The 54,534-nt window shown below is 60.1% G+C and carries 60 protein-coding genes (2 of these 60 cut by a window edge); 30 read left to right on the top strand and 30 right to left on the bottom strand.

The annotated features are described in order from the left end of the window. Positions 1-192 carry the start of a chorismate mutase gene (locus QZR14_RS20555; RefSeq protein WP_250604275.1) on the bottom strand. 372 nt of this gene lie to the left of the window's left edge, so 192 of the gene's 564 nt are visible here — the first part of the coding sequence; its start codon is at positions 190-192; its stop codon lies beyond the left edge, outside the window. 199 nt (positions 193-391) lie between these two features. Between QZR14_RS20555 and QZR14_RS20550 the strand changes: the two genes are divergently transcribed. Both QZR14_RS20550 and QZR14_RS20545 read left to right on the top strand, forming a co-directional pair. Next, positions 392-1,747 (top strand): MATE family efflux transporter, encoded by a 1,356-nt coding sequence (locus tag QZR14_RS20550; RefSeq protein WP_250604277.1) that lies wholly within the window; start codon positions 392-394, stop codon positions 1,745-1,747. 74 nt (positions 1,748-1,821) lie between these two features. After that, on the top strand, positions 1,822-2,379 hold the full coding sequence (locus QZR14_RS20545) for a YceI family protein (protein WP_311997599.1): 558 nt from the start codon (positions 1,822-1,824) through the stop codon (positions 2,377-2,379). Between the two features lie 15 nt (positions 2,380-2,394). Here QZR14_RS20545 and QZR14_RS20540 read toward each other — a convergent pair whose 3' ends face one another. From QZR14_RS20540 to QZR14_RS20530, 3 genes are all read right to left on the bottom strand, one after another. After that, a complete protein-coding gene (locus QZR14_RS20540; protein WP_007908149.1) occupies positions 2,395-2,607 on the bottom strand; it encodes a YXWGXW repeat-containing protein in 213 nt (70 codons plus the stop codon). A 42-nt stretch (positions 2,608-2,649) separates the two neighbouring features. Continuing rightward, the gene (locus tag QZR14_RS20535) at positions 2,650-2,973 is read right to left on the bottom strand and encodes a YXWGXW repeat-containing protein (RefSeq protein ID WP_311997598.1); all 324 of its coding nucleotides are present in this window, start codon (positions 2,971-2,973) and stop codon (positions 2,650-2,652) included. A 181-nt stretch (positions 2,974-3,154) separates the two neighbouring features. Beyond that, complete coding sequence (locus QZR14_RS20530) at positions 3,155-3,640, bottom strand: DUF3592 domain-containing protein (RefSeq protein ID WP_311997597.1); 486 nt, start codon at positions 3,638-3,640, stop codon at positions 3,155-3,157. Between the two features lie 151 nt (positions 3,641-3,791). Between QZR14_RS20530 and QZR14_RS20525 the strand changes: the two genes are divergently transcribed. Beyond that, complete coding sequence (locus QZR14_RS20525) at positions 3,792-4,478, top strand: GNAT family N-acetyltransferase (protein ID WP_250604285.1); 687 nt, start codon at positions 3,792-3,794, stop codon at positions 4,476-4,478. Positions 4,479-4,541: 63 nt separating this feature from the next. On the opposite strand, the gene QZR14_RS20520 is transcribed toward QZR14_RS20525, so the two are convergent. Continuing rightward, positions 4,542-4,982 carry a hotdog fold domain-containing protein gene (locus tag QZR14_RS20520; RefSeq protein ID WP_311997596.1) on the bottom strand — a complete coding sequence of 147 codons (441 nt, stop codon included), beginning with the start codon at positions 4,980-4,982 and terminating at the stop codon, positions 4,542-4,544. A gap of 160 nt (positions 4,983-5,142) precedes the next feature. On the opposite strand from QZR14_RS20520, the gene QZR14_RS20515 reads away from it, so the two are divergent. Continuing rightward, complete coding sequence (locus tag QZR14_RS20515; RefSeq protein WP_250604289.1) at positions 5,143-5,775, top strand: TetR/AcrR family transcriptional regulator; 633 nt, start codon at positions 5,143-5,145, stop codon at positions 5,773-5,775. Positions 5,776-5,961: 186 nt separating this feature from the next. Here QZR14_RS20515 and QZR14_RS20510 read toward each other — a convergent pair whose 3' ends face one another. Next, a complete protein-coding gene (locus QZR14_RS20510; protein ID WP_311997595.1) occupies positions 5,962-6,903 on the bottom strand; it encodes a class I SAM-dependent methyltransferase in 942 nt (313 codons plus the stop codon). Between the two features lie 199 nt (positions 6,904-7,102). Between QZR14_RS20510 and QZR14_RS20505 the strand changes: the two genes are divergently transcribed. Together QZR14_RS20505 and QZR14_RS20500 are read left to right on the top strand one after the other, a co-directional pair. Beyond that, entirely contained in the window at positions 7,103-7,516 is a 414-nt protein-coding gene (locus QZR14_RS20505) for a response regulator (protein WP_311997594.1), read from the top strand. 67 nt (positions 7,517-7,583) lie between these two features. Beyond that, positions 7,584-8,252, top strand: a complete 669-nt coding sequence (locus QZR14_RS20500; RefSeq protein ID WP_311997593.1) for an HAD family hydrolase — start codon at positions 7,584-7,586, stop codon at positions 8,250-8,252. Between the two features lie 123 nt (positions 8,253-8,375). Here QZR14_RS20500 and QZR14_RS20495 read toward each other — a convergent pair whose 3' ends face one another. Then, positions 8,376-9,035: a methyltransferase family protein gene (locus QZR14_RS20495; protein WP_311997592.1), complete on the bottom strand. Its 660-nt coding sequence runs from the start codon at positions 9,033-9,035 to the stop codon at positions 8,376-8,378. A gap of 148 nt (positions 9,036-9,183) precedes the next feature. Further along, on the bottom strand, positions 9,184-10,080 hold the full coding sequence (locus QZR14_RS20490) for a LysR substrate-binding domain-containing protein (RefSeq protein ID WP_311997591.1): 897 nt from the start codon (positions 10,078-10,080) through the stop codon (positions 9,184-9,186). Between the two features lie 112 nt (positions 10,081-10,192). Between QZR14_RS20490 and QZR14_RS20485 the strand changes: the two genes are divergently transcribed. Genes QZR14_RS20485 through QZR14_RS20475 form a run of 3 tightly spaced genes read left to right on the top strand, consistent with a single transcriptional unit; the run spans position 10,193 to position 12,441 of the window. Then, positions 10,193-11,215: an aldo/keto reductase gene (locus QZR14_RS20485; RefSeq protein WP_311997590.1), complete on the top strand. Its 1,023-nt coding sequence runs from the start codon at positions 10,193-10,195 to the stop codon at positions 11,213-11,215. Further along, positions 11,212-12,009 (top strand): SDR family NAD(P)-dependent oxidoreductase, encoded by a 798-nt coding sequence (locus QZR14_RS20480; protein ID WP_095048022.1) that lies wholly within the window; start codon positions 11,212-11,214, stop codon positions 12,007-12,009. Before QZR14_RS20485 ends, QZR14_RS20480 begins: the two co-directional genes overlap by 4 nt. A gap of 21 nt (positions 12,010-12,030) precedes the next feature. Next, positions 12,031-12,441 (top strand): SRPBCC family protein, encoded by a 411-nt coding sequence (locus QZR14_RS20475; RefSeq protein ID WP_250604307.1) that lies wholly within the window; start codon positions 12,031-12,033, stop codon positions 12,439-12,441. Between the two features lie 130 nt (positions 12,442-12,571). On the opposite strand, the gene QZR14_RS20470 is transcribed toward QZR14_RS20475, so the two are convergent. Together QZR14_RS20470 and QZR14_RS20465 are read right to left on the bottom strand one after the other, a co-directional pair. After that, positions 12,572-13,966, bottom strand: a complete 1,395-nt coding sequence (locus QZR14_RS20470) for a sensor histidine kinase (protein ID WP_311997589.1) — start codon at positions 13,964-13,966, stop codon at positions 12,572-12,574. Then, on the bottom strand, positions 13,944-14,627 hold the full coding sequence (locus tag QZR14_RS20465; RefSeq protein ID WP_007914996.1) for a response regulator transcription factor: 684 nt from the start codon (positions 14,625-14,627) through the stop codon (positions 13,944-13,946). Before QZR14_RS20465 ends, QZR14_RS20470 begins: the two co-directional genes overlap by 23 nt. A gap of 307 nt (positions 14,628-14,934) precedes the next feature. Between QZR14_RS20465 and QZR14_RS20460 the strand changes: the two genes are divergently transcribed. The 5 genes from QZR14_RS20460 to hcnC all read left to right on the top strand — a co-directional run bounded on the left by QZR14_RS20460 (position 14,935) and on the right by hcnC (position 19,847). After that, a complete protein-coding gene (locus tag QZR14_RS20460; RefSeq protein WP_311997588.1) occupies positions 14,935-15,864 on the top strand; it encodes a hypothetical protein in 930 nt (309 codons plus the stop codon). A gap of 226 nt (positions 15,865-16,090) precedes the next feature. Then, positions 16,091-16,630, top strand: coding sequence for a hypothetical protein (locus tag QZR14_RS20455; protein WP_311997587.1), 540 nt, complete (start codon positions 16,091-16,093; stop codon positions 16,628-16,630). A 241-nt stretch (positions 16,631-16,871) separates the two neighbouring features. Continuing rightward, complete coding sequence (hcnA, locus tag QZR14_RS20450) at positions 16,872-17,189, top strand: cyanide-forming glycine dehydrogenase subunit HcnA (protein WP_311997586.1); 318 nt, start codon at positions 16,872-16,874, stop codon at positions 17,187-17,189. Then, positions 17,186-18,595, top strand: coding sequence for a cyanide-forming glycine dehydrogenase subunit HcnB (gene hcnB / locus QZR14_RS20445; RefSeq protein ID WP_311997585.1), 1,410 nt, complete (start codon positions 17,186-17,188; stop codon positions 18,593-18,595). Before hcnA ends, hcnB begins: the two co-directional genes overlap by 4 nt. Continuing rightward, complete coding sequence (gene hcnC, locus QZR14_RS20440) at positions 18,588-19,847, top strand: cyanide-forming glycine dehydrogenase subunit HcnC (protein ID WP_311997584.1); 1,260 nt, start codon at positions 18,588-18,590, stop codon at positions 19,845-19,847. The genes hcnB and hcnC overlap by 8 nt, the downstream gene beginning before the upstream one ends. A 169-nt stretch (positions 19,848-20,016) precedes the next feature. Here hcnC and QZR14_RS20435 read toward each other — a convergent pair whose 3' ends face one another. After that, positions 20,017-21,825 (bottom strand): monovalent cation:proton antiporter-2 (CPA2) family protein, encoded by a 1,809-nt coding sequence (locus QZR14_RS20435; protein WP_311997583.1) that lies wholly within the window; start codon positions 21,823-21,825, stop codon positions 20,017-20,019. Between the two features lie 262 nt (positions 21,826-22,087). Between QZR14_RS20435 and QZR14_RS20430 the strand changes: the two genes are divergently transcribed. Further along, a complete protein-coding gene (locus QZR14_RS20430; protein ID WP_123450668.1) occupies positions 22,088-23,002 on the top strand; it encodes a LysR family transcriptional regulator in 915 nt (304 codons plus the stop codon). Here QZR14_RS20430 and QZR14_RS20425 read toward each other — a convergent pair. Continuing rightward, on the bottom strand, positions 22,992-23,762 hold the full coding sequence (locus QZR14_RS20425) for a substrate-binding domain-containing protein (RefSeq protein ID WP_311997582.1): 771 nt from the start codon (positions 23,760-23,762) through the stop codon (positions 22,992-22,994). The genes QZR14_RS20430 and QZR14_RS20425 overlap by 11 nt on opposite strands. 12 nt (positions 23,763-23,774) lie before the next feature. Next, entirely contained in the window at positions 23,775-25,067 is a 1,293-nt protein-coding gene (locus tag QZR14_RS20420; RefSeq protein ID WP_311997581.1) for an MFS transporter, read from the bottom strand. A 697-nt stretch (positions 25,068-25,764) separates the two neighbouring features. On the opposite strand from QZR14_RS20420, the gene QZR14_RS20415 reads away from it, so the two are divergent. Continuing rightward, on the top strand, positions 25,765-26,073 hold the full coding sequence (locus QZR14_RS20415; RefSeq protein WP_250604327.1) for an RcnB family protein: 309 nt from the start codon (positions 25,765-25,767) through the stop codon (positions 26,071-26,073). Here QZR14_RS20415 and QZR14_RS20410 read toward each other — a convergent pair. Then, on the bottom strand, positions 26,070-27,161 hold the full coding sequence (locus QZR14_RS20410) for a sensor domain-containing diguanylate cyclase (protein WP_311997580.1): 1,092 nt from the start codon (positions 27,159-27,161) through the stop codon (positions 26,070-26,072). The genes QZR14_RS20415 and QZR14_RS20410 overlap by 4 nt on opposite strands. A gap of 163 nt (positions 27,162-27,324) precedes the next feature. Here QZR14_RS20410 and QZR14_RS20405 point away from each other — a divergent pair, with 163 nt between their 5' ends. Beyond that, entirely contained in the window at positions 27,325-27,663 is a 339-nt protein-coding gene (locus QZR14_RS20405; protein WP_053121462.1) for an FKBP-type peptidyl-prolyl cis-trans isomerase, read from the top strand. Positions 27,664-27,722: 59 nt separating this feature from the next. On the opposite strand, the gene QZR14_RS20400 is transcribed toward QZR14_RS20405, so the two are convergent. The 5 genes from QZR14_RS20400 to ftrA form a co-directional block, all read right to left on the bottom strand. Next, positions 27,723-28,058 (bottom strand): hypothetical protein, encoded by a 336-nt coding sequence (locus tag QZR14_RS20400; protein ID WP_311997579.1) that lies wholly within the window; start codon positions 28,056-28,058, stop codon positions 27,723-27,725. Beyond that, a complete protein-coding gene (locus tag QZR14_RS20395; RefSeq protein WP_311997578.1) occupies positions 28,055-29,218 on the bottom strand; it encodes an S-type pyocin domain-containing protein in 1,164 nt (387 codons plus the stop codon). The genes QZR14_RS20400 and QZR14_RS20395 overlap by 4 nt, the downstream gene beginning before the upstream one ends. A gap of 376 nt (positions 29,219-29,594) precedes the next feature. Beyond that, complete coding sequence (locus tag QZR14_RS20390; protein ID WP_311997577.1) at positions 29,595-29,864, bottom strand: hypothetical protein; 270 nt, start codon at positions 29,862-29,864, stop codon at positions 29,595-29,597. Between the two features lie 2 nt (positions 29,865-29,866). Then, entirely contained in the window at positions 29,867-30,247 is a 381-nt protein-coding gene (locus tag QZR14_RS20385; protein WP_311997576.1) for a DUF6124 family protein, read from the bottom strand. Positions 30,248-30,683: 436 nt separating this feature from the next. Beyond that, positions 30,684-31,658: a transcriptional regulator FtrA gene (gene ftrA / locus QZR14_RS20380; protein ID WP_311997575.1), complete on the bottom strand. Its 975-nt coding sequence runs from the start codon at positions 31,656-31,658 to the stop codon at positions 30,684-30,686. Between the two features lie 101 nt (positions 31,659-31,759). Between ftrA and QZR14_RS20375 the strand changes: the two genes are divergently transcribed. After that, positions 31,760-32,188 carry a rhodanese-like domain-containing protein gene (locus QZR14_RS20375; protein WP_311997574.1) on the top strand — a complete coding sequence of 143 codons (429 nt, stop codon included), beginning with the start codon at positions 31,760-31,762 and terminating at the stop codon, positions 32,186-32,188. A gap of 87 nt (positions 32,189-32,275) precedes the next feature. On the opposite strand, the gene QZR14_RS20370 is transcribed toward QZR14_RS20375, so the two are convergent. Next, positions 32,276-32,497 carry a hypothetical protein gene (locus QZR14_RS20370; RefSeq protein WP_311997573.1) on the bottom strand — a complete coding sequence of 74 codons (222 nt, stop codon included), beginning with the start codon at positions 32,495-32,497 and terminating at the stop codon, positions 32,276-32,278. 26 nt (positions 32,498-32,523) lie between these two features. On the opposite strand from QZR14_RS20370, the gene QZR14_RS20365 reads away from it, so the two are divergent. The 3 genes from QZR14_RS20365 to QZR14_RS20355 all read left to right on the top strand — a co-directional run bounded on the left by QZR14_RS20365 (position 32,524) and on the right by QZR14_RS20355 (position 35,641). Then, positions 32,524-33,303: an ABC transporter substrate-binding protein gene (locus tag QZR14_RS20365; protein ID WP_311997572.1), complete on the top strand. Its 780-nt coding sequence runs from the start codon at positions 32,524-32,526 to the stop codon at positions 33,301-33,303. A 187-nt stretch (positions 33,304-33,490) separates the two neighbouring features. Further along, complete coding sequence (locus QZR14_RS20360) at positions 33,491-34,603, top strand: M14 family metallopeptidase (protein ID WP_311997571.1); 1,113 nt, start codon at positions 33,491-33,493, stop codon at positions 34,601-34,603. Positions 34,604-34,924: 321 nt separating this feature from the next. Beyond that, the gene (locus QZR14_RS20355) at positions 34,925-35,641 is read left to right on the top strand and encodes an alpha/beta hydrolase (protein WP_311997570.1); all 717 of its coding nucleotides are present in this window, start codon (positions 34,925-34,927) and stop codon (positions 35,639-35,641) included. Here QZR14_RS20355 and QZR14_RS20350 read toward each other — a convergent pair. Then, positions 35,631-36,188: a hypothetical protein gene (locus tag QZR14_RS20350; RefSeq protein ID WP_250604341.1), complete on the bottom strand. Its 558-nt coding sequence runs from the start codon at positions 36,186-36,188 to the stop codon at positions 35,631-35,633. The genes QZR14_RS20355 and QZR14_RS20350 overlap by 11 nt on opposite strands. Positions 36,189-36,260: 72 nt before the next feature. Continuing rightward, on the bottom strand, positions 36,261-37,046 hold the full coding sequence (locus tag QZR14_RS20345) for a hypothetical protein (protein WP_250604343.1): 786 nt from the start codon (positions 37,044-37,046) through the stop codon (positions 36,261-36,263). A 147-nt stretch (positions 37,047-37,193) separates the two neighbouring features. Between QZR14_RS20345 and QZR14_RS20340 the strand changes: the two genes are divergently transcribed. Both QZR14_RS20340 and QZR14_RS20335 read left to right on the top strand, forming a co-directional pair. Then, complete coding sequence (locus tag QZR14_RS20340) at positions 37,194-37,730, top strand: chalcone isomerase family protein (protein ID WP_250604345.1); 537 nt, start codon at positions 37,194-37,196, stop codon at positions 37,728-37,730. 158 nt (positions 37,731-37,888) lie between these two features. Beyond that, positions 37,889-39,208, top strand: a complete 1,320-nt coding sequence (locus tag QZR14_RS20335) for an Nramp family divalent metal transporter (protein ID WP_311997569.1) — start codon at positions 37,889-37,891, stop codon at positions 39,206-39,208. Between the two features lie 128 nt (positions 39,209-39,336). Here the strand turns inward: QZR14_RS20335 and QZR14_RS20330 are convergent, their stop codons facing one another. Further along, on the bottom strand, positions 39,337-40,440 hold the full coding sequence (locus QZR14_RS20330; RefSeq protein ID WP_311997568.1) for a cytochrome P450: 1,104 nt from the start codon (positions 40,438-40,440) through the stop codon (positions 39,337-39,339). A gap of 79 nt (positions 40,441-40,519) precedes the next feature. Between QZR14_RS20330 and QZR14_RS20325 the strand changes: the two genes are divergently transcribed. The 3 genes from QZR14_RS20325 to QZR14_RS20315 all read left to right on the top strand — a co-directional run bounded on the left by QZR14_RS20325 (position 40,520) and on the right by QZR14_RS20315 (position 43,456). Then, positions 40,520-41,293, top strand: a complete 774-nt coding sequence (locus QZR14_RS20325; protein ID WP_311997567.1) for an ArsR/SmtB family transcription factor — start codon at positions 40,520-40,522, stop codon at positions 41,291-41,293. Between the two features lie 121 nt (positions 41,294-41,414). Beyond that, positions 41,415-42,635, top strand: a complete 1,221-nt coding sequence (locus QZR14_RS20320; RefSeq protein ID WP_311997566.1) for a putative DNA modification/repair radical SAM protein — start codon at positions 41,415-41,417, stop codon at positions 42,633-42,635. Next, positions 42,632-43,456: a TIGR03915 family putative DNA repair protein gene (locus QZR14_RS20315; RefSeq protein WP_250604355.1), complete on the top strand. Its 825-nt coding sequence runs from the start codon at positions 42,632-42,634 to the stop codon at positions 43,454-43,456. Before QZR14_RS20320 ends, QZR14_RS20315 begins: the two co-directional genes overlap by 4 nt. 271 nt (positions 43,457-43,727) lie before the next feature. On the opposite strand, the gene QZR14_RS20310 is transcribed toward QZR14_RS20315, so the two are convergent. The 5 genes from QZR14_RS20310 to QZR14_RS20290 all read right to left on the bottom strand — a co-directional run bounded on the left by QZR14_RS20310 (position 43,728) and on the right by QZR14_RS20290 (position 49,932). Then, positions 43,728-44,747: a branched-chain amino acid aminotransferase gene (locus QZR14_RS20310; protein ID WP_123450621.1), complete on the bottom strand. Its 1,020-nt coding sequence runs from the start codon at positions 44,745-44,747 to the stop codon at positions 43,728-43,730. A 233-nt stretch (positions 44,748-44,980) separates the two neighbouring features. Then, positions 44,981-46,354, bottom strand: a complete 1,374-nt coding sequence (gene lpdA / locus QZR14_RS20305; RefSeq protein WP_311997565.1) for a dihydrolipoyl dehydrogenase — start codon at positions 46,352-46,354, stop codon at positions 44,981-44,983. Between the two features lie 7 nt (positions 46,355-46,361). Beyond that, positions 46,362-47,636, bottom strand: coding sequence for a dihydrolipoamide acetyltransferase family protein (locus tag QZR14_RS20300; RefSeq protein WP_250604358.1), 1,275 nt, complete (start codon positions 47,634-47,636; stop codon positions 46,362-46,364). After that, positions 47,637-48,695: an alpha-ketoacid dehydrogenase subunit beta gene (locus tag QZR14_RS20295; RefSeq protein WP_003224000.1), complete on the bottom strand. Its 1,059-nt coding sequence runs from the start codon at positions 48,693-48,695 to the stop codon at positions 47,637-47,639. Position 48,696: 1 nt separating this feature from the next. Next, complete coding sequence (locus tag QZR14_RS20290; protein WP_077573470.1) at positions 48,697-49,932, bottom strand: 3-methyl-2-oxobutanoate dehydrogenase (2-methylpropanoyl-transferring) subunit alpha; 1,236 nt, start codon at positions 49,930-49,932, stop codon at positions 48,697-48,699. A gap of 185 nt (positions 49,933-50,117) precedes the next feature. On the opposite strand from QZR14_RS20290, the gene bkdR reads away from it, so the two are divergent. Continuing rightward, a complete protein-coding gene (bkdR, locus tag QZR14_RS20285) occupies positions 50,118-50,606 on the top strand; it encodes a Bkd operon transcriptional regulator BkdR (protein ID WP_007915088.1) in 489 nt (162 codons plus the stop codon). 3 nt (positions 50,607-50,609) lie between these two features. Here bkdR and QZR14_RS20280 read toward each other — a convergent pair whose 3' ends face one another. After that, positions 50,610-51,467, bottom strand: coding sequence for a tyrosinase family protein (locus QZR14_RS20280; RefSeq protein WP_311997564.1), 858 nt, complete (start codon positions 51,465-51,467; stop codon positions 50,610-50,612). A 125-nt stretch (positions 51,468-51,592) separates the two neighbouring features. Next, positions 51,593-52,456, bottom strand: coding sequence for an MBL fold metallo-hydrolase (locus QZR14_RS20275; protein ID WP_311997563.1), 864 nt, complete (start codon positions 52,454-52,456; stop codon positions 51,593-51,595). 91 nt (positions 52,457-52,547) lie between these two features. On the opposite strand from QZR14_RS20275, the gene QZR14_RS20270 reads away from it, so the two are divergent. From QZR14_RS20270 to QZR14_RS20260, 3 genes are all read left to right on the top strand, one after another. Beyond that, complete coding sequence (locus tag QZR14_RS20270) at positions 52,548-52,889, top strand: ArsR/SmtB family transcription factor (protein ID WP_007915092.1); 342 nt, start codon at positions 52,548-52,550, stop codon at positions 52,887-52,889. A 167-nt stretch (positions 52,890-53,056) separates the two neighbouring features. Next, on the top strand, positions 53,057-54,301 hold the full coding sequence (locus tag QZR14_RS20265; RefSeq protein WP_311997562.1) for an NAD(P)/FAD-dependent oxidoreductase: 1,245 nt from the start codon (positions 53,057-53,059) through the stop codon (positions 54,299-54,301). A 9-nt stretch (positions 54,302-54,310) separates the two neighbouring features. After that, positions 54,311-54,534, top strand: the 5' end (the start) of a protein-coding gene (locus tag QZR14_RS20260; protein WP_250604367.1) for a sulfite exporter TauE/SafE family protein. It continues 577 nt past the right edge of the window; only the first 224 of its 801 coding nucleotides appear in the window; the start codon lies at positions 54,311-54,313; its stop codon lies off the right edge, out of view.

The raw sequence follows: 54,534 nt of genomic DNA, 5'->3' as shown, positions 1-54,534 counted from the left end.
CGCCTCACGAGGACTGTCCTGTACCGGCTTGCCGCTGTCCCATTTGGTCAGCGCGACGAGGTCGCCGATGTTCAGGCGTTCGTTCAGCGTTTCCAGTAGTGGCTTCAAGGTTTCGCCGGGCGCGGCGGCGTGAGCGCTGGTGGCGAGCACGGAGAGGAGGGCAGCGGTCAACAGATTGGCAACGTGCGGCATGAACAGAGCCTCAATGAGAGAAGTGAAAGTGGGCAATTGTTTACCACAGCTCTGAACGTGCACCTACAGAAGGGTGCCAGTTACACAAGCGCGGCCACCGGTCATAAACAGCGATTTGAAATGTTAATTGCGCCCCGCATGCAACTCACCGAAGCTATCCTCCATCAGCCCTCCTGCCGTCGAGATGGACCTCTATTCAATGCAAGCCGTCGCCCAACGCCCACTCTGGCACACCTACCTGCTGTTCCTCGCGCCGATGGTGCTGTCGAACTTTCTGCAATCTATGTCGGGCACGGTCAACAGCATCTACATCGGCCAGATGCTCGGCACCCAGGCGCTGGCGGCGGTGTCGGGGATGTTTCCCATCGTGTTCTTCTTTATCGCACTGGTGATCGGCCTCGGCGCGGGCGCCGGTGTGTTGATCGGGCAGGCCTGGGGCGCGCGTGAGCCGCACATGGTCAAGGCGATTGCCGGGGCGACGCTGCTGCTCGGGGTGTTGATCGGTCTGGTGGCGGCGGTGCTGGGCAGTGTGTTCGCGCGCCAGGCGCTGACCGGGTTGGGGACGCCGGCGGATGTGCTCGACGATGCGGTGGCCTATGCCCATGTGATGATGTGGATCTTGCCGTCGCTGCTGGTGTTCGTGTTGTTCACGCAACTGCTGCGCGGGGTCAGCGATACGCTGTCGCCGTTGTTGGCACTGATGGTCTCTACCTGCGTCGGGCTGGCCCTGACGCCAGCGCTGATTCGCGGCTGGTTCGGCTTGCCGCAACTGGGTATTCAGAGTGCGGCGTATGCCGGGCTGGCCGGTAACCTGGCGGCGATGGCATGGCTGGCGTGGCGGCTGATTCGCAAGGGGCATCCGCTGGCGCCGGACCGCGAGTTCTTTGCTGCGCTGCGTCTCGACGGGGCAATTCTCGGCAAGGTGTTGCGCATCGGTCTGCCGACCGGCGTGCAGATGATCGTGCTGTCGCTGTCGGAGCTGGTGATTCTGGCGCTGGTCAACCAGCACGGTTCGCAAGCAACGGCGGCGTATGGCGCGGTGACGCAGATCGTCAACTACGTGCAGTTCCCGGCGTTGTCGATTGCGATCACCGCTTCGATCCTCGGTGCACAGGCCATCGGCGCCGGGCGACTCGAGCGCATGGGGCCGATTCTGCGCACCGGGCTGTTGATCAACGTGTGCCTGACCGGCGGTTTGATTGTGCTCGGTTACTTGTTGTCGCACTGGTTGCTCGGGCTGTTTTTGACCGAGGACTCAACCCGGGCGATGGCTGAGCATCTGCTGCACATCATGCTGTGGAGCCTGTTGGTGTTCGGCTTCCAGGCCATCATCGGCGGGATCATGCGCGCCAGCGGCACGGTGTTGGTGCCGGTGATCATTGCGATCATTTGTGTGGTCGGTGTGCAACTGCCGGCGGCGTACTGGCTGGACGGCCAATATGGTTTGCAGGGCGTGTGGATGGCGTTTCCGGTGGCGTACCTGGGCATGCTGGTGCTGCAGACCCTGTATTACAAACTGGTCTGGCAGCATCAGAAGATCGAGCGCTTGGTGTAGGCGCTGGCGTAACGCGTGGATGTTTGCTTAAGTCAATTGAGGCCCTCGACGGCCAGCCCCGCCCGGAGAATTCCATGTCGATCCGATTGCTGCTGGCTGCAGCCTTTTCGCTGTGCGTCGTCTGTGCCGCGCAGGCGGTCGAATACACGCGGGTCAATACCAACGCCAGTCAGATCAGCTTCACCTACAACCAGATGGGCTCGCCGATGTACGGCACCTTTGGCAAGTTCGAGGCGACGCTGGACTTTGATACCGATAACCTCGCCAACGCCCGAACCACGCTGCACATCGAGCTCAGCAGCATCGATGCCGGCAGCGAAGACGCCAACACCGAGCTGGTGAAACCGGCGTGGTTCGACACCGAAAAATTTCCCGTGGCGGTGTTCGAATCACTACGTTTCACCCAAGTGGCCGAGCGTCGTTATCTGATCGACGGACAACTCACCCTCAAGGGCATTACCCGCGCAGTGCAGGTGCCGGTGGAACTGAAACCGGGCAGTGACATTGGCATTTTTGACGGTGATATGGTGCTCAGGCGTGACGAGTTCGGCCTCGGCGCAGGGGAGTGGGCGGACACCGTGGTGTCCAAGGACATCGCCATCAAATTCAAAGTGGTGGCGCCACAGCAGTGACGCCAACCGTAGCGATCAATACGCCCGCCAGTGCCCCGGCACCCAGCGCCATTGGTTGCCGCCCCAGCGATAGTGCCCGGCAACCCAGTGATAACCCGGCGCCGGCATCACCGGCACGACTTCGACCAGCGGCGGAGGCCGATGCGGACGGGCCGGCTCGACGACGCAACCGGACAACGTAACGGCCACCAGCGTGGCGGCCAGCAGTGCTTTAACGGTTTTCGACATGGTGGTGTTCTCGCAAGAAGTGATGGCCAGGCTGTCGCGCATTCATCGCACCCAATGCCCCTCGACCCAGAACCAGTTTGGTCCGCGTGCCTGCCAGTGCCCGGGTTTCCAGCGCGCGCCGTATCTCACCGGTTGCCAGTGGCCGGGTATCCACACGTAACCGCGTCCTTGCCAGCGCCAATGACCTTGATCCCAGACATAACCGGGACGCGCGCCGGGCATCACTTCCATGCGCATCGGCGGTGGCGCTTGCTGGACGATCACTACCGGTTGCGCAAACACCGGGGCGCCGCTCAGCGCGGTCAGTGTCAACGACACCAGCAGCAGGGTTTTTCGCCATTTGGACAGGGAACGCAAAACGCTCATGACAACTCCTCAAGGCCTGCGTCGAAAAGTGAACGCAGCTGCAGAATTGGATGCCGGATTTGCCAAAGATCCCGTCTGAGGTCGATGAAATTTTTGTCAGGGAGGGCGATGCGAGAACGTCAGGATGGCGCCGCAGCAAGACGCCCGGCGCGCGTGATGGTTTTTGCCTGTGATTCTGAACTCAATAGAACCGGTCTTGCTCTTTCATTGCCTGAATCTGCCATAACGTCCTGCCCGAGATCAGCAGAAACAGCAGTGCGAGCAACACACCGCCGGTCATGATGTAGAAGCTCGTACGGTAACTCTGCAACTGGCTGGCGATGCAGCTTTTATCTGGAATCCACGGCGACACCAGCAGGGTGATCGGGCCATCGACTTCGTACTGGGTATGCTCAACGTAGCGTTCGTCGGCGTGTTGCCCTTCATGGATCTGGCCTTGGACATCGGTGTATTGATAGTGAATGACCTTGCCATTGGCGTTCATTGGAATCTTTTCCAGTGCCGTGACGCTGCCGCGGGTTTCCACACCGTTGAAACTCAGCGCCCCATAAAGCATGCCCGACTTGTGCGCCATTGCAGCGAGCAGCAGAACCACGCAGCAAGCAACGGTCAGCATGACGATACGGTTGTAGAGGTGATCCTTGGCAGCTTCGCGCGGGTAGTACATGGCCGATCCCTGGTGGTGACATTTGTAGGAGACCGTTACATCGGCGCTCGGAACAGGAACTTTAGACGTCGAGCGGGCGCGTCACGGTATGATGTCGCGGCTCGTCGACCGCTGCGGCGGTCGGCAACGCTTTTTACCGTCGGAGTTCGTCATGCCACGCATCACCCACTACAAATCCCCATGCCCCGAGGGCGTTAACAGCCAGATTCTGCAGATGGTCGTCGACTACCTGACCGACATCAGCGCGGTCGGCCTTGGCCCGAGCAACCTGCTGTACAACGTCTATCAGTACGCGGTCGGTTATGAGGTGCATCTGTATCTGGAAGCGTTGAATGGCGAGAAGGGCACCGACGTCGAGTTGCTGGTCGCCACCGACGAGGATGATCCGGAGCAAGTGATCGGTTTTCTCTTGTACCTGCCGGTGCAGGGCGACTGGGAAGCCTGCAGCGTGGCTTACATGGCGGTGCGCGAAGGGCATCGGCGTCAGGGCGTGGCGCGGGCAATGATCGGTGAAATGGTCGGGCGTTATCCCCATGCGGAACTGGCCTGCACGGTCGGTAAAGTGCCGTACTTCGAAGCGTTGGGCTTTGAGGTGATTGGCCAGCGTGAAACCCAGGTGTTGATGAGCACCCGGCATTACCGCAGCAATGGCTTACGCGGTTTTATCGACACCACGCCGATTTACCGCTCGCTGGAAGTGCAGCAGATCCACACCTACTTGCTGCAGAAAAACGGCAAGCGGGCGATGCTCGACGCCGAGAAACAGCGCGACCGCCACCTCGATCAGACCACCCGCCATGTCGAGGCATTTGTCCGCCAACGCCTGACCGTGCACTGATCCGGCTTCGGCAAAAAGCCCTTGCTGTGCATCGTGCAGCAAGGGCTTTTTTCTGTCCGCGATTCAGCCGGGTTTGACGTTCATGGTGATGCGCGCCGTGAACACTTTTTTGCCCTCGGTATCGTGAATATCTACGTTGACGATTTTGTCGCCCTCGCTCTGCCAATCCACGCCTTCACCATTGGCCACCGCCGTCACATCGGTTTTTGCCTTGGCCAGGTATTCCACGGTCATGCCTTTGGGAATCCAGCGTGCGCCGGCCGGGATCGACACATCAGTCATCATCCCGGCCGCCAATTCTGCGGCGTTGCACATGGCAATCGCATGCACGGTGCCGAGGTGATTGGTGATCTCGCGACGAAACGGCACTTGCACCGTCGCGGCATTGGCGCGCAACTCGGTCACCAGCGGATTGATCGTGCTGAAGTAGGGGGCGAATTGACAGGCCATCTGACTGAAGGCCTGCGGACCCACACTATTGAACATGCTGAGAGATTGACTCATGGAAAGCCTCGCGGAGGATGATTGACCGAATGATGTTCCGTTACAGAATAAAGTTCTGTAACGGAACGGTATTCTGTCTGCGGGAAATCTGTCAACCTGTGCGTGTTTTTTCCATGGGCACGACGTGTGCCTTTCAATCCGATTTCAGGCAGTGAGCCGCATGGACACCGCAGATCTACTTGAACGCAGTCACCCCGGCCGCCGTGCCGAACTTAAACGCGAAATCTTTCGCAAGGCCCTGAGCCTGTTCAACGAGCAGGGGATCGAAGCCACCACCATCGACATGATTCGCGTCGAGTGCGATACCAGCGTCGGGGCGATCTATCACCATTTCGGCAACAAGGAAGGCTTGGTCGCTGCGCTGTTTTTTACCGCGCTGGAGGATCAGGCGCGCCTGCGCGATGCCTATCTGGATGCGGCGCAAACCACCGAAGAAGGGGTGCAGGCGTTGGTGTTCAGTTATGTCGATTGGGTCGAACGGCAACCGGAATGGGCGCGCTTCCAGTACCACGCGCGATTTGCGGTGACCAAGGGGCCGTTCAAGGACGAACTGGCGGAGCGCAACAAAACGCGCAATGCACGTCTGCGCGACTGGCTGGCCGAATCGGGGCGCGCCGCCGAACTCAAGGCGCTGCCCGCCGAACTGTTGCCGTCGTTGATCATTGGTCAGGCCGACAGTTACTGCCGTGCCTGGTTGGCCGGGCGGGTGAAGGGCAGTCCGGCGGACTATCGTGAGTTGCTGGCGCAGGCGGCCTGGCGCTCGATTCGCGCCGATTCACTTCCGGACAGCTGATTTGCGCGGACAAAAAAAGAGCCTCAAAGCTCTTTGATGGGGAGAAAGTAGAGCCCTCGAGGCTCACGAATGTTCACAGCCCCTCTGTAGGAGCTGCCGAAGGCTGCGATCTTTTGATTTTGCTTTTGAAAGACAAGATCAAAAGATCGCAGCCTTCGGCAGCTCCTACAGGGGATCTTCGGGGTTTCAGGGGGTGCGCTGGAAGACTAAAGCCTTGAGGCCGCTTTCAGGGTCAATGTCCGGAAACTCCGGCGGATTCTCCAGCCGCTCTACAAAGCGCAGGCTCGGCGCTTCCTGGGTCACGCCATCAATCAGAAAGTCCGGACCAAACGCCGGATCATTCATGCACGCCAGCACGGTGCCTTGCGCCGTGAGCAATTCCGGCAAACGACGCAGCACGCGCTGGTAATCCTTGGTCAGCAGGAAACTGCCTTTCTGGAACGACGGCGGATCGATGATCACCAGGTCATACGGGCCGCTGTTGATCACCTTGCCCCAGGACTTGAACAGGTCGTGGCCGAGGAAGCTGACTTTACTCAGGTCATGGCCGTTCAGACGATGGTTGTCGCGGCCCCGGCTCAGGGCGGCGCGGGACATGTCCAGATTGACCACATGACTGGCGCCACCCTCGATGGCCGCCACGGAAAAACCGCAGGTGTAGGCAAACAGATTGAGCACGCGTTTGCCGCTGGCCTGTTCGCGCACCCAGTTGCGCCCGTAACGCATGTCGAGAAACAGTCCCGCGTTCTGTTTGCGCCCCAGGTCGACGCGGTACTGCAAGCCGCCCTCGACAATGCTCATTTCGTCGATCTCTTCACCGAGCAGCCATTCGGCAGTGCTCTGCGGCAAATAGCGATGCTGGATCAGCAACGTGTGTGCGCCAGACTGTTTCCATTCGGCGGAACCGGTGAGTTCCAGCAGCAACGCTTTGAGGTTTTCCAGTTGCTCAGGCGCCGGTTCCTTGAACAGCGACACCAGCAGCACGCCTTGCAGCCAGTCCACGGTCAACTGCTCCAGCCCGGCCCAGCAGCGGCCGCGCCCGTGAAACAGGCGACGGGTTTCGCTCGGTGCGGCCGCGAGGGCCGGCAGCAGGTGGGCGTGGAGGGTGGCGAGGGCTTCAGGGTTCATCGGTCGGGATCGGCAAGCAAAAGGGCCGGCATTTTAACCACAAATACACCGTCGCGAACGATTGCCGCCGAGGGGCAAAAACCGCCTTTCGCAAAAGACCTGTATCAAAAATGAATTTCTGCAGAGCCCGCTGCTCATACCAGTTAAGCAGCGGATTCGAGCCGCTAAATTGTTAATGCAATTCAGGGAGTGTCAGTTCATGAGCCCAACACCGACGCCGAGCGCGCACCTTCCTGGCGGGTTGATTCTGGTGGTTGAGGACGATCCGTTGATTCTGGAGTTTCTTTGCGAAATTCTTCAGGAGGAAGGTTTTAAAGTCGAGCCCCATACCAGCGCAGATGAGGCCAAACTTTATCTCGACAAGCATGCGCAGGAAGTGGGGCTGCTGCTCACCGACATCACCATGCCTGGCAAAATAAACGGGGCCGGTCTGGCCAACCTGGTCGGCGACCGCTGGCCGGATAAACCGGTGATGGTCATGTCCGGCTATGAAACGCCCGAAACCTCTGGGGTCAAGCATCCGGTGGCGTTCATCAAAAAGCCTTGGGCCATTGGGCAGTTGCTCGACTGCGTTGACAGTGCTTTCAAGTCCAAGGCACCGCGCCTGCACTGACCCTGGGTGAATCGAGCGGGCAAGTGCTACATTGCCCGCCCGGTCTTTTGCCAGAGGATGCGACCCTTTGTCTGCTCACGACGCTGTATTCAATCGCGCGTTCGGCGCGTTTCTGTTCGACATGGACGGCACCGTCCTTAATTCCATCGCCGCCGCCGAGCGGATCTGGGCAGCCTGGGCCGTGCGCCATGGCGTCGATGTGGAAACCTTTCTGCCGACCATTCATGGTGCGCGCGCGATCGACACCATCACCCGCCTGAACCTGCCGGGGGTGGATGCCGAGGCACAAGCGGCGTTCATCACCGCGGCGGAAATCGAAGACGTTGAAGGCATTGTCGAGATTCCCGGCGCGGCGGCGTTTCTCAACAGCCTGCCCGCTGATCGCTGGGCGATGGTGACGTCGGCGCCACGGGATCTGGCGTTGCGGCGCATGGCGGCGGCAGGGATTCCTGAGCCCGCAGTGATGATCACCGCGGAAGATGTGAAGGCCGGCAAACCTGATCCGGCCGGTTATTTACTGGCGGCCAAACGCCTTGGTCTGGACGCGCGTGATTGCCTGATTTTCGAAGACGCCACGGTCGGTATTCAGGCTGCCGAAGCCGCCGGTGCGCCGCTGATGATCATCACCACCACGCATCAGCATCCGCTGGAAACGGCCCATGCGACGTTGGCCAGTTATGCTGCAGTGCAGGTCAAAGTCGACAGCGACGGCCAGCTTCACCTGCAAAAAAACTGACACAACACAGCCCCTGTGGGAGCTGGCTTGCCAGCGATGAGGCCCTGTCAGTCACTATAAATTTGACTGAACCACCGCTATCGCTGGCAAGCCAGCTCCCACAGGGGAAGTGGTGGTTTTCGGTCAGTAAACACCAGGCACCAAACGCCAGCTCCGTGCGCAGTAAGCCTCGTACTCTGCGCCAAACTGCGCCCGCAGCAGGGCTTCTTCCGAATGAATCCGGGCAATCAACGGGATCAGCGTCAGCGCTGCCAGTATCAACCCAACCACCGAACGAAACGCCAGCGCCCAACCCACGGCATTGACCACTAGCCCCAGATAACTCGGATTGCGCAGGTGCTGGTAGATGCCATCGGTCACCAAGCGATGCCCCGGTTGAATCGCCACCAGTCCGCTGAACCGCCGTCCCAGCACAAACACCGGCCACAACCGCAGCACGCCACCGATGATAAACAGCAGCGCGCCGAGCCAGCGCACGCCTTCTCCGCCCAGCGTCCAGAAGTTGACCCGGTCGCAATAGGCCGGCAGAAAACCACTGACCAGGCCGATCACACCAAACGCCGGAATCACCCAGCGATTGGCGCGGTCTTCACGCTCGCCAGCGCTGAGGTTGACCTCGCTGAACAGCGAAGCGATCACCATGGCCACTGTCGCCAGTGCGACAATTACCAGCGAACCGTGGGAAAAGAACATCGCCACACCGCCAATGCCCCACACCGCCAGGCCGAGGTAGGCGAGGGTGGCGAGTACCGCGACGACGGTCATTTGTGCGGACATTCTCATGGTCAACTCACGGCTGGGGGCATATCCGATGAGTGTAGATCCACCGCAAAACCTGTGGGAGCGAGCCTGCTCGCGAAGGCGTTGGGTCAGTCAAATTCGATGTTGGATGTGCCGGCCCCTCCGCGAGCCTGCTCGCGAACGGGCCATGTCAGTCAGCAGATACCTTGTCGTCAGTCAGGACTTTGCGGAAGGTCTCGACCAATGGCCGCAAATTGATCCGGTGCCACGCCGCCCACAATGGCGTGGTCAAGGTCAGCCACGGCAGTTCGCGCAACACTACGCCCGGCGGCGAGTTATGGCTCAACCCCTTTTGAATCATCGCAATTCCCAGCCCCGACGCGACCAACCCCAGCGCGGTAAACGGTTCGGTGGCCTGCATGCGCACATCGGGGGTGAAGCCGGCGCGGATGCAGGCGCTGACAAACTCATCGTTGGCGTCCTGACGCGGCTGCACGCCGATCCATTCCTGATCGGCCAAGTCCTGCGGGCTCAAAGCAGTTCGCTGCGCCAGCGGATGCTGTTCGGGCAACGCCAGCAGCATCGGGTCATCGAGCACCTGGAAACTCAACAGATCCGCATCGTCATCGGTCGGCGGCTCGCTCACCAGCGCGATATCGAGACTACGCTGTCGCAAGCCTTCCAATTGCTCGGTGGAACTGAGGTTGTACAGCGCGACGTGGACGTTGGGACGATCGGCGCGCAACACGCGCAAGGCATTGGGCAGAACCCCGGCGTGCATGGCGTTCTCGATATAGCCGATGCACAAACCGCCTTCTTCGCCACGGCCCAGACGTTTGCCGAGGGATTCCAGGCGATTGGCGTGGGTGAGCAGGGCGCGGGTTTCGGCGAGGAAAGTCTGGCCGTCGCGGGTCAGGCGAATGCGTTGCTGACTGCGCTCGAATAACGTCAGGCCCAGGCGCTCTTCGAGCTGGGCGATCTGTCGGCTCAGGGGCGACTGGGAAATATGCAGCCGTTCGGCGGCGCGGCCGACGTGTTCTTCCTCGGCGACCACGACGAAGTAGCGCAATTGGCGGATGTCGATCATGTCAGACCTATAGGGACTCAAGTGCTGCGCATTATGTCTTGGACGGTCTCGGTGTCGCAATCTAGGATCTGCTCAACGGTCACGCAGACCCCGAACCTATGAGGACAATCCAATGAGCTTGAAAGACAAACTGCCCGGGCAACTGGGCTTCGGCACTGCGCCACTGGGCAACATGTTCCGCGCCATTCCCGAAGAAGAAGCGCAAGCCACTGTGCATGCCGCGTGGGATGCCGGTGTGCGCTACTTCGACACTGCGCCGTTCTACGGCTCCGGTCTGTCGGAGATCCGCCTCGGCGAGGCTTTGAAGCAATACAAGCGCGACGACTACGTGCTGAGCAGCAAGGTCGGCCGGGTGATTCTCGATGAAGTGGAAGACGCTGCCGCCCGCGATCTCGGCGAAAAAAGTGGCGTATTCGAACACGGCCGCCCGAACAAGATCGTCAACGACTACAGCGCCGACGCCACCCTGCGCTCGATCGAAGACAGCCTCAAACGCCTGCAAACCGATCGCCTCGACATTGTCTGGGTGCACGACATCGCGCAGGACTTCTATGGCGATCAATGGCTGGAATACTTCAATCAGGCCCGCACCGGTGCGTTCAGAGTCCTCACCCGGTTGCGCGAAGAAGGCGTGATCAAAGGCTGGGGCCTGGGCGTGAATAAAGTCGAGCCGTGCGAACTGACCCTCGACCTCAGCGAAGCGCAGCCGGATGGCTTCCTGTTGGCCGGGCGCTACACGCTGCTGGATCACGAACGCCCGCTGCAACGGTTGATGGATGCGGCCAGGGCGCAGAACGTTGAAATCGTAGTCGGTGGCCCTTACAGCTCGGGCATCCTCGCCGGTGGCTCGCACTTCGAATACCAGCAGGCCAGTCCTGAGGTCATCGCCAAAGTGGAGCAGATCAAACGCATCGCCGCCGCCTACAACGTTGATATCAAAGCCGCCGCGCTGCAGTTTTCGCTGGCCAACCCCGCAGTCGCTGCGGTGATTCCCGGGGCGAGCAAACCCGGTCGTATCGCTGAAGATGTCGCGGCGTTGTCGGCGATCATTCCTGCCGGTTTCTGGCAGGCGATGCGCGACGCCAAACTGGTTTCCGAACGTGCACCATTGCCAATCGATGAGGTGAAAGCATGAAGATTGATCTGAGTGGAAAACTGGCCATCGTCAGCGGCAGCACCGCCGGCATTGGTCTGGGCATCAGCCAGTCGCTGGCCGAGTCCGGCGCCACGGTGGTAGTGATCGGCCGCGATACGGCCAAGGTCGAGCAGGCGCTGGCGAGCATTCGGCAGAAAGTGCCAGGGGCGCAGTTGCGTGGTTTGACCGCGGATCTGGGCACGGCCGAAGGCGCGCAAAAACTCTTCGCCGCTGAGCCGCGTGCGGACATTCTGGTGAACAACCTCGGCATCTTTAATGACGTCGATTTCTTCGATACGCCGGACAGCGAGTGGACGCGCTTCTATGAGGTCAATGTGATTTCCGGCGTGCGCCTGGCGCGGCATTACGTGCCAGCGATGGTCGAGCAGGGCTGGGGCCGGGTGATCTTCCTGTCTTCGGAATCCGGCGTGGCCACGCCAGCCGACATGATCAACTACGGCGTGACCAAAAGCGCCAATCTGGCGGTGTCCCACGGTCTGGCCAAACGTCTGGCTGGCACCGGGGTCACCGTCAATGCGATCCTGCCGGGGCCGACCTTCACCGACGGCCTGGAAGACATGCTCAAGGAGGCCGCCGCCGAATCCGGGCGCAACCTGCGTGATGAAGCCGACGCCTTTGTGCGCAAGGCCCGCCCGACCTCGATCATCCAGCGCGTGGCGGACGTTGAAGAAGTCGCGCACCTGGTGACCTACATCGCTTCGCCGCTGTCCTCGGCCACCACTGGCGCCGCGTTGCGCGTCGACGGCGGCGTGGTCGACAGCCTGACTATCTGAATTCTGGAGAGACGTTTATTTATGCCAACAGCATCCGCAACCATCGATATTCCGGCCTCGGCCGATCAGGTCTGGCAATTGATCGGCGGCTTCAACACGCTGCCCGATTGGCTGCCGTTTATTCCCAACAGTGAACTGAGCGACGGTGGCCGTGTGCGCACCCTGCAAACCGCTGACGGCGCGGTGGTGATCGAGCGACTGCAAGCGTTCGACAACGCAGCGAAGACTTACAGCTATTCGATCGAACAGGCACCGTTCCCGGCGACTGATTACCTGGCGACGATCAAGGTCGAAGCCCAGGGGCAGGGCGCACGGGTCACGTGGTCGGGGCGTTTCAACGCCAAAGGCGTGAGCGATGAGGAAGTGGTGGCGTTGTTTAACGGCATCTATCAGGGTGGCCTTGAGGCACTTCGCGCCAATTACCCAGCTTAATCATCCACCACAATAACCTGTGGGAGCGAGCCTGCTCGCGAAGAGGGACTGTCAGGCAACATTTTTGTTGAATGACACACCGCTTTCGCGAGCAGGCTCGCTCCCACATTGATGGCTTTCCAGTGGGGAATCAGGAATTTTCGATCAGGCTCTGCCGGCAATCCAACACCAGTTTTGCCCCACCGAGATCACTGCTGCCGACTTCAAGACTGAAGCCATGCAAGCTGACAATCGCCGCCACAATCGACAGCCCCAAGCCAAAGCCACCTTGCGGCTGCCCACCCTCGGCGCGATAGAAACGCTGGAACACCGCCTCACGCTCAGCCTCTGGAATTCCCGGCCCTGAGTCGTGGACTTCAATCCGCGTCTGCCCACCGGCGTTCACCCCGCGCAGCATCACCGTGCCGCCCGGGGGGGTGAACTTGATCGAGTTGCTCAACAGATTCGCCAGCGCCTCGAACAGCAGCGCTCGATCACCGTTGAGCGGCGGCAGGGTCTCCGGCATGTTCAGCTCGAAACGCAGCTCGCCTTCTTCGGCCAGTGGCAGATAAAACTCATGCAGTTCTTCCAGCAATTGCACCGGGTCGAGCTGGACAAAACCTGAACGGCGCTGGCGATCTTCCAGTTCGGAAATCCGCAACAACCCGCGAAACCGCGCCATCAGCGTGTCCGCTTCGGCCAGCACCAGATCCAGTTGCGCTGCTTCCTGCGAGCCTTCGCCGGCCTGTTGCTGCATGCGATACAACTGCGCGCGCAGGCGCGTCAGTGGCGTGCGCAGATCATGGGCAATGTTGTCGCAGACGCCTTTGACTTCATTCATCAAGCGCTCGATGCGCTCCAGCATGGCGTTGACGATGGCCGCGAGCATGTCCAGTTCATCGCGGCGATTGGACAGGGGCAGGCGATGCGTCAGGTCGCCGGCAACAATCGCCTGGGCGCTGTCCTGAATCGCCCGGATGCGCCGCAACGGCCGACGGCGCAGCAAATGCCAACCGGCAATCCCCGGCAGAATCGTCAGCGACACGCCCCAGAACAACGCATGCAAAATGATCCGCGTGACAGCGAACAGCGAGCCGTTGTCGCGCAGCAATACCAGCCAGCGACCGTCGCGGGTTTGCGTGGCCACCGCGTCGCAGCTGTCATTGGGCAGGGTCGGGTCATCGGAATCGGCGCATTCTGCGAGCATGTGGATCTTGCCGTCCAGCGGCAAGCCTTCGGGGATCTGCTGCAGCGCGCCGCCGAGGTATACGCCTTGCGCATCGAACAGGCCGTAGGCGTCGATGCCGCGAATGTCGAAGGTCATGCTGGCGGCGAGGGCGTCTTCCAGTTGTTCGCCGCGAAAGTGCGAAAACAGGTGCTGACGTTGCATCAACGAGTGTTTGGCGAGGTTGTCGAGGTAGCCGGAGACCTCGTAATACATGACCCCCATGAGGATCGCGCTCCAGGCCACGAACAGCGAACTGTACAGCGCCAGCAAACGGCTGCTGGAGGAGCGCCAGCCGTCAGACGGGTTCGGCAATGACATAGCCCGAGCCCCGTACCGTGCGGATCAGCGGCACATGGCCGGCAGCGTCGATCTTCTTGCGCAGACGGCCGATGTGCACGTCGATCAGGTTGGTGCCAGGGTCGAAGTGATAGCCCCAGACCTCTTCGAAAATCATCATCCGCGAGAGGATCTGGCCACTGTTGCGCATGAGGAATTCGAGCAGCTTGTACTCGGTCGGCAGCAGCGTCAGCACTTGTTCGGCGCGGCGCGCTTCGTGGCTGATCAAATCCAATTCGAGGTCGGCCACCTGCAGCGTTGTCGCCTGAGTGGCGCCGCTGTTCTGCCGGCGCAGCAACACTTCAACGCGCGCGGCCATTTCATCGGTGGCGAACGGTTTGGTCAGGTAATCATCACCGCCAGCGCGCAAGCCGCGCACGCGCTCATCGACATCGGAGAGGGCGCTGATCATCAGTATCGGCGTGGCCACGCCCATGGTGCGCAAGGTGGTGACGATGGCCAGGCCATCAAGTTCGGGCAACATGCGGTCGAGGGTAATCAGGTCGTAATTGCCGCTCACGGCGCGGTCGAGGCCTTCGCGGCCATTGTCGACCCAGTCGACCTCCAGTCCGTGGCTGCTCAGTTCGGCGACGATTTCCCGGGCGGTCACGGCGTCGTCTTCGATGGTCAAGATACGAGTCATAGGCAGGCCTGCTGATCGGTTCAAACGGAATGGCAGCATTTTGCCAAGAAATTCCGCTGACGCTTTAAATTAACTTTCATGTTCACCTGTCACAAACGCAGATTTGCAGCGCTATTGATACTTGGGGCCAATGCATAAAACCCGCTGTTATCCGGCCGTTGTTGCAATTTGCAAGGTCTGAGGAAGTTCATTCTTTCTAACTGTATGAAATATAAGGGTTTATTTAATTTGTTCGACTGGCACGGTCGCTGCAATTCCTCTGCTGACGAGTTGTAACACCATTTTTCATGCCTGGAGCAGAACAACAATGAATAGATCCTCTGATGGGTTTTATCCCGCCGTTGAAGAGTCGAGCAGCGTTTCGGGCGCGTCCTGGGGCGCGATCTTCGCCGGTGCTGCGGCTGCCGCGGCACTGTCGATGATTCTGGTCCTGCTCGGATTCGGTTTGGGTTTCTCTGCCGTTTCGCCGTGGGCCGGAGAGGGCGTCAGCGCCAAGGGCCTGGGCATTTCGACGATTGTCTGGCTGGCACTGACGCAAATCATCGCTTCCGGTATGGGTGGCTACATCGCCGGTCGCTTGCGGGTGAAGTGGGCGAACATGCACGGTGACGAAGTGTATTTCCGCGACACCGCGCACGGCTTCCTCGCCTGGTGCGTGGCTACATTGGTTACCGCAGTGCTGGTGGTCGGTTCGGTCAGCAGTGTCATCAGTGGTGGTGTGCAGGCCGGTGCCAGTGTGGCCGGCGGCGCAGCCAGTGCCATGACCCAAGCGGCCGGTACAGCTGCGGCGAACACCGACAGCAATCAGTACGGTTACTACATCGACAGCCTGTTCCGCGATGACCGTCCGGCCTCCGTCAGCGATGATGCAGCCCATGGTGCCGTGGCCCGCATCTTCGCGCAAAGCCTGGCCAACGGTCAGTTGAGTGCCGAAGACCGTACCTACCTCGCGCAACTGGTCGCCCAACGCACCAACCTGACTCAGGCCGATGCCGAGCGTCGCGTCGATGAAATCTACGCCCGCACCCAGAAAGCCCTGGCCGACGCCAAAGTCAAAGCGCAACAAGCCGCCGACACCGCTGCGAAAGTCGCTGCCTGGACCTCGCTGTGGATGTTCGTCTCGCTGTTGGCCGGTGCCTTCTTCGCCAGCCTCGCGGCCACTTTCGGCGGTCGTCGTCGGGATGCCGTCGAGTACGTAGAAGTCGAGACTTACACCACGACCACTCCAGTCCGTTAAACAAGGAGCATGACCATGCGCTCACTACTGCTGTTTTTCCTCGGCGTACCGATCCCGATCATCATCCTGATCGCCCTGTTCGTACACTGATTGCTCGATTGAGGCGCATGCCTCGGCCGTTTCCACCTTCGGGTGGAAGCGGCTTTTTGCTTTCTGGCAGGCAACAAGGCGAAAATCCGCGGCGGCAACGGGTCGGCCGCTGCGCGCACGTTTAAGGATGAATACGTTGGATAAGCAAGCAATCAAACGAAAGGTCGCCGAAATGCTCGATGACGGCCATTCCAAAACCGAAACGTTCAAGGCGCTTTCGGGGGGCGAGGTCAAGGATCGAGTGCTGGCGGGCTGGATCGGGGCGCGTCCGGATCCCGTGCTTAGAAAACGACACGCCGTTAAAGTCAACATACTGGTCGCGCTGATGGGCATCTGGGGACTGCTCGGGACGATAGCCGGGCTTCTTCAAATCAATGATGGCGGCATCGCAATGGCGTTGGCGATGGTGTTGATTATTGGCGTGATTCCGCTCTTGTTTGCGTGGGGCTTTTACAAGGGCATCGCGGTGGTTTACACAATCTATGTCACCTTCACGATCAGCCAGATTCCTCGTGAATTTGTAGGCTTCAGTGAGGAGCCCGTATCGACTCTGGTCGGCGTGGCTTTCATTTTGGCCATGGTGTTCTACGCCGGCTGGGTCAAATCGCTGCTGTTCCCGGACCTTGCTTTGGTCGGCACAAGGAAGATCAAAGGGCAGTTCGTCTTCTCCAACTGATCGTTGGACAATCCAACCGCTTCACTGGCCTGGATCAATATTTCGTCGGGCGATATCGCCTAACGTAAATGTTCCAGGCCTTTGCTGAGGTATGAACTACAGTGCTTCTCGCGCACCTTGTTGCGCTGACGAAGTAGCTGCGTCGACGCACCAATCACAGCCACAATAAATGCGTCGACACGGAGTAGTGCAGCAAGGAGCTGACACCACCTCAACCGAACCCTCACGGATGAACATTGCAATGCACTGCCTAGAAAGAACCTTCGATATCCAGCCGTTGGCGCAGGCGGACATGACCGTCCACATCAACGGTCAAGCGGTCACCGCGGCCATCGGCGAAACCGTCCTCAGCGTTATCCAGTCCCTCGGCGTGCGCCAGGTCGCACGCAACGATCACAACCAGATCACCGGCGCCTATTGCGGCATGGGCGTGTGCCAGTGCTGCCTGGTGAAAATCAATGGCCGGCACAAACGCCGTGCCTGCCAGACCGTGGTGCGTGATGGCATGCAGATCGAAACCCAGGTCAATCGCATCACCCCGCAAGAGGAGGTTGTATGAGCCAGCAACCGGTAATCGTCGGCGGCGGCCCGGCGGGGATGGCGGCGGCCATTGAACTGGCGCGCCACGGTGTGCGCTGCACTTTGCTCGAAGAAGCTTCGCGCCTTGGCGGCGTGGTCTATCGCGGGCCACTGCGTGACGGCGTGCAGCTGGATTATCTCGGCCCGCGTTACTCCGAAGCATTGGGCAAACTGCACGGTGATTTTCAGGAGCAGGCCGGGCTGATCGATGTGCGCCTCAACCATCGCGTGGTCGGCGCCGAAGGCACTCGTGCGCTGGTGGTGCTGGATGGCGACGAACAATTGCACGAGATTGAGTATCCGCAGTTGCTCCTGGCTGCCGGTTGCCATGAACGCAGCGTGCCGTTTCCCGGCTGGACATTGCCGGGGGTGATCATGCTCGGCGGTCTGCAACTGCAAATCAAAAGTGGTGTGGTCAAGCCGCAGGGGCCGGTGATCATCGCCGGCACCGGGCCGTTGCTGCCGCTGGTGGCGACGCAGTTGCATGCCTCGGGCGTCAGCGTCGCGGGCGTGTATGAGGCCTGCGCGTTCGGCAAGATTGCCCGCGAAAGTCTGGCGTTGCTGAACAAGCCGCAGCTGTTTCTTGACGGTTTGAGCATGCTTGCCTACCTGAAATTGCACGGCATCCCGATGAATTACGGCTGGGGCGTAGTCGAAGCCCACGGCGAGGGCGAGCTGAAAAGCGTCAGCGTCGCGCCGTACTCGGCCACTTGGGAACCGGACATGAGCCGCGTCGAGCGCTTCGAAGCCAAGACCCTGGCGGTCGGTTACGGCTTTATTCCGCGCACCCAACTGAGCCAGCAAATGGGCCTGGATCACGGCTTCAGCGACGACGGTTATCTGCGCGCCAACGCGAATGTCTGGCAGCAAAGCAACGAACCCCACGTGCACCTGGCCGGCGATATGGGCGGGATTCGCGGCGGTGAAGCGGCGATGCTCGCCGGCAAGATCGCCGCCACCTCGATTCTGCTGCAACGTGGCGTGCTCGAAGAAGAATTGGCGCGTGTGCGTCGCGACCGCTACTTGAGCAAACTCAAAGCCATCGTGCGTTTCCGCGCGGCGGTGGATCGCTACACCGAACGTGGCGTCGGCCAGACCGCATTGCCCGCCGCCGACACGGTGATTTGCCGTTGCGAACACGCGACCCGCGCCGACATCGACCTGGCGCTGGAGCAGGGCGTGCAGGACATCGCCAGCCTGAAAATGCGCACCCGCGTGAGCATGGGCGATTGCCAGGGGCGCATGTGTGTCGGCTATTGCAGCGACCGTTTGCGTCAGGCCACCGGCCGCAAGGACGTCGGTTGGCTACGTCCGCGTTTCCCGATCGATCCGATTCCTTTTTCTGCGTTCCAGTCCGTCGGCACGGAGGCCTCTGCCCATGAGTAAGTTTTATGACGTGATCATTGCCGGCGGCGGCGTGATCGGGGCGTCCTGCGCCTATCAATTGTCCAAGCGCAAAAACCTCAAGATCGCGCTGATCGATGCCAAACGTCCGGGCAACGCCACCCGTGCTTCGGCCGGTGGTTTGTGGGCGATCGGTGAGTCGGTGGGCCTCGGTTGCGGGGTGATTTTCTTCCGCATGATGTCAGCCAACCGTAAACGCGAAACCCAGGGCGCGGCGGTGGCCGTGGACGCGAGCACACCGCACATTCTGCCGGAGTCGTTCTTCGAATTTGCCTTGCAGTCCAACGCGCTGTACCCGGCGCTGCACCGTGAGCTGAAAGACAACCACGGGATGGATTTCAAGTTCGAAAAGACCGGATTGAAATTCGTCATTTATGACGACGAAGACCGGCTCTACGCCGAGCACATCGTCGGCTGCATCCCACACCTGGCCGATCAGGTGCGCTGGCTCGATCAGGCTGCGCTGCGCGAGTCAGAGCCGAGCGTCAGCCATGAAGCACGCGGGGCGCTGGAGTTTCTCTGCGACCATCAGGTCAGCCCGTTCCGCCTCGCCGATGCCTACATGGAAGGCGCGCGGCAGAATGGCGTCGACATCTTCGTCAACACCAATGTCACTGGCGTGTTGCATCACGGCAGCCGTGTGACCGGTGTGCAGACGGTCGAGGAGGGCGTGTTCCACTGCAAGACGCTGATCAACGCCGGCGGTGCCTGGGCGGCGGATCTGAGCGAATGGGCGACGGGTATTCGTATCCCGGTGAAGCCGGTGAAGGGCCAGATTCTGCTGACCGAGCGCATGCCGAAGATCCTCAACGGCTGCCTGACCACCAGCGACTGCTACGTGGCGCAGAAGGACAACGGTGAGATCCTGATCGGCAGCACCACCGAAGACAAAGGCTTCGACGTCACCACCACCTACCCGGAAATCGCCGGGCTGGTGCAGGGCGCAGTGCGGTGTCTGCCGGAGCTCAAGGATGTCAATTTGAAGCGCACGTGGGCGGGCTTGCGTCCGGGCTCACCGGATGAGTTGCCGATACTCGGGCCGATGCGTGGGGTGGAGGGGTATCTGAATGCCTGCGGGCACTTCCGCACCGGGATTCTGACCTCGGCGATTACTGGTGTGTTGCTGGACAAACTGGTCAACGATGAACCGCTGCCGCTGGATATCACGCCGTTCCTCGCGGATCGGTTTGCAGTGGCGCCGGTCAAGCAAGCGTCCGAACTCGAGCTGGCCTGACACGACCCCCAGTAGGCCGTCGCCTGCAAGGGTATTTTTGAGCTGACAAAATCAATGTAGGAGCTGCCGAAGGCTGCGATCTTTTGATCTTGTTTTTTAAGAGCAAAATCAAAAGATCGTCCGATCGCGGCCCGAGCCTTCGGCAGCTCCTACAGTGGATTCCTATACATCAGGTGTTGCGTGATTCCTCTTCCAGTTGGTCGGATTCGAACAACCGCGCCAGTTCCGCCCGGGCTTCCTGGGCGGTTTGCAGGACTTTCGCCGCGTCGTCGTAGACCGCGTGTTGCGCCTCCAGCACCTGTTCGTCGTGGTGCTTGAAGCGCTTGATCCGCGCATCGGCCTGGGCCTGGGTCAAACCGAGGCCGACCAAGGTGCGCCGGCTCATTTCCAGGCTGGAGTAATAGGTCTCACGAATCGCCTCAGCGCCAACATCGACCAAGCGGTGCACATGCTGACGGTTACGCGCCCGGGCGATGATCTTCATGTGCGGATACAGCTTGCGCACCACTTCGGCGGTCTTGATGTTGGTCTCCGGATCGTCCGTGGCAATCACGAAATATTCCGCCTCACCGGCCTTTGCCGCATGGAGGATTTCCGCGCGCATCGGGTCGCCGTAGAACACCGGCACACCGCCGAAACTGCGCGACAGCTCAATGGTTTCCACCGAGGTGTCCAGCGCGACAAATTTGATGTTCTGCGCCCGCAGGATCCGCGCCACGATCTGGCCCATCCGGCCCATGCCGGCGATCACCACACGCGGGGTGTCAGTGTCGATCTGACGGAATTTTTCCGGCACTTCCACCGGCTGCACTTTCGGGCTGACCAGCCGCGCGCAGATCAACAGCAGTAACGGCGTGACCGCCATCGACAGGGTAATGGTCAGCACCAGCAAGTCGTACAGACGCGGCTCGAACAGGCCCTGATCGCGACCGATCTTGAACACCACGAAGGCGAACTCACCACCGGCCGCCAATACGATACCGAGGCGAATCGCACTGACCTTGTTCAAGCCACCGGCCAGACGCCCGACGACAAACAGCAGCGGCAATTTCAAACCGATCAGCAACAGCGTCAGCCCCAACACAGTAATCGGCGCACTCAGCAGCAAGCTGAGGTTGGCGCCCATGCCGACGCTGATAAAAAACAGCCCGAGCAGCAGGCCTTTGAACGGCTCGATCTGCGCTTCCAGTTCATGGCGATATTCCGAATCCGCCAACAGCAGGCCAGCGAGAAACGCCCCCAGCGCCATCGACACACCGACCAGATCCATCAGCCACGCGGTGCCGATCACCACCAACAACGCCGTGGCCGTCGACACTTCCGGCAGACCGGTTTTCGCCACCACGCGAAACACCGGACGCAGCAGATAACGTCCACCGACCACCACCACGGCGATGCCGCCGAGCACTTGCAAGGCGTGATTCAGACTCTCGGCGTTGCTGGTGGCGTGCGCGCCACCGGCGAGCATCGGCACCAGGGCGATCAACGGGATCGCGGCGATGTCCTGAAACAACAGAATCGCAAACGCGAGACGACCATGAGGGCTGGTCAGTTCTTTGCGTTCAGCCAGGCTTTGCAGACCGAATGCCGTCGAGGACAGCGCCAGACCAAGGCCAAGCACAATCGCACTGTTCAGCGGTTGGCCAAACACCGATAAGGCCAGCACGCCAATCACTGAAGCCGTCAGCAGTACCTGCGCCAGACCGACGCCGAACACCGATTTGCGCATCACCCACAAACGTCGTGGCGACAACTCAAGACCGATTATGAACAGCAGCAACACCACACCGAGTTCGGAAATGTGCGCGACGCTTTGCGGGTTGCCGATCAGGCCCAAAACCGACGGGCCGATGATCACCCCGGCGAACAGGTAACCGAGCACGGCACCCAGTTGCAGACGTTTGGCCAAAGGCACGGTGAGCACGGCCGCGAACAGAAAGACGACGGCGGCTTGCAACAGATTGCCTTCATGGGGCATGGGGGGGTACTCCTGACAACGGTACGGCGGGGGTGACAAGGATAAGGGCTACAGCGACTTTTCATCCACCGAAGATCCCCTGTAGGAGCTGTCCAGTGCAACGAGGCTGCGATCTTTTGATCTTGCTTTTGCCTTCGAAGAATCAAGATCAAAAGATCGCAGCCTGCGGCAGCTCCTACAGGGGATCTTCATGTGGTCTGTAATAAGTTGCATCAATTGGTTACATTTATAACCTCTGCAAATCAATCCTCCGAGTCCCGCCATGGCCATCAACTTCGACCTCAACGACCTGCAAGCTTTTCGCGCCGTGGTCGAGCAGGGCAGTTTTCGCAAGGCCGCCGACACCGTGCGCCTGTCGCAACCGGCGTTGAGCCGGCGCATCGAAAAGCTCGAAGACGCTCTCGGCGTCAAACTCTTCGAACGCACCACGCGCAAGGTCAGCCTGACCCAGGCCGGGCGCGGTTTCATGCCCAGTGTCGAGCGTTTGCTCGATGATCTCGATGTCGCATTGCTCGGCATCAGCGAAGTCGCATCGACGCGTTTGGGCCACGTCACCGTTGCCTGCGTGCCTTCGGCGGCGTACTACTTCATGCCTCGCGTGGTCGCGCGCTATCACCAGCAGTTTCCGCGGATCAAAGTCAAAGTGCTCGACTCCAGCGCGCACGATGTCTTGAGTGCGGTGGTCAATGGCGAGGCGGATTTCGGCTTGAGTTTTCTCGGCACGCAGGATGCCAAAGTCGAGTTCGAACCGCTTGTGCAGGAGTGCTACGTCGTCGCTTGTCGCCGCGATCACCCGCTGGCGGGGCGCAGCAGCGTGAGCTGGGACGAGTTCTATCGGCAGGATTACATCTCGCTGGACAAGACCTCCGGCAATCGCTTTCTGCTCGATCAGGCGTTGAGCAGCGTGGCGCCGCAGCGCCCGAGCATCTGCGAAACCCGGCATGTGACGACGATGATCGGTCTGGTGGAGGCGGGGTTGGGCGTGGCGGCGGTGCCGCTGATGGCGATGCCGGGGCCGGATCATCCGATCCTGACGCGGGTGCCGCTGACCGATCCGCAAGTGATGCGCAGTGTCGGCATCATCAAGCGCCGGGGTCGGACGTTGACCCCGGCGGCATTGGAACTGGAGCGGCTGGTGGTGGAAATGAAAGTCCAGCCGCCTACGATCAGCGCTTGACCGAGTCCAGCCCTGTGGCCTGCACATCAGCTTGCGCGGCAGGTGCGGCGAGGTAAGCGAGCAGCGCTTTGGCTTCTTCAGGATGCTGCGCACCGACCGGAATCCCGGCGGCAAAACGCGTTACCGACTGCACCGACTCCGGAATCTTCGCCACAAAACTCACGCCCGGCACCGGCAGCAATTCGCTGACCTGCTGGAAGCCCAATTGATAGTCGCCGGTGGCAACCACTGAGGCGACCGGGATTTTCGGAATCATTTTGGACTTCGGTTTCAACTGCTCTTCGATGCCCAGTTTCTTGAACAATTGCTGCTCGATGTACACGCCGCTGGCGCTGTCGGAGTAGGCCACGGACTGCGCGTCGAGCAGGGTTTTTTTCAGGCCGTCGACGCTGCTGATGTCCGGTTTCGGCGCGCCTTCGCGCACCACCAGGCCGATCCGCGAATCGGCCAGCTCAACGCGCGAGGCCGGGTCGACTTTGCCTTGCTTGATCAGGTCATCGAGGGCGTAGCCGACCATGATCACCACGTCGGCGTGTTCACCGCGGGCGAGGCGATTGGGGATCGCCTCGGGGGCTTTGCCCATCGATGGGCCAAGGCTGGTGGTCAGGGTGTTGCCGCTGGCGGCAGCGAATTTCGGCCCGAGAATCTTGTAGGCGGCAGTGAAACCCCCGGAGGTCATCACGCTCAATTCTTCGGCCTGGGCCGCGAGGTTGAACGCAAGACCGGCGAGCAGGGCGGAGACAGTAAACAGTTTTTTCATGGCGAGTTTTCCTCAGGCCGCGACAGGTTGCAGACGACCACCGGCACGGCGGTACAGATAAAGAGTGGCGCACAAAGCGCAGAGCGCGCCGATGCTCATCCAGTAACCCGGTGCGGCTTTGTCGCCGGTGTACTGAATCAGGAAGGTCGACATCGCCGGGGTGAAACCACCGAAAATCGCCGTGGCCAGGCTGTAGGCGAGAGAGAAACCGGCAACGCGCACTTCCACCGGCATGATCTCGGTCAGCGCCGGAATCATCGCGCCGTTGTACAGGCCGTAGATAAACGACAGCCACAACAGCGACAGCAGCATGTGGCTGAAGCTTGGCGCCTGCACCAGGTACGACAGCGCCGGGTAGGTGGTGGCCAGGGCCAGCAGCGACATGGCGATCAGCACCGGGCGACGGCCGATACGGTCAGACAACAGGCCGCCAATCGGCAGCCAGAAGAAGTTCGACACACCGACCAGCAGGGTCACCAGCAGTGCATCGGAGGTGCTCAGGTGCAGCACGGTTTTGCCGAAGGTCGGCGCGTACACGGTGATCAGGTAAAACGCGGTGGTGGTCAGCGCGACCATCAACATGCCGCCGAGTACCACGCCCCAGTTCTGACCGAGGGTGCGGAACACTTCGCCCATGCTCGGGCGGTGTTTGCGTGCGGCGAACTCTTCGGTTTCCGCCAGGTTGCGGCGCAGGAAAAAGATGAATGGCACGATCATGCAGCCGACGAAAAACGGAATCCGCCAGCCCCAATCGGCCACCACATCCGGCGCCATCCACTGGTTCAGCCCGTAGCCCAGCGCGGCAGCGACAATGATCGCGACTTGCTGACTGGCCGACTGCCAAGCAGTGAAGAAACCTTTGCGACCCGGCGTGGCGATCTCGGCGAGATACACCGACACACCGCCCAGTTCCGCGCCGGCCGAGAAGCCTTGCAGCAAGCGCCCGATCAACACCAGTGCGGGTGCAAGCAGGCCGATGCTTTCGTAACCGGGCACCAACACAATCAAGATCGTGCCGCTGGCCATGATCGACAGCGTGACGATCAAACCTTTGCGCCGCCCGACATCATCGATGTACGCACCGAGCACGATGGCGCCCAACGGACGCATCAAGAAGCCTGCGCCGAACACCGCAAAGGTCATCATCAGGGAGGCGAACTCACTGCTCGCCGGGAAGAACACTGCCGCGATCTGCGTGGCATAGAAGCCGAACAGGAAGAAATCGAACTGTTCGAGGAAGTTGCCCGAGGTCACCCGGAAAATGGCGCCGGCCCGCGAGCCGCTGTAAGGGATTGAGGCTGTCATAGAAAAGTACTCCACCGCTTTTATGACGTGCGCGACGGGAGGGCGGCGCACGGTTTTTATTGAGGTGGATGGTGGCGCAGATGTAACAATCTGTTAATTGCATTGTTGGCATGGATTGATGTGCAAAGTGGATCAATCCGTCTATGCCGATACCGCAGACCATTGTGGGGGCGAGCCTGCTCGCGAAAGCGGTGGCCCAAGCAATGAAGATGTCGAATGTGCCGACGCCATCGCTGGCAAGCCAGCTCCCACATTTTCTACGGTGTGCCTACTGATTTTGCCGACACCACAAAACCTTGTGGGAGCTGGCTTGCCAGCGATAGCGGTTTGTCAGGCAATGAGATGTTGAATGTGCAGGCCCCATCGCTGGCAAGCCAGCTCCCACAGTTTCATCGGTGTGCCCACTGTTCCTGCAACACCACAAAACCTTGTGGGAGCTGGCTTGCCAGCGATGGCGGTTTGTCAGGCAATGAGATGTTGAATGTGCAGGCCCCATCGCTGGCAAGCCAGCTCCCACAGTTTCATCGGTGTGCCTACTGTTCCTGCAACACCAACAAACCCTGTGGGAGCTGGCTTGCCAGCGATAGCGGCCTCACAGACAACTACAATCCCCAGCCAGCACAGGCAAAAAAACAAGGAATGTTTCCCGAACCCGGCAGTCCGAGTTCAGGTAGCACACATCTCAGGAGGTTCACCGATGAACAGCAAAACCCTAATCGCCAGCCTGGCCCTCGTCGCCGGCATTGCCGGGATCAGCCCACTTGTTCAAGCGGCGCAAACCTCAAATGAACAAGCCGTCCAATCCCCAACCAGCGACCGCGAATTGAAGGTCAACGACCGTGCGCCTGAAATGTATCAGCGCAAGGACAAGGCCCTGCAAAACTGGAAAGCCAAAGGTCTGAAAGCACCGATCGACCAGGCGCAGTGGGTGCAGATCAACGACAAGTACGTGATGGTGATGATCACCAACGGTACGATTGTCGAGATGAAACCGGTCGAGCGTTAAGAGCGGATCTCAAAGCCCTGCGCCTGCACCCGCGCGGGGCTTTCTCCACCCAATCGATACTGATTATTACCACTGCGCTTGGCCTCATACATCGCCAGATCGGCGATGTGCAGCAAGCGATCCATCGCCGTCGCATGATCCGGAAACACCGCCACCCCAAGGCTGGTGCCGATGTGGCGCTGGTCGTTGCCGATGCTGATCGGTGGCGACAGTTCGATGAAGATTTTCTGGCAGATGCTGCGAGCTTCGTCCTGCAAACTCAGGCCTGGGGCCAGGTCTTGCAGGATCACCACGAACTCATCGCCGCCAATGCGCGCGACGGTATCGGTGGCGCGCAGGATGCGTTTCAGCCTAGTGGCCGTGGTGATCAGCACCCGGTCGCCGGCGGCATGGCCGTAGCGGTCGTTGATGGTTTTGAAACCGTTGAGGTCGACGAATACCAGCGCCACGCGAGTGTTGGTTTGCCGGGCGTGATCCAGTGCTTCGGACAGGCGCTGTTCCAGCACCAGGCGATTGGGCAGGCCGGTCAGCGGATCGAAGTGGGCGAGGTGTTGCAGGTAGCTGGCCGAGGCTTTTTCTTCGGTGATGTCGCGCACCACACCCATCATTTTGACCACCGCGTCGTGGTCGTTGCGCACCACGTTGCCGGTTTCCCGTAGCCAGCGAATTGTGCCGTCGGGCCACACCACGCGGTATTCCTCATCGTGGTTTTCGCCAGTCTCCAGGCAACGCAGTTCGCCCTCGCGCACCTTGGTGCGGTCGTCGGGATGGACACAAGAACAGAACAACGCATAGGACGGCGTGATCTCGCCGATCTTGAAGCCGAACATGCCGTAAATCGCATCCGACCAGTACAGCCGATCCGTGTCGACTTCCCAGTCCCAGGTGCCAATGCGCGCAAAGTACTGGCTGCGCTTGAAGCGCTCGACGTCGCCGTCCTGATGAATGCGCTGACCGTCGGTGGCCCGCGTCAGCAGATCCCGGTACTGCGCAAGCTGCCTGCGCAAATCGCGTTCGCGCCACAGCAGCAGGGCTATGATGGCGAGCAAGATCGCGCCCACGGCAAGGCTGATCCAGAACAGAGTCATTCGGGCTTTGCCAGCATGGAGGATTGATCCGAGAAGTAGTGGCGGTTGGCTATGTTAATGCTTCAATGCTCGGTTCGGATACCACGTTGATCTGCGCGGACAGGTTGCCAATCCCCGGCATTTCTGGGAAAACGGCGGCCGGCTGAACAATAGAGTGAATGTTATGAATGATGAACTGCAGGTAATCGATCTTCAGGTCGGCGAAGGCAAAGCCGCCGTCAAAGGCGCGCTGATCACCACCCAATACACCGGATGGCTGGAAGACGGCAGCGAGTTCGATTCTTCCTACAGCCGTGGCAAACCTTTTCAGTGTGTGATTGGCACCGGGCGGGTGATCAAGGGTTGGGATCAAGGTTTGATGGGGATGCAAGTGGGTGGCAAGCGTAAATTGCTGGTGCCGGCGCATTTGGGGTATGGCGAGCGGACGATGGGCAAGATCCCGCCGAATTCGAATCTGGTGTTTGAGATTGAGTTGTTGGAAGTGCTGACGCGGGAGGATTGAGGTAGGGGACGTCGATTTGGATGAAGTCCGTTACTTCATCCGAATGCCGTCAGGGTGAATCAGGTGAATACGTCTATATCGTCAAGCGTGTCTTCGATGATCCCTTGCAGTGAAGGATGCGTTTGCCTGGCTGATTCGAGTGCCGCAAAAACTGTTTCAGTATCCACTTCGCCATGTCGGCGAGCGATGTGCCCGAGTGCAGTAGCCGCAGCGGCCACAATTGCTTCGGTTTTGCTGGTGAGGTATTTCAGGCAGATGTCCTGCGCCCAGTTTCGATCGGTTTCATTCAGGCCAATGGATACGAGTGCGGCGATTACGTTTGCATCCGTGTCACTGGCAAGGAGTCTTATGGCCTCGTCATGGCTTATGGATGGGTCTTGATAGATGAGGCTCACTTTGTATCTCCCAGGACTCTGCCTTTGTTGTCTACTTTTTTAGCCTTGATCAGCGCATTTTTCATATCTTGGTGAAGTTTATCCCATGGCCTTACGTGGCCGTGGTAGACATCTCCACCCGTGCGATCGAAGACGACTAGCTCATTTGTTTCTGGATCAATTCCGATTCTACGTGGTGATGTAGGTTTGACCTGAACCGAGTTTTCTAGCGCTTCCTGACCATTGGTTGGTCCTTTACTTTTTATGGATGTATCTGTTTTGCCGTGGTAACTGGCTGCATCGAACTCAAGCGCCAAAACAATGTAAAGGGGTTTAATTCCCGAGTTTGGAGGAAAAACAAGGATGAAATCTCGGTACTCAGGCGGGTAAGCCGGATTAACGATGATCTTGTCTGCTTGCTCAGTCGGCGGGTAAATCCAGATCTGGGGTATTTGCGGTGCGCCTTCCAGCGGTGGAATTTTCGATGTACCGCTGGTGTCTACGGCGGGAGTCCAAATCAGTGTTGCCCCATTGCCGAAATCTGCGACTTGCTGGGTGCCTCGCTTCACGAACCGTACGACAGGAATCATCTCCCAATCGCTGCGCGTCTGGGTGTTGTACCCATATCCTTTCAAGGTGCCGTCTGCCTGTTGTTCTAAACGCAATCGGACACGAGTGCGACCTTTCTCAAGCGATTTAAGTTGTTCTACTGTGTATAGCGAACTGTCGCCCAAGCTCGAAGGCCAAAGTAGAGCAACCATGCCGAGCAATGCACCAGCGACAACACCTCCCGTCACTGCACTTGCACCACTCACTGCACTTGCGCCTGGGCTTGCAGTGGTAGTCGTAGTTAATAAAAGCGTTCCTGCCGCAGCTGGAAAATTACGGCCTCCTACTTTTTTCAGCGGGATGTTGCCAGCAGTGTCTCGTTCGCGGCCGCCCAACAAAGACAACTCTCCAAAATCAGCCAACTTCTCGACCGGAATAAATCCGGTACTACTGACATGGTTGATTACACCATCCGGAAGTTGGCAGCTTTTAGCGAACACGCAACCTTTTGCATCGGGCATAGGCTGTTGTGGCTGTTTGATTTGGCTATTTTCGTAGGCTTGCTGTCTGGCAAGCATGTCGTCATAGGCGGTTTGTCTAGCTTCCCGCTCTGCCAACTCGCTGTCGGTCATGTAGCGGCTAGTGATGTGGTGTCCGTCACCGGCCGGTGGATTTTGAACCCGAGGTCTGTCTGTCGCGCCATGAGCGTCCTTGTTCTATCGTCAGAAAACGATGCGGACGCTAAATGAATGGGTATTTGATAGATGTAGGAACGGTCTGAAATTGCGACCGTTGTTACAAGTGTAAAAAATGAGGATTGATGTTTAAAAGGTACGCCAACTCGCTCGGGCCTTCCTATGGTCTGGTTTTCAGATATTTGTTAGCAGAAAGAAAGCCATCGCGAGCAGGCTCACTCCTACAGTTGATCGCGGATGCTCATGGGATTTGAGTGCACCGCAGATCCAGTGTGGGAGCGAGCCTGCTCGCGAAGAGCGATCACGCGGTCAATCAGGCTGCGTGCGCCATCTCGGCCAGTGTGTCGGCCACGGTTTTTTGCAGTGAGGGGAACCGGCGGGTCACGCGGCGCAGTGCGGGTAGCACGGCGTCGATTTCCAATTCATCGAGTTGGGGAAGGACGGTGACGGCGGAGGCGACGATGGTTTCACGTTCGCTTTCGAAGAGCACCAGGCAGGCGTTCTGTGCCCAGCGTCCGTCCCGTTCGTTGAAGCCCATGGCCACCAGTGCCGCGACGACTTGTGCATCTGTTTTGTCGGACATGGTTATTGCCTCAGGGCGGGTTCGATTTTGTCGAGGGCGCGGTTGACCGCGAGTTCGCCTAGCATGACCACTTGCTGGATGCCGAGCACGGTGTTGCGGTAGGGCGAGTCGAGCAGCGCGGCGAAGTCGCTGAGCATGACGCTGGCCGAGGCCATGGATTCGCAGGCGTGGGCCATGAGGTCTTCGGCGCCTGTGTTGGGGTCGACGAGGAACATGGTGCTGGGTCTGCGTGGTGGCGCTGGGGGTGTGGGTTTCAGGTAATGATCGAGGGCGCGCTCGGCGGCTTCGTGGAGTTTTCTGGAGCCCGGTGTGGAATAGGGGGACGTTGGATTTGGATCGATTTCCGCTTCTTTTTCAGGTGGATTCGGCGTTACTTTGAACATAGTGTAGGTTTCCAAATTGATGCCGACACCACCTCGCGACTAAACGAAAAGGTGGCAGCTGTACGCAGGTTAGTCGACCGGTAAACCCACCAAAACCGGCGCACCCGAAGGCGCCCTGCGCACAGCTACCATTGAGTGAGGTATCGAAATACCTACTGTCTGGAACGTTGTGCAGTTCAAGTAGATTACCGAGCGACTAAACCCGATCACTGAACATTCAGTGACGCGAACCAAGTTACCGGCAGCCCCCAAGCCGCACAAGCCGGCGGATTCTGGCGTAGTTGTAGGCAAAGGCGCAAGGCGCTGTAGCCTCGTGTCTGATGTCTAAATGATGCTGCGTTTGACTGGACGCCTTCGCGAGCAGGCTCGCTCCCACCTTTGAAATGCGTACCCCTGTGGGAGCGAGCCTGCTCGCGAAGGCGCCTTCAAAATCACCTTAGGATTCAACCCTCACACCCCGCCCAAACCGTTCCCGATACACCGACGGCGGCACGCCTACCACACCGCGAAACGCCACACGAAAACTCTCCACCGACCGATACCCGCAACGCTCGGCAATCTGCTCGGTGTTATGCGGCGTACTCTCCAGCAACTCCCGCGCCCGCGCCAACCGTTCATGCTGCAACCACGCCTTGGGCGACTGCCCACTGGCCTCGGTAAAACGCCGCAGAAACGTGCGCTCACTCATCGCCGCTTCGCTGGCCAGATCACGCACTTCCAGCGGTTCATGCAAACGCTCACGCGCCCACTGCATCACCCGTGACAGATCATTGCGCGGCGTCGGGCTGACCGGTGTCGGAATGAACTGCGCCTGACCGCCAGTACGCTGCGGCGACATCACCAGGCGCCGCGCCACCGAGTTGGCGACTTGCGTACCGAAGTCCCGCGCCACCAGATGCAGGCAAGCATCGATCCCGGCCGCGCTGCCGGCTGAGGTGATCAACTGACCGGAATCGACATAAAGCACATCCGGATCGACCGCAATCGCCGGGAAGCGCTGCGCCAGTTCCGCCGTGTATCGCCAATGAGTGGTGGCGCCGTGGCCGTCGAGCAGGCCGGTGGCCGCCAGCACAAATACACCGGAGCAGATCGACAGCAGCCGCGCACCCCGGGCATGGGCCTGGCACAGCGCGTCGATCAATGCTGGAGGCACCGCCGCGTTGCGATCGCGCCAGCCAGGAATAATGATGGTGCGCGCTTCGGCCAACAATTCCAGACCGCCATCGGCCAGCACCTGAATCCCGCCCAGGGCGCGCATCGGGCCTTGATCGACCGCCGCAATGGCGTGGGTGTACCACGGGAAATCGAACTCCGGCCGGGTCAGGCCAAAGACCTCCACGGCGATGCCGAACTCGAATGTGCAGAGGCCGTCGTAGGCCAGAATCGCGACCATACCTGGTGATGTCGGCATTTGGCGGAAAATTCCCGGTGAGTGTCTTGTACGCCACTGTAGCCGCAAGCGGCCGCTCGATAAAGTCTGCTCATACCCGTTCAGACAAAGGAGCAACACCCATGACCAGCCTCGTTCGCGACATCCCTGCCGCTCCGTCGGCGATCGCCCTGATGCACTTCAGCAATCGTCTGACCTTCGAAACCGATTGTTCCGACGTCTTCAGCAGCCAAGAGGCCGGCGAGATCGATTTTGTCCTGGTCGACGTGCGCGGTCCTCTGGCCTTTGAGCGCGGGCATGTGCCGGGGGCGATCAATATTCCGAACCGTTTGCTGACGGCGGCGGAGCTGGCCAGCTACCCGAAAACCTCGCTGTTCGTGGTCTATTGCGCCGGCCCGCACTGCAACGGCGCGAACAAGGCGGCGGTGAAACTGGCGGCGCTGGGTTACCCGGTCAAGGAGATGATCGGCGGCGTTACCGGATGGCTGGATGAAGGTTTTCAACTGAGCGTTGAGCAAGCCGCCAAAACCGCCATCGGCTGCGAATGCTGATCCTCATGTAGGAGCTGCCCCAGGCTGCGATCTTTTGATCTTGATATTTAAAAAGTCAGATCAAAAGATCGCAGCCTGCGGCAGCTCCTACAGGGAAATCAGCGTTTTTCTGCTCTGGAAATGCTCTTGTCCTACAGCTTTTGCACCACGACGGCGCACCCGTTGACCCCGGTCAATCGATGCGCCGATCTTTCGTAAGTATTTGTCGCTTAAAAACAATTTACCCTGTGCGCGCCGCCATAGACTGCCGGCCACTTCGGTTTTTATAGCCATTTGGCCATGACCGAACGCTGAATCGAAAGCTGCCAATAAAAGCCTCCGCACGGGAGTAATAAATGAAAAAGCTAGTGATGTTCGGTGCCCTGGCACTGTCGATGTTGTCCTTGACCGCTGTGGCCGAAGACGCCAAGCCGATCCGCATCGGTATCGAAGCCGGGTACCCGCCATTCTCGATGAAAACCCCTGAAGGCAAACTCACCGGTTTCGACGTCGATATCGGCGATGCGCTGTGCGCGCAGATGAAAGTCAAATGCACCTGGGTCGAGCAAGAGTTCGACGGCCTGATCCCGGCACTGAAAGTGAAGAAAATCGACGCGATTCTGTCGTCGATGACCATCACCGACGACCGCAAAAAGAACGTCGATTTCACTATCAAGTACTACCACACCCCGGCGCGCTTCGTGATGAAGGAAGGCTCCGGTGTCAAAGACCCGCTGACCGAGCTTAAAGGCAAGAAAGTCGGTGTGCTGCGTGCCAGTACCCATGACCGTTACGCCACCGAAGTACTGGTGCCGGCCGGTATCGACCTGGTGCGTTACGGCTCGCAACAGGAAGCCAACCTCGACATGGTTTCCGGGCGTATCGACGCGATGCTGGCCGACTCGGTCAACCTCAGCGACGGTTTCCTGAAAACCGACGCCGGTAAAGGCTTCGAATTTGTTGGCCCAACCTATGAAGACGCCAAGTACTTCGGCGGCGGCGCCGGCATTGCGGTGCGCAAGGGCGATACCGCGCTGGCTGAGCAGTTCAACAAAGCCATCACCGAAATCCGCGCCAATGGCGAGTACAAGAAAGTCCAGGACAAGTACTTCGACTTTGATGTGTACGGCCATTAATACGCCGTAGAAAAAAGTGGCCCCGTTTGCGCGGTGGCCACTTTTTTTGCGCCCATGATTTATCCTGTTTCACACATTTCCCATGTAGGAGCTGCCGAAGGCTGCGATCTTTTGACTTTGCTTGTGAAAAACAAGATCAAAAGATCGCAGCCTTCGGCAGCTCCTACAGAAACATCGGAGTTTTCCCATGCAACGCATCGACCATGTTCTGCCCTGGAGCCATTTGGGCAGCGAGCGCTCGCTCAGCGTGTTCCGCTACGGCGCGGGCACCCGCAAGGTGTACATCCAGGCCAGCCTGCACGCCGATGAACTGCCGGGCATGCGCACCGCGTGGGAACTCAAGCAGCGCCTCAATGCGCTGGAACAGCAAGGCCGGTTGCAGGGCGTGATCGAGCTGGTGCCAGTGGCCAACCCGATCGGCCTCGATCAACACGTGCAAGGTGCGCACATGGGCCGCTTCGAACTGGGCAGCGGCAAGAACTTCAACCGCGCTTTTGTCGAACTCAGCGCGCCGGTTGGAGCGTTGATCGGTGAGCGTCTAGGCACGGATGCCGAGGCCAACGTCGCGCTGATCCGCCAGGCCATGGGCCAGGTTTTCGATGAATTGCCGGCACCGGCCTCGCAACTGGAAGCGTTGCATCGTCTACTGTTGCGCCATGCCTGCGATGCCGACATCACTCTCGATCTGCATTGTGATTTCGACGCGGCGATTCATCTGTACGCGCTGCCGCAGCACTGGCCACAGTGGCAATCATTGGCGGCACGTCTGAAGGCCGGCGTGGCGCTGCTGTGTGAAGATTCCGGCGGCAGTTCGTTTGATGAGTCCTGCTCGACGCCGTGGCTGCGTCTGGCGCGGGCGTTCCCGCACGCCGCGATTCCGGCGGCGAACCTGGCGACCACGCTGGAACTGGGCAGCATGGGCGACACCCGCGTCGATCAGGCGCAGGCCAATTGTGAGGCGATTCTGGGCTTCCTCGCCGAGCAGGGTTTCATCAGCGGCGAATGGCCGGCGGCGCCGAGCGAGTGCTGCGAAGGCCTGCCGTTCGAGGGCACCGAATACCTGTTCGCGCCGCACCATGGCGTGGTGAGTTTCCTGCGCAATGCCGGCGAGTGGGTGGAGCAGGGCGATGCGTTGTTCGAAGTGGTCGATCCATTGCAGGATCGCGTGACCACTGTGCGCGCCGGCACCAGTGGCGTGCTGTTTGCGCTTGATCGCGGGCGTTATACCGAGCCCGGGATCTGGCAGGCGAAAGTGGCGGGGCGGGTGGCGTTTCGGACAGGAAAATTGACCAACGACTGACAGATCTTCGTCGGATTCGCGGGCCCTTTCGCGAGCAGGCTCGCTCCCACCCTGGACATGCATTCCCCTGTGGGAGCGAGCCTGCTCGCGAAGGGGCTATCAGCAAACCCAATTTATAGACCTTCATTGGGGCTACTGGCCTCATCGCTGGCAAGCCAGCTCCCACAGTGATTGAAGGTGTTCACAAATATTGCGTTCACACAAATCCTGTGGGAGCTGGCTTGCCAGCGATGGCGGCATCAGCAGCACCACCGAATTTGGATCCTCGCCGCAGGATGTTAGGCTCCCCCCGAACCCGACACTCTGTGAAAGGAAGGCTCTATGTTGAAGGTGTTTGCTCTGTTGACCCTGCTGGCGTCCAGCGCCGTGCAGGCGCAAACGACGCTGCAATCCGATCTGCCGCTCAAGTACATCGAGCAGGTTCACGCCGATGCCGAGGCGCGTCCGCTGGTGATTTTTCTGCATGGCTATGGCAGTAACGAAGCCGATCTGATCGGCATGAAATTCCAGCTCCCGGCGCAATACAACTACCTGTCGGTGCAGGCGCCGTTGTCGTTGGGCGAAGGACGTTTCCAGTGGTTCCGCAAGAAAGGCGAAGGCGCCTACAACGGCGAGAGCGATGATCTGAAGGTCAGTGCCCAGAAGCTGCGCGACTTTATCGCGCAAGCGGCGCAGAAATATCACACCACCCCGGACAAGGTTTACCTGATCGGCTTCAGCCAGGGCGCGATGATGACCTACGAGGTCGGGCTACGGCCGCCAGTGGCGGTCGGTGGGATCGCCGCGTTGAGCGGGCGTTTATTGCCAGTGTTGAAGGCTGAACTCAAAAGCGAACAGCAGCCGTTGCCGCTGAACATCTTTATCGGCCACGGCACCGCCGATGATCCGGTGCCGTACAAGAACGGCACCGAGGCCAACGCTCAGTTACAGAAACTCGGTTATAAACCGCAGTTCCATGCCTACCCCGGCGTCGGCCACAGTATCAGTGCGGCCGAGCTGCGTGACTTGAGCGGCTGGTTGCAGCAGCTCAATCCTTGAGGATGGTTTTCACCAGTGCATCGTGACCTTTCTTGTCGCTGGCGCGGGAGATCACCTGCACCAGCGCCATCTTCGTGCCGGAGCCGGCCATCAGCGTGGTGTTGAGGGTCTGGCCACCGCCCTGGGTCGCGGTGCTGTCGACCTGGCGCAAGCCCAGGCCGGTGCCTTTCTGGGTCAGGCTTTTTTCACTGAGTTTGTTGAAGTCCGGCAGGGCCTTGCGTTGGTCTTCGATGAAGCTTGAGACGGTGCCGTCGAGGAACTGGCCGTCGTTGTCCTTGACGTGCTGACCTTCGGGAATCTTGTTTTCAGCGGTAATGACCACGGTCTTCGTCGCTTCATTGGTGTACATCGTGCCCTTGGTCCCGCTCGGGCTGGGCGGCAGCGGGTCGGCGATGAAACCTTTAGGCAACACGAATGTGAACTTGCCATCAAGCATCGAGACTTTCTCGGCGCTGACTTTTTCCTTGGCCGCTTGGGCGTGGAGGGCGCCGAAACCGGCGAGGGCCGCCACCAGCAGGACGACGGCTTTTTTGCTCAACAGTGACATGTGAATCTCCGGTGGATGGTCGCGCGAGGCGGGCGATCATCCCACGGAGCGTACCGGGCGTTCCAGCGCGAATCATCTGAGCGGTTGCTGCGCCTGCGCTTTCGCCAGCGGACGGGCCAACAATCGTTTGGTCACACCGAGCATCGCCACCGACACCGCCACACCCACGGCGAATCCACTCAGCCCCATGCTCGGCAAAGTCAGCGCCGAGACCAGACAAAACGCCGAAAACGAATACATGCCAGTCGCTGTCGCCCGTAACAATGCGGCGGTAAATGCCGGGCCGCGGGTTTGTTGCGAGAACACCGCCATCACACTGCCGAGCACCGGGAACACCGCGAGTAAACCGCTCCAGCGCTCGCCGACGGTGCTGGCGAGCATCGTCACCACCAGGGTCAGCGCGGCGCCAGCGATCATCCGCCAGATCAGCTTGTCCGACTTCGGCGCCGGGCCGCTGAGCACCGGTTGCACCGTGGGAAACAGATACGGCGATGCCAACAACGCAACTGCCGCCGCCGCCACTGAAAAAGGCAGCGATGCCGGGATCAGCGACAACACCCAAGCAATCACGGCCCACACCGACAGCGACGCCGCCAACGCCAACGGCCAGTTCGCCCGCTGCGCCACCTGCGCGTAGGTGATGCAGAACGCAATCATCGCGAACATCGCCGACAACGCGGCCACCGCTGACTGTGCGGCAAACGCCGGACCTTGCTCGATGGCGAGGAAAAACAGGATCGGCCCGACCACCACCGGCAATCCCGACAGCCACCCGGCCACGCTCGGCCCCCAGCGTTTGCCCGCCAGGGAAATCAGCAGCAGAAAACCGGGAATCAGCAGCAGTTTGAGGATCAGCACGCAGGTGTCTCCGTCCGTTGAGGGTAGGCCACGTTAGCATTGTCGATCGGCGATTGCTGCCTATGTGCGCAGTTTTTGTATACAAAGTATCGTGAGCGATACCCGGCTATGATGTGTGTATCAGGGTTTACCGGAGTCGATGCTGCGATGAAAAGAACACCGAAACTGGTGCGAGGATGCTGCGGTATTGGCTTGTGGGCGCTGTTGCTGACGCCGACCTGGGCCAACTGGCAGGATGCAGTGCCCGGCGCGCAGATCATCGGCACCGGTGATTTCAGCGTGTTCGGGTTCGATGTCTACAACGCGCGGCTGTGGAGCGCCGCGCGGCCCTTGGTCGACGGTCAGCCGTTTGCGCTGGAGCTGATCTACCGCCGCAACATTTCCCGCGACGACCTGGTCAAGGCCAGTGTCGACGAAATCAAACGCCTGGCCGGTGCCCGCGTCAGCCCGGCGCAATTGGCCGGGTGGCAGGTACAGATGCAGCAGTCATTCGTCGACGTGCAGGCCGGCACGCGGATTACCGGCGTGTACCTGCCGGGGCAGGGCGCGCGGTTTTTTGTTGGTCAGCAATTGCAGCACGAGATCAATGACCCGCTGTTTGCCCGGGCGTTTTTTGATATCTGGCTCGATCCGCGCACGCGCAATCCCGCTTTGCGCGAACAGTTGTTGGGGGGGAGTCGATAAGAGCAAAAGATCGCAGCCTTCGGCAGCTCCTACAGGAGAGTGCATTCCAATGTAGGAGCTGCCGAAGGCTCGGGCCGCGATCGGACGATCTTTTGCGCTTCAAGGCTGTGGCGGAAACCTCTAAGCTGCGTCTTTCCGACTTGTTTCTGGATGTGTGCGTGAAATTCAGTTTGCCAAAAATCGCCACCGCGCCGTTTTGCCCGCCGGAAGTGGCCGGCAGTGTTGCGGTGGATCCCAACGCCTCGTTCTTCAAACGCGTGCTGCGTTTCGCCGGCCCCGGTTTGCTGGTATCGATCGGCTACATGGACCCGGGCAACTGGGCCACGGCCATCGAGGCCGGTTCACGCTTTGGTTACAGCCTGTTGTTTGTGGTGTTGCTGGCGAGTCTGGCGGGCATGGTCGTGCAGTGCCTGTGCTCGCGGCTGGGCATTGCCACCGGGCGCGATCTGGCGCAATTGTCCCGCGAGCGCTACAGCACGCCCACTGCACGCCTGCAATGGGTGCTGGCGGAAATCTCGATCATCGCCACTGATCTGGCCGAAGTGCTCGGCTGCGCGTTGGCGTTTCACTTGTTGCTTGGTTGTTCGCTGACCTTCGGCATTGCCTTGACGGCGTTCGACACCTTGCTCGTGCTGGCCTTGCAGAATCGTGGTTTCCGCCGTCTGGAAGCGATCATGCTGGTGCTGGTCGCGACGATCGGCGTGTGTTTTTTCGTTGAGTTGCTGCTGATCAAACCCTACTGGCCGGACGTCGCCCAAGGGTTCAAACCGTCGCTGGCGGCGATTGGCGAAGCGGCGCCGTTGTACCTGGCGATCGGTATTCTCGGCGCGACGGTGATGCCGCATAACCTCTATCTGCACACCTCGATCGTGCAGACGCGGATGATCGGCAAGGATCTGGCGAGCAAGCGGGACGCGGTGAAACTGGCGCGCATCGACACCATCGGTTCGCTGGCCCTGGCGTTGCTGGTCAACGCGGCCATCCTGATTCTCGCCGCTGCGGCGTTTCACCAGTCCGGGCACACCGATGTGGTGGACATTCAGGACGCCTATCACTTGCTCGATCCGCTGGTGGGCGGCGCGCTGGCCAGCGTGTTGTTCGGCGTCGCGCTGCTCGCGTCGGGGCAGAGTTCGACCTTCACCGGCACCATCGCCGGCCAGGTGATCATGGAGGGCTATCTGAACCTGCGGATTCCGTGCTGGCAGCGGCGCTTGATTACTCGCGGACTGGCGTTGATTCCGGCGTTTATCGGCGTGTGGCTGATGGGCGATAACGCGATCGGCAAATTGCTGGTGTTGAGTCAGGTGGTGTTGAGTCTGCAATTGCCGTTTGCCTTGTATCCGTTGATTCGCATGACCAACGACAAGCAACTGATGGGACCGTTTGTGAACCGCTGGCCAACCCGAGTGTTGGCGTGGGGGTTGTTTGTGGTGATCAGCGGCGCTAACAGTTGGCTGATTTTGCAGTGGGCGGCGTGAGCCAGAATTTGCAGTGACTGGGCTGGCCTCTTCGCGAGCAGGCGCGCTCCCACAGTTTTCAAGGTGATTTCAACAGTGTGTACACCCCGTAACCCTGTGGGAGCGAGTCTGCTCGCGAATGCGGAGTTTCAGGCGCCGACATCGCTAAATATTGGAATGCGCCCATTGAGCGAAGGCCGGTAGTGCCAGCTCAGGCGATTCAGGTCGATGTCGAGCCTGATTATTTCCCTGACCGTCGCCCCGGCAATACTCATCGCCAGCGCTTGCCCCGGACACTGATGCCGGCCACTGCCAAAACTGAAACTGCGGCGGTTGGCGCGCTGTGACAGAAACTGCTCCGGCCGGTCGTTGAGCGCCGGATCACGATTGGCCGAGGCCAGCAGCACCAGAATCACATCGCCTGCTTCGACCCGTACACCGGCAATCTCACAGGACGCGGCGACAAAGCGCCGAGTGTTCTGCACCGGCGGGTCGAAACGCTGGACTTCGCTGAGCAGCGCTTCGACAGATTCGCCGCGCAACGCCGGCTGCCGACGTAGCGCCAACAGCGTATTGCCGATCAGGCCGGCGCAAGCTTCGAACGCCTGCGAACAGAGGCCGATCAGGTTGGCGATCATGGTGTCTTCATCGCCGGCAAAGCGCTGTTGGATCGCGCTGAGGAAGTCGCTGGCGGGTTCGGCGAGCAATTCGATGAAGTAACCGCGCATCTGCTCGGCTGCTGCATCTGCCGCTGCCAATTGCAGGTCATTGCTCAACGGCGACAGGCAGGCAACGAAGTCCGCCGTCAGCTCACTGATGACCCGCGCCTGCGCCGGGGTGAAGCCCAGCAGCGCCGCGACCACGCACACCGGGCCACGAAACATCGCCAGGTGTACGCCGTGCGCATCGGCTGTGATCAGCCGCGCGGCGACCAGTCTGTCGACGGCCTCAAGGTCGAGCGCGGCCAACTCAGGCTCAATCGCAGAACGCGGGCAGCGCTGGCGTTCACCGTCATTCATCCGCATCAGTTGGCCAAAGACCTTGCCGGCCATGCCATTTGCAATCGCTTTGGGCACTGGCTCCTGCGCCGGACGCACCCGGCAATCGGCGTGGGCCAACACCGCACACACCGCTCGGGCGCTGCTGGCGACCCACAATTTCAGCTCGGGATGAAACGTCAGTCCACCTTCTGCGCGCAATTGGGCGTAGTAGGGATAAGGGTCGGCATGCGTTGCAGCGCTGATCGGGTTCATGGTTTGCATCCTTGTCGGCGGGGAAAGTGTTGCTACTATCTCCACTGCGCAGCGACGACGATTCGTCCGGGAGCGAACTATGCACGCAGAACATCAGGACATCGGCGTTTCCCAAGTGGCCGCCGCCATCGCCGAGCCGGCGCGAACGAAAATCCTCTGTTCGCTGATGGACGGCCACGCCCGCACCAGCACTGAGTTGGCGACGATCGCCGAAGTCAGCGCCTCGACCGCCAGTGTGCACCTGGCGAAACTCAAGGACCTGGCCCTGGTACGCCTGCATGTGCAGGGCCGCCATCGCTATTACAGCCTCGCCGATCAGCGGGTGGCACAAGCGCTGGAAGCGCTGATGGTGATCGGCCAGAACGCCGCGCCGACGTTCAAGGCGCACACCCCGGATCGCCTGCAATTCGCCCGCACTTGCTACGATCACATGGCCGGAACGCTGGCGGTGTTGCTGCACGACCGTTTGCTCGAGGCCGGTTGGCTGGTGGCAACCGACGAGCAGGCGTATCGCTTGAGTGAAAGCGGCGAGGCGTTGTTTCTCGGACTTGGAATTGAAGTGCAGGACTTGACCACCCTGCGCCGCAAGTTTGCCTGCCCGTGCCTGGACTGGAGCATGCGCCGGCCGCATCTCGGTGGTTCGCTGGGCGCGGCGCTGTTGCAAACGGCGCTGAAGCGCAAGTGGGTGACGCAGGATCTGGACAGTCGGGCGTTGGCGTTGACGGCGGCGGGGCGCAAGGAGATCGGTGTGCGGTTCGGCGTTGAGTGGCCGGTCGACGGGCAGATCAAAAGATCGCAGCCAGCCGTAAAGCGTGCCCACCCGATAAATTCCGACCGTACCGAATCCCTGTAGGAGCTGCCGAAGGCTGCGATCTTTTGATTTTCAGCTTCTGACCGACGAGGGGCGCATCTGCCACCTTGTATCACCGCAGACGACCCTATACTGTATATGCAAACAGTATAGAGCCCGCGCCATGCAAATCATCGACAAGCTGAGCATCCTCGCCGACGCCGCCAAGTACGACGCCTCCTGCGCGAGCAGCGGCGCGCCCAAGCGCAGCTCCGAGGGCAAGAGCGGGTTGGGCTCGACCGATGGCATGGGCATCTGCCACAGCTACACGCCGGACGGGCGCTGCGTGTCGCTGTTGAAGATTCTGCTGACCAACTTCTGCCTTTACGATTGCCAGTATTGCGTCAACCGCCGCTCCAGCGATGTCCCGCGTGCGCGCTTTACGCCTGAGGAGGTCGTGGCGCTGACCATGGATTTCTACCGGCGCAACTGCGTCAGCGGGCTGTTTCTCAGTTCCGGCATCATTCGCTCGGCGGACTACACCATGGAGCAATTGGTGCAGGTGGCGAAGCTGCTGCGCGAAGAGCATGAGTTTCGCGGTTACATCCATCTCAAGACCATTCCCGAAGCCGATCCGGCATTGATTGAAGAGGCGGGGCGCTACGCCGATCGCCTGAGCGTCAACATCGAACTGCCCACCGATGCCAGCCTGCAAGTGCTGGCGCCGGAGAAAGACATCACATCGATCAAACAGGCAATGAACACCATCTACACCGGCGTGCAGACCGTGTTGAACGAACCACGCTCGGCGAAGTTCGCCCCGGCCGGGCAGAGCACGCAATTGATTGTCGGCGCCGACGACACCGACGACAGCACCATCCTCCACAGTGCCCAGGCCTTGTACGGCAACTTCCGTTTGCGCCGGGTCTATTACTCGGCCTTCAGCCCGATCCCCGACAGCCCGAAAAGCGTACCGCTGGCCGCGCCGCCGCTGATGCGTGAGCACCGTTTGTATCAGGCTGATTTTCTTCTGCGCAGCTATGGCTACAGCGCTGATGAATTGCTCAAGGGGCCGGGCAATCTGGCGCTGGACATCGACCCGAAACTGGCTTGGGCGCTGCAGAATCGCGAGGTGTTTCCGCTGGATCTGAACCGTGCCGAAGCATCGTTGATCGCACGTATTCCCGGCATTGGTCTGCGCACCACCGAACGTCTGGTGGAGCTGCGCCGCCAGCGGCGCATCCGTTACGAAGACGTCGCGCGTATGCGCTGCGTGCTGGCGAAGGCCAAGCCATTCATCATCACCAGCGACTATCACCCGCAGCAGGCCGAGGTCACCAGCCATATGCTCTATCAGCAATTGCGCGACCGGCCGATGCCACAGCAGATGGGGCTGTGGGGATGATCAATCTTGATTGCGACGACCTGTTCGACACCTGGCGCCAGCAGGCGCGCTGGCTGCTGAGCCATGAAGTCGATCCGAGTCTGGTGAGCTGGGCCTCGCAAGGCGTGGGTGATCTGTTTGCCAATGATGATCCGGTGCCCGAAGGGCAGGGGCCGTTTCAGGCACGTATTCCGCGAGCGCTGCTCGACACCCTGGAACAGGCCTCGCGCTATCGCGGTGATCAACGCTGGAGTTTGTTGTATGAAGTGCTGTGGCGCGTCAGCCACGGCGACCGTACGGCAATGATGGCCGGGGACAAACTCGGCAGCGAGCTGCAGCGACGGATCAAGCAAGTGCATCGGGAGGCCCATCATCTGCATGCCTTTGTGCGCTTCATCGAACGTCCGTCATCCAGCGCGGGTCCGCAGTACGTGGCGTGGCACGAACCGGCCCACGATATCCTGCACAGTGCCAGCGAGCATTTCATCGGGCGGATGGGCCGTCATCGCTGGTTGATCGCCACCCCGCGTGACGGGGTCTATTACGATGGTGAGCAATTGATCCATCAGCGCCAATGCCCACTGGAATGGCAGCAACTGGCGCAGAACGTCGACGATCCCCATGGGGATCTGTGGCTGACCTATTACAGCCACATCTTCAACCCGGCACGGTTGAACCCGAAGGTCATGCAGGGGCATTTGCCGGCGCGGTTCTGGAAGAATCTGCCGGAGGGGGAGTTGATCCCCGGGTTGATTACGCAGGCGCGGATGGGTAAGCAGCAGAATGGGCAGGCGAGCGGGATTGCCAACCGTGCAGGCAAACGGATTGCCTTGAAGAGCTAAAAGCTTACCCTCACCCCAGCCCTCTCCCGGAGGGAGAGGGGGCCGACCGAGGTGTTCTCCCGCACTACATCGACCTGAAAGCTCGCGTCGAACTCAGGTTTTGAAAAGCACAAAAATCGGCCCCCTTTCCCCCTCGCTCCCCTTGGGGGAGAGGGCTGGGGTGAGGGGGAAAAGATCTCCAGCCTTACACAAAAAAAACCAACAACCACAATCAAAAAAGCCCCCCACCAATCACTCGGTGGAGGGCTTTTGTGCATCAGCAGCCGTCAGATCAAACCTTGACGATCCAGCCCGCTGGCGCTTCGATGTCGCCGGTCTGCACGCCAGTCAGCTCTTTGTAGAGCTTCTGGGTCACAGGACCCACTTCGGTCTCGCTGTGGAACACGTGCAGGTGGTCGTTGTAGCTGATGCCGCCGATCGGGGTGATCACCGCAGCAGTACCGCAGGCACCGGCTTCCTTGAAGTCCGAGAGCTTGTCGATCAGCACGTCACCTTCAACCACTTCCAGGCCCAGACGGGTCTTGGCCAGTTCGATCAGCGACAGGCGGGTGATGCCTGGCAGGACCGACGGCGAGTTCGGGGTGATGAACTTGTTGTCGTGGGTGATCCCGAAGAAGTTGGCCGAACCGACTTCCTCGATCTTCTTGTGGGTCAGCGGATCCAGGTAGATGGCGTCAGCGAAGTGCGCTTTCTTGGCCTGGGAGCCCGGCATCAGGCTGGCGGCGTAGTTGCCACCGACCTTGGCCGCACCGGTGCCTTGTGGAGCAGCGCGGTCGAAGCTGGAGATCTGGAAGTTGTGCGGGGTCAGGCCGCCCTTGAAATAGGCGCCGACCGGGATCGCGAACACCGAAAAGATGAACTCCGGCGCGGTGCGCACGCCGATGTTGTCACCCACGCCGATCACGAACGGACGCAGGTACAGCGCGCCGCCGGTGCCGTATGGCGGGATGAAGCGCTCGTTGGCGCGAACCACTTGCTTGCACGCTTCGATGAACTGCTCGGTGGACACGTGCGGCATCAGCAGGCGGGCGCAACTGCGTTGCATGCGCGCGGCGTTCTGATCCGGGCGGAACAGGTTGATCGAGCCGTCCTTGCAACGATAGGCCTTCAGGCCTTCGAAGCACTGCTGGCCATAGTGAAGGGCCGTCGAGCCTTCGCTGATGTGCAGCACGTTATCTTCGGTCAGGGTGCCTTTGTCCCACTCGCCATCGCGAAAGTACGACAGATAGCGTTTGTCGGTCTTGATGTAGTCAAAACCCAGCTTGTCCCAATTGATGCTTTCGTTACCCATGACACCCTCTATCACTGAACAACCGCCGAAACGGTTCAAGGCTTCTGACGTTTTTTGGATGGGCACAACAATACTTCATTCTTGAGCGGTTTCGCAGCCCGGACTATCGGATGACACACAGATAAATCGTGTTGCCCTCAAGAATTCGCGAGCAGGCTCGCTCCCACAGGTGGAACGCATTTCAAATGTGGGAGCGAGCCTGCTCGCGAAGGGGCCGGTGTTGCCATCACCAATTACAGGTGCAACGCATGCCCGAGGGCACGCAACGCCGCTTCTTGCACCGCTTCACCCAAGGTCGGGTGCGCATGGATGGTGCCGCTGATGTCTTCCAGGCGCGCGCCCATTTCCAGGCTTTGCGCGAATGCCGTCGACAACTCCGAAACACCCACGCCCACCGCTTGCCAGCCGACTATCACATGGTTATCCCGACGAGCGACCACGCGCACGAAGCCGCTTTTCGACTCCAGCGTCATCGCACGGCCATTGGCGGCGAACGGGAAACTCGAGACGATGCAGTCCAGCCCGGCAGCCTTGGCCTCGTCCGGCGTCTTGCCGACCACCACCAGTTCCGGGTCGGTGAAGCACACGGCGGCGATGGCGGTCGGGTTGAACTCGCGGGTTTTGCCGCTGATCAGCTCGGCGACCATTTCGCCCTGGGCCATGGCCCGGTGCGCGAGCATCGGTTCGCCGCTCAGGTCGCCGATGGCGTAGACGTTGCGCATGCTGGTCTGGCAGCGGTTGTCGATCTTGATGGCCGAGCCGTTCATGTCCAGATTCAGCGCTTCGAGGTTCCAGCCTTGCGTGTTCGGTTTGCGACCGACGGCGACCAGCACCTGATCGGTTTCCAGATTCAGGGTTTCGCCCTCGGGATCGCGCACCTGCAAAGTACCGTCGAAACCCAGCACGCTGTGCTTGAGGTACAGTTTCACACCCAGTTGCTTCAACGCGTCGTGCACCGGTTGCGTCAGCTCCGCATCGTAGGCCGGCAAGATGCGGTCCTGCGCCTCGACCACGCTGACCTCGGCGCCGAGCTTGCGGTAAGCGATGCCCAGTTCCAGACCAATGTAACCGCCGCCCACCACCACCAGACGTTTGGGCACGGATTTCGGTGCCAGCGCTTCGGTGGAGGAGATGATTGGCCCGCCAATCGGCAGGATCGGCAAGTTGACACTGGTCGAACCAGTGGCCAGAACCAAATGCTCGCACTGGATGCGCGTGTCGCCGACGTCGACGGTTTTGCCGTCGATGACTTTGGCCCAGCCATTGATGACCTGAACCTTGTTCTTTTTCAGCAGCGCCGCGACGCCAGTGGTCAGGCGATCAACGATGCCGTCTTTCCACTCGACGCTTTTGCTGATGTCCAGGCTCGGCGCGGAAACGCTGATGCCCAGCGCTGAATGCTGGCTGTGATGCTGCGTCTGGTGAAACTGCTCAGCTACATGAATCAGCGCTTTCGACGGGATGCAGCCGATGTTCAGGCAGGTGCCGCCCAGCGACTGGCCTTCGACCAGAATCGTCGGGATGCCCAGTTGCCCGGCGCGAATCGCGGTCACATAACCGCCAGGACCGCCGCCGATGATCAGCAGCGTAGTGTTCAGAGATTGCATGCGCGCCTTACTCCACAAACAAAGTGGCAGGTTGTTCGATCAAGCCACGAATGGCCTGGATGAAGAGCGCTGCGTCCATGCCGTCGACCACACGGTGATCGAAGGAGCTGGAGAGGTTCATCATCTTGCGGATTACCACCTGGCCTTTGACGACCATTGGCCGTTCGACGATTTTGTTCACGCCGACAATCGCCACTTCCGGCAGGTTCAGCACCGGCGTGCTGACGATGCCGCCCAAGGCACCGAGGCTGGTCAGGGTGATGGTCGAGCCAGACAGCTCATCACGGCTGGCCTTGCCATTGCGCGCGGCGTTGGCCAAACGCGAGATCTCGGCGGCGCTGTCCCACAGGCTGCGCGCCTCGGCATGACGCACCACCGGCACCATCAGGCCGACATCGCTTTGCGTGGCGACGCCGACATGCACGGCGCCGAGGCGGGTGATGACCTGAGCTTCATCGTCGTAACGGGCGTTCATCTGCGGGAAGTCGCGCAGGGCGACGACCAGGGCGCGGACGAGGAATGGCAGCAAAGTCAACTTGCCACGGCTGGCGCCGTGTTTTTCATTCAGATGCGTGCGCAGTTCTTCGATGGCTGTAACGTCGATTTCCTCAACGTAGCTGAAGTGCGCAGCACGCTGAGTAGCGTCCTGCATGCGCTGGGCGATCTTGCGGCGCATGCCGATAACCTGAATCTGTTCTTCGTCGTTACGCTGGGCGTACGCGGCGGCAACCGGTGCCGAAGCGTTCGACTGACCTTGCGCCAGATAGGCTTCAAGGTCTTCGTGCAGCACACGACCGGCCGGGCCGGAACCGCGCACCAGACGCAATTGAATGCCCAGATCCAGCGCATGTTTGCGCACGGCCGGTGAGGCCAGTGGGCGCTCATCGGCTTCGCGGGCAACCATCGGGCCCTGGCAAACCGCAGCCGGACGTGGTGCGGCAGCCGGAGCGGGTTTGCTTTCGACAGCAGCTTCAACTTTCGGCGCAACCGGTGCTTCTTTGACGGGCGCGGGTGCGGCGGACTCTTTCAAGTTACCGGCACCTTCAACCTCGATGCTGATCAACACACTGCCAACGGCCATGACTTCACCCGGCTGACCGCCGAGGGCAATCACCTTGCCGTGCACCGGCGAGGGAATATCGACCATCGCCTTGTCGGTCATCACGTCCGCCAGCACCTGGTCTTCAACCACCAGATCGCCGACCTTGACGTGCCACTGCGACAGTTCCACTTCTGCGATGCCTTCGCCGATGTCCGGCATCTTGATAACGTGCGTGCCCATTCAGACCTCCATGACCCGTTTCAACGCCGCACCCACTCGGGACGGCCCAGGGAAATACGCCCACTCTTGCGCGTGCGGGTAGGGGGTGTCCCAACCGGTGACGCGTTCAATCGGCGCTTCCAGGTGATGGAAGCAATGCTCTTGCACCAGCGACACCAGTTCGGCGCCGAAACCACAGGTGCGGGTGGCCTCGTGAACCACCACGCAACGGCCGGTTTTCTTCACCGATTTGACGATGGTTTCCAGGTCCAGCGGCCACAGGCTGCGCAGGTCGATGACTTCGGCATCGACGCCGGATTCTTCGGCCGCGACTTGCGAGACGTAGACGGTGGTGCCGTAGGTCAGCACGGTGACGTCCTTGCCCGGACGGGTGATTGCGGCGACGTCCAGCGGTACGGTGTAGTAACCGTCCGGCACCTGGGCTTGCGGGTGTTTCGACCACGGCGTTACCGGGCGGTCGTGGTGGCCGTCGAACGGGCCGTTGTACAGGCGTTTCGGCTCAAGGAAGATCACCGGGTCATCGTTTTCGATGGAGGCGATCAGCAAGCCTTTGGCGTCATACGGGTTGGACGGCATCACCGTGCGCAGACCACAGACCTGGGTGAACATCGCCTCGATGCTCTGGCTGTGGGTCTGGCCGCCGTAGATGCCGCCGCCGCATGGCATGCGCAGGGTCATTGGCGCGGTGAACTCGCCGGCCGAGCGATAGCGCAGGCGCGCCGCTTCGGAAATGATCTGGTCGGAAGCCGGGTAGACGTAGTCGGCGAACTGGATCTCGGCGACCGGACGCAAACCGTAGGCACCCATGCCGACGGCGACGCCGACGATGCCGCTTTCGGAGATCGGTGCGTCGAATACGCGGGAAGTGCCGTACTTGGTCTGCAGGCCTTCGGTGCAGCGGAACACGCCGCCGAAGTAGCCGACGTCCTGACCGAACACCACCACATTGTCATCACGCTCAAGCATCACATCCATGGCCGAGCGCAGGGCCTGGATCATGGTCATGGTGGTCGTGGTCATGGCGGTTTCCAACTGAATATTGTTGTTGTGATCGTTCATGTCAGATCCCCAACTGCTGACGCTGGCGCTTCAAGTGCTCCGGCATCTCTTTGTAGACGTCTTCGAACATGGTCGCGGCGCTTGGAATCTGGCCGCCGGCGAGGGTGCCGTACTGTTCGGCCTGTTTCTGTGCGGCAATCACTTCGGCCTCAAGTTCGGCGCTGACGGCGGTGTGCTCCTCTTCCGACCAGTGACCGACTTTGATCAGGTGCTGTTTGAGACGGGCGATCGGGTCGCCGAGCGGGAAATGGCTCCAGTCATCGGCCGGGCGGTATTTGGATGGATCGTCGGAGGTCGAGTGCGGGCCGGCGCGGTAGGTGACCCATTCGATCATGGTCGGGCCGAGGTTGCGGCGGGCGCGTTCGGCAGCCCAGGCAGATGCCGCATAGACCGCGTAGAAATCGTTGCCATCCACGCGCAGTGAAGCGATGCCGCAACCGACGCCGCGTCCGGCGAAGGTGGTGGCTTCACCACCGGCAATTGCCTGGAAGGTCGAAATCGCCCACTGGTTGTTCACCACGTTGAGGATCACCGGCGCGCGATAAACGTGGGCGAAGGTGAGGGCGGTGTGGAAGTCCGACTCGGCGGTAGCGCCGTCACCGATCCACGCCGAGGCGATTTTCGTGTCGCCCTTGATCGCCGAGGCCATGCCCCAGCCGACAGCCTGAATGAACTGAGTGGCGAGGTTGCCGGAAATGGTGAAGAAACCGGCGTCCTTGACCGAGTACATGATTGGCAACTGCCGGCCCTTGAGCGGATCGCGCTCGTTGGACAGCAGTTGGCAGATCAGGTCGACCAGCGGCACTTCGCGAGCCATCAGGATGCTTTGCTGGCGGTAGGTCGGGAAGCACATGTCGTCGATGTTCAAGGCCAGGGCCTGAGCACTGCCGATGGCTTCTTCGCCGAGGCTCTGCATGTAGAACGACATTTTTTTCTGGCGCTGGGCGACCACCATGCGGTTGTCGTAGATGCGCGTCTTGAGCATGGCGCGCATGCCCTTGCGCAGGATCTCGACCGGCACGTTTTCAGCCCATGGGCCGAGGGCGTTGCCCTGATCGTCGAGCACGCGAATCAGCCCACGCGCCAGGTCGGCGGTGTCGGCAGGTTCGACGTCGATGGAAGGTTTGCGCACCGTACCGGCATCGGTCAGATGCAGGTAGGAGAAGTCGGTTTTACAGCCGGGACGGCCCGAGGGTTCAGGGACGTGCAGGCGCAGCGGTTCATACGCTTGGGTCATGGCTTCTACGCTCGATCTTGTGAATTTCTTGTAGTGAGCTGGCAGTCATTCTTCGGTAGAAGAAATCTTGTCCTACAACAATCATAGGCCCGGCCAAGAAGAATATTTATCTCTGTTTCGTTGCGCTGAAGACGATTTGCAGATAGAAATTCTGCATAAACATAAAAAACAGGTGGTTTTGTCTCATGCGCAAACTGGACCGTACCGACATCGGCATTCTCAACAGCCTTCAGGAGAATGCGCGTATCACCAACGCCGACCTCGCGCGCTCGGTCAATCTGTCGCCGACACCGTGCTTCAACCGGGTCAAGGCGATGGAGGAATTGGGCCTGATTCGCGAGCAGGTGACGCTGCTGGATGCCGACCTGCTGGGGCTGCATGTGAACGTGTTCATCCATGTCAGTCTGGAAAAACAGGTCGAGGAGGCGTTGCAGCATTTCGAAGAGGCCATTTCCGATCGCCCGGAGGTGATGGAGTGCTACCTGATGGCCGGAGACCCGGATTACCTCATCCGGGTCCTGGTACCGACGATTCAGTCGCTGGAACGCTTCATGATGGACTTCCTCACCAAGGTTCCCGGTGTGGCGAACATCCGGTCGAGCTTTGCGCTCAAGCAGGTGCGCTACAAGACTGCGTTGCCCCTGCCAGCGAACGGCCTGACGCTAGGTAACTGAACGTCAGATGTAGTCATACCGGTAATCGAGTTCTGCGGTATAGAGGGTTTGTTGGACGGTAAAGCTTTGCTCCCAGGGCGCCAGTTCATTGGCAGGATGAAAGACCAGAACGGTTTCATTCATGTCTGCCGAGCCAGCCCCATTGGTGAAGCCTGAAGTTCCAGCATGCTGATGTTTCCAGCGCTCCCACAGCAAGTCGAGGTAGCAGTGGTGCAGGAAGAATATCGGATCGTTGGGTGAGGAAGCTTGTGCCATGCTGCCGCCAATCCAGGTATGTACCGGATTGTGCAAAAGGCTTTCCGAGACGTTTTCCCAGCCGCTTTCATCCATCCAGTAAGGCGTTATGTTGAGGGCCGAAATAACATCCAGCGGCGTGGGCAGTGCGCCGCTTGCCCCCAGATTTCGAAGAATGCCGGTGTTGCCAATGCCCTCGTCCCAGACCCTGACATCGAATTGTGAGTGCTCCCTGGAAAACGGGCCGCCAGTGACGCGTTGATCTTGCAGGTTGTCACCGTTTGGACCCATGAAGTCAGACGTGAAGGGGTTGTCGGCTCCGGTCAGTTGCCAGTTCCAGTAGGGCAGGGTGATGGTCGGATCATTGGTGGCGGACTGCAGGGCCAGTTCGAACTGGCGAAGCAGAATTCGATGCCACGGATAGAACAAAGGGCTGCGGTGCGGATTGGGTATCAGCGGATTGGCCCCACCCATCGAGTTTTTGTGGATCTGCACGAAGTCATCGTAGCGATTTTGCTGCCCGGGGCGCAGGACGCTGTCGACGTTGTTTTTCAGTATCAGGATCGCTTCGATGAACGCGGATTTCTGTTGCGGTGTCATGTCTCGGTGATTACGACGAATATCCATATTGCGAAAACTCCATTGAATGTTTGCCCAATGGAGTCTGATCGCTGAGGGGATTTTCACCAGTTCATCACTATCGCCAGCGTTCGTAGGAAAAATAATCTGGCGAGGGTTCGAGCGACTTTTTCCTATAGAGAATTGAGCGGAATCTTCAGGTACACCACGCCGTTTTCCTCGGCCGGCGGCAGATTCCCCGCCCGCACATTGACCTGAATCGCCGGCAGCAGCAGCGTCGGCATGCCCAGCCCGGCATCACGCTTCGTACGCATCTCGACAAACGCCGCCTCATCGATGCCGTCATGCACATGAATATTGCTTTTGCGCTGTTCGCCGACGGTGGTCTGGCACTGCGCGGCACGGCCGTCGGGCGGGTAGTCGTGGCAAACGTAGAGTTTCACGCTGGCCGGGAAGGCCAGCAGTTTGTGAATCGAGTTGAACAGCTGATGGGCGTTGCCACCGGGAAAGTCGCAACGCGCGGTGCCAACGTCGGGCATGAACAGCGTGTCGCCGACCAGAATCTGTTCGCCGTCGATCAAGTAGGCCATGTCCGCCGGGGTGTGCCCTGGAACATGCAGGGCAGTGGCTTTGAGGTTGCCGATGCGGAATGACTCGTTCGGCGCGAACAGGTGATCGAACTGCGAACCGTCGACGCAGAATTCCGGCTCCAGATTGAACAGCGCCTTGAACACGTTCTGCACTTTGCTGATCGATTCGCCGATGGCGATTTTCCCGCCCAGTTCGCGGCGCAAGTAAGGTGCGGCGGACAGGTGATCGGCGTGGGCATGGGTTTCCAGCAGCCACTGCACCTGCAGGTTGTGCGCGCGGACGAAGGCGATGATTTTGTCGGCCTGGGCGGTGCAGGTGCGTCCGGCGGCGCCGTCGTAATCGAGCACCGGGTCGACGATCGCACACTGCCCACCGTCGGTTTCATAGACCACATAGCTGTAGGTCGAGGAGGCGGGGTCGAGGAAAGCTTCAATCTGCGCGGGCATGGACACCAACCTGAACAAGGAAAATGGGTTGCAACACTTTATCTAAAAACATAATGTTCGCAGCTTAAGTGACCTTGAAGGCATCGTGCAAATGCAATCCAGTCTGACCGAATGTGAAGTCGCCCAACTGCGCGCCTCGGCCTCCAAGGCCTGTGCGTTGCTCAAGGCCATGGCCAATGAGGATCGTCTGTTGATCCTGTGTCAACTGACCCAGGGCGAACGCAACGTGGGCGAACTGGAAAAAATGACCGGCGTACGCCAGCCGACGCTGTCGCAGCAACTGGGCATCCTGCGGGATGAAGGGCTGGTCGCGACCCGTCGTGAGGGCAAGTACATTTTTTATGGTCTGGCCAGTCCGGAAGTCATTCAGGTGATGAAGACCCTGTCGGGCCTGTATTGCGGAGCCGTGCTGAAAAGTCTGGGCCATCAATAAATGCCAGCCAATACATCACTTACCCTGTGGGAGCTGGCTTGCCAGCGATGAGGGCGTGTCAGCCAACATTGATGGCGACTGAAACTCCGCCATCGCTGGCAAGCCAGCTCCCACAGGGTTTTGTGTAGAGGCTGAGAAATCCTTGCGTGCAGTAAAAGGAACAAGCAATGAACGATCAACACTGGGGCCCATCCATCAGTGCAGACATCGTAGTCATCGGCGGCGGTACGGCCGGTATCGGGTTTGTCGCCAGTCTGCTCAAGCGTGATCCACACTTGAAGATCACAGTCATCGACCCGAGCACCCAGCATTACTACCAACCGGCGTGGACACTGGTCGGCGGTGGCGCCTACGACGTCAAAGACACCGCAAGACCGATGAACAAGGTCATGCCCAAGCAAGCGAACTGGTTGCAAGCGGCAGTCACCGCGATCGACCCGGACCAGCGCCAGCTCACCCTCAACGACCAACGCACGGTCAGCTATCAGAACCTGATCGTCTGCCCCGGTCTGCGCCTGGCCTGGGAGAAGATCGAAGGCTTGCAAGAGAGCCTTGGCAACCACGGCGTCACCTCCAATTACAGCTATCAGCACGCGCAGTACACCTGGGATCAGGTGCAGAAACTGCGCGGCGGCAATGCGCTGTTCACGCAACCGGCGATGCCGATCAAATGCGCCGGAGCTCCGCAAAAAGCGCTGTACCTGTCCTGCGATCACTGGCGTAAAAGCGCTGCGCTGAACAACATCCATGTCGAATTCAATCTGGCTGGCGCCGCGCTGTTCGGCGTGGCGACGTTCGTGCCGCCGTTGATGAAGTACATCGAGAAATACAACGCACAACTGGCGTTCAACTCCAACCTGGTCAAGGTCGACGGTCCGGCGAAAACTGCATGGTTCGAGGTCAAGGACGCGGACGGCAATGCCAGCCTCGAGGCGAAAACCTTCGATCTGCTCCACGTCGTGCCACCGCAGGTTTCGCCGGACTTCATCGCGCAAAGTCCTCTGGCTGACGCGGCTGGCTGGTGTGAGGTCAACCCACACAGCCTGCAGCATCCGCGCTATCCCAAGGTGTTCGCACTGGGTGACATCTGCGGCACCAGCAACGCGAAAACCGCCGCAGCAGTGCGCAAGCAAATCGTGGTGGTTGCGGAAAACCTGTTGGCTCTGCGCAAGCAGCAACCGCTGCCGCTGAAGTACGACGGCTACGGTTCCTGCCCGCTGACGGTGGAGAAGGGCAAGGTGATCCTCGCCGAGTTCGGCTATGCCGGCAAGTTGCTGCCGACCTTCCCGATGGACCCGACCGTGGCGCGGCGTTCGGCGTGGTTTCTCAAGGCAACCTTGCTGCCGTGGTTCTACTGGAACGGCATGCTCAAGGGCCGCGAGTGGCTGACAACTCTGTCCAGAGTCGACTGAGAAAACCCTATGTTGCTGGCAAGTCTGTTTGGTGTGGTGATGGGGTTGGTCCTCGGCTTGACCGGGGCCGGCGGCGGTATTCTCGCGGTGCCGGCGTTGGTCCTCGGCCTCGGCTGGACGATGACCCAGGCAGCGCCAGTGGCGTTGTTTGCGGTGGGCAGTGCGGCGGCGGTCGGGGCTATCGACGGTTTGCGTCATGGCCTGGTGCGCTATCGCGCCGCGTTGTTGATTGC

It is taken from the genome of Pseudomonas sp. rhizo66 (genome assembly GCF_031931925.1).
Taxonomy (GTDB): Bacteria; Pseudomonadota; Gammaproteobacteria; order Pseudomonadales; family Pseudomonadaceae; genus Aquipseudomonas.
Note: the sequence above shows the minus strand (reverse complement) of the source record. Positions and strands in the feature narration are given on the sequence as shown.

Bases quoted from the DNA above. Each gene is read 5' to 3' on its own strand.
- QZR14_RS20485 (WP_311997590.1), top strand. From the start codon at position 10,193: ATGAGCTTGAAAGACAAACTGCCCGGGCAACTGGGCTTCGGCACTGCG.
- QZR14_RS20330 (WP_311997568.1), bottom strand. From the start codon at position 40,440: ATGAACCCGATCAGCGCTGCAACGCATGCCGACCCTTATCCCTACTAC.
- QZR14_RS20550 (WP_250604277.1), top strand. From the start codon at position 392: ATGCAAGCCGTCGCCCAACGCCCACTCTGGCACACCTACCTGCTGTTC.
- QZR14_RS20520 (WP_311997596.1), bottom strand. From the start codon at position 4,982: ATGAGTCAATCTCTCAGCATGTTCAATAGTGTGGGTCCGCAGGCCTTC.
- QZR14_RS20270 (WP_007915092.1), top strand. From the start codon at position 52,548: ATGCAATCCAGTCTGACCGAATGTGAAGTCGCCCAACTGCGCGCCTCG.
- hcnC (WP_311997584.1), top strand. From the start codon at position 18,588: ATGAGTAAGTTTTATGACGTGATCATTGCCGGCGGCGGCGTGATCGGG.
- QZR14_RS20275 (WP_311997563.1), bottom strand. From the start codon at position 52,456: ATGCCCGCGCAGATTGAAGCTTTCCTCGACCCCGCCTCCTCGACCTAC.
- QZR14_RS20365 (WP_311997572.1), top strand. From the start codon at position 32,524: ATGAAAAAGCTAGTGATGTTCGGTGCCCTGGCACTGTCGATGTTGTCC.
- QZR14_RS20530 (WP_311997597.1), bottom strand. From the start codon at position 3,640: ATGTACTACCCGCGCGAAGCTGCCAAGGATCACCTCTACAACCGTATC.
- bkdR (WP_007915088.1), top strand. From the start codon at position 50,118: ATGCGCAAACTGGACCGTACCGACATCGGCATTCTCAACAGCCTTCAG.
- QZR14_RS20320 (WP_311997566.1), top strand. From the start codon at position 41,415: ATGCAAATCATCGACAAGCTGAGCATCCTCGCCGACGCCGCCAAGTAC.
- QZR14_RS20535 (WP_311997598.1), bottom strand. From the start codon at position 2,973: ATGAGCGTTTTGCGTTCCCTGTCCAAATGGCGAAAAACCCTGCTGCTG.
- QZR14_RS20420 (WP_311997581.1), bottom strand. From the start codon at position 25,067: ATGACAGCCTCAATCCCTTACAGCGGCTCGCGGGCCGGCGCCATTTTC.
- QZR14_RS20545 (WP_311997599.1), top strand. From the start codon at position 1,822: ATGTCGATCCGATTGCTGCTGGCTGCAGCCTTTTCGCTGTGCGTCGTC.
- QZR14_RS20540 (WP_007908149.1), bottom strand. From the start codon at position 2,607: ATGTCGAAAACCGTTAAAGCACTGCTGGCCGCCACGCTGGTGGCCGTT.
- hcnA (WP_311997586.1), top strand. From the start codon at position 16,872: ATGCACTGCCTAGAAAGAACCTTCGATATCCAGCCGTTGGCGCAGGCG.
- QZR14_RS20470 (WP_311997589.1), bottom strand. From the start codon at position 13,966: ATGTCATTGCCGAACCCGTCTGACGGCTGGCGCTCCTCCAGCAGCCGT.
- QZR14_RS20355 (WP_311997570.1), top strand. From the start codon at position 34,925: ATGTTGAAGGTGTTTGCTCTGTTGACCCTGCTGGCGTCCAGCGCCGTG.
- QZR14_RS20495 (WP_311997592.1), bottom strand. From the start codon at position 9,035: ATGAGAATGTCCGCACAAATGACCGTCGTCGCGGTACTCGCCACCCTC.
- QZR14_RS20385 (WP_311997576.1), bottom strand. From the start codon at position 30,247: ATGTTCAAAGTAACGCCGAATCCACCTGAAAAAGAAGCGGAAATCGAT.
- QZR14_RS20280 (WP_311997564.1), bottom strand. From the start codon at position 51,467: ATGGATATTCGTCGTAATCACCGAGACATGACACCGCAACAGAAATCC.
- QZR14_RS20360 (WP_311997571.1), top strand. From the start codon at position 33,491: ATGCAACGCATCGACCATGTTCTGCCCTGGAGCCATTTGGGCAGCGAG.
- QZR14_RS20295 (WP_003224000.1), bottom strand. From the start codon at position 48,695: ATGAACGATCACAACAACAATATTCAGTTGGAAACCGCCATGACCACG.
- QZR14_RS20375 (WP_311997574.1), top strand. From the start codon at position 31,760: ATGACCAGCCTCGTTCGCGACATCCCTGCCGCTCCGTCGGCGATCGCC.
- QZR14_RS20505 (WP_311997594.1), top strand. From the start codon at position 7,103: ATGAGCCCAACACCGACGCCGAGCGCGCACCTTCCTGGCGGGTTGATT.
- QZR14_RS20350 (WP_250604341.1), bottom strand. From the start codon at position 36,188: ATGTCACTGTTGAGCAAAAAAGCCGTCGTCCTGCTGGTGGCGGCCCTC.
- QZR14_RS20300 (WP_250604358.1), bottom strand. From the start codon at position 47,636: ATGGGCACGCACGTTATCAAGATGCCGGACATCGGCGAAGGCATCGCA.
- QZR14_RS20465 (WP_007914996.1), bottom strand. From the start codon at position 14,627: ATGACTCGTATCTTGACCATCGAAGACGACGCCGTGACCGCCCGGGAA.
- QZR14_RS20510 (WP_311997595.1), bottom strand. From the start codon at position 6,903: ATGAACCCTGAAGCCCTCGCCACCCTCCACGCCCACCTGCTGCCGGCC.
- QZR14_RS20460 (WP_311997588.1), top strand. From the start codon at position 14,935: ATGAATAGATCCTCTGATGGGTTTTATCCCGCCGTTGAAGAGTCGAGC.
- QZR14_RS20265 (WP_311997562.1), top strand. From the start codon at position 53,057: ATGAACGATCAACACTGGGGCCCATCCATCAGTGCAGACATCGTAGTC.
- QZR14_RS20515 (WP_250604289.1), top strand. From the start codon at position 5,143: ATGGACACCGCAGATCTACTTGAACGCAGTCACCCCGGCCGCCGTGCC.
- QZR14_RS20390 (WP_311997577.1), bottom strand. From the start codon at position 29,864: ATGTCCGACAAAACAGATGCACAAGTCGTCGCGGCACTGGTGGCCATG.
- hcnB (WP_311997585.1), top strand. From the start codon at position 17,186: ATGAGCCAGCAACCGGTAATCGTCGGCGGCGGCCCGGCGGGGATGGCG.
- lpdA (WP_311997565.1), bottom strand. From the start codon at position 46,354: ATGCAATCTCTGAACACTACGCTGCTGATCATCGGCGGCGGTCCTGGC.
- QZR14_RS20325 (WP_311997567.1), top strand. From the start codon at position 40,520: ATGCACGCAGAACATCAGGACATCGGCGTTTCCCAAGTGGCCGCCGCC.
- QZR14_RS20340 (WP_250604345.1), top strand. From the start codon at position 37,194: ATGAAAAGAACACCGAAACTGGTGCGAGGATGCTGCGGTATTGGCTTG.
- ftrA (WP_311997575.1), bottom strand. From the start codon at position 31,658: ATGCCGACATCACCAGGTATGGTCGCGATTCTGGCCTACGACGGCCTC.
- QZR14_RS20415 (WP_250604327.1), top strand. From the start codon at position 25,765: ATGAACAGCAAAACCCTAATCGCCAGCCTGGCCCTCGTCGCCGGCATT.
- QZR14_RS20425 (WP_311997582.1), bottom strand. From the start codon at position 23,762: ATGAAAAAACTGTTTACTGTCTCCGCCCTGCTCGCCGGTCTTGCGTTC.
- QZR14_RS20410 (WP_311997580.1), bottom strand. From the start codon at position 27,161: ATGACTCTGTTCTGGATCAGCCTTGCCGTGGGCGCGATCTTGCTCGCC.
- QZR14_RS20490 (WP_311997591.1), bottom strand. From the start codon at position 10,080: ATGATCGACATCCGCCAATTGCGCTACTTCGTCGTGGTCGCCGAGGAA.
- QZR14_RS20405 (WP_053121462.1), top strand. From the start codon at position 27,325: ATGAATGATGAACTGCAGGTAATCGATCTTCAGGTCGGCGAAGGCAAA.
- QZR14_RS20290 (WP_077573470.1), bottom strand. From the start codon at position 49,932: ATGACCCAAGCGTATGAACCGCTGCGCCTGCACGTCCCTGAACCCTCG.
- QZR14_RS20430 (WP_123450668.1), top strand. From the start codon at position 22,088: ATGGCCATCAACTTCGACCTCAACGACCTGCAAGCTTTTCGCGCCGTG.
- QZR14_RS20310 (WP_123450621.1), bottom strand. From the start codon at position 44,747: ATGGGTAACGAAAGCATCAATTGGGACAAGCTGGGTTTTGACTACATC.
- QZR14_RS20435 (WP_311997583.1), bottom strand. From the start codon at position 21,825: ATGCCCCATGAAGGCAATCTGTTGCAAGCCGCCGTCGTCTTTCTGTTC.
- QZR14_RS20475 (WP_250604307.1), top strand. From the start codon at position 12,031: ATGCCAACAGCATCCGCAACCATCGATATTCCGGCCTCGGCCGATCAG.
- QZR14_RS20395 (WP_311997578.1), bottom strand. From the start codon at position 29,218: ATGACCGACAGCGAGTTGGCAGAGCGGGAAGCTAGACAAACCGCCTAT.
- QZR14_RS20525 (WP_250604285.1), top strand. From the start codon at position 3,792: ATGCCACGCATCACCCACTACAAATCCCCATGCCCCGAGGGCGTTAAC.
- QZR14_RS20315 (WP_250604355.1), top strand. From the start codon at position 42,632: ATGATCAATCTTGATTGCGACGACCTGTTCGACACCTGGCGCCAGCAG.
- QZR14_RS20480 (WP_095048022.1), top strand. From the start codon at position 11,212: ATGAAGATTGATCTGAGTGGAAAACTGGCCATCGTCAGCGGCAGCACC.